The 55677-nt window shown below is 64.4% G+C and carries 55 protein-coding genes, 1 tRNA gene and 2 pseudogenes (1 of these 58 only partly in view); 17 read left to right on the top strand and 41 right to left on the bottom strand.

Annotation, left to right across the window (positions count from 1 at the left end):
• On the top strand, positions 1–212 hold the end of the coding sequence (locus tag FMM79_RS15865; protein WP_148628424.1) for a DUF1097 domain-containing protein. Its footprint begins 295 nt before the window's first position; 212 of the gene's 507 nt are visible here — the last part of the coding sequence; the start codon falls outside the window, past its left edge; it ends in the stop codon at positions 210–212.
• Between the two features lie 100 nt (positions 213–312).
• On the top strand, positions 313–582 hold the full coding sequence (locus FMM79_RS15860) for a hypothetical protein (protein ID WP_148628423.1): 270 nt from the start codon (positions 313–315) through the stop codon (positions 580–582).
• 104 nt (positions 583–686) lie between these two features.
• On the opposite strand, the gene FMM79_RS15855 is transcribed toward FMM79_RS15860, so the two are convergent.
• The 4 genes from FMM79_RS15855 to FMM79_RS15840 all read right to left on the bottom strand — a co-directional run bounded on the left by FMM79_RS15855 (position 687) and on the right by FMM79_RS15840 (position 6542).
• On the bottom strand, positions 687–1610 hold the full coding sequence (locus FMM79_RS15855; RefSeq protein WP_148628422.1) for a DUF2493 domain-containing protein: 924 nt from the start codon (positions 1608–1610) through the stop codon (positions 687–689).
• A gap of 309 nt (positions 1611–1919) precedes the next feature.
• Positions 1920–2972, bottom strand: a complete 1053-nt coding sequence (locus FMM79_RS15850) for a toprim domain-containing protein (RefSeq protein ID WP_148628433.1) — start codon at positions 2970–2972, stop codon at positions 1920–1922.
• A 91-nt stretch (positions 2973–3063) separates the two neighbouring features.
• Positions 3064–5175 carry a ParB/RepB/Spo0J family partition protein gene (locus FMM79_RS15845; protein WP_148628421.1) on the bottom strand — a complete coding sequence of 704 codons (2112 nt, stop codon included), beginning with the start codon at positions 5173–5175 and terminating at the stop codon, positions 3064–3066.
• A gap of 170 nt (positions 5176–5345) precedes the next feature.
• Complete coding sequence (locus tag FMM79_RS15840; RefSeq protein ID WP_148628420.1) at positions 5346–6542, bottom strand: DUF932 domain-containing protein; 1197 nt, start codon at positions 6540–6542, stop codon at positions 5346–5348.
• 284 nt (positions 6543–6826) lie between these two features.
• Between FMM79_RS15840 and FMM79_RS15835 the strand changes: the two genes are divergently transcribed.
• The gene (locus FMM79_RS15835; RefSeq protein WP_148628419.1) at positions 6827–7036 is read left to right on the top strand and encodes a hypothetical protein; all 210 of its coding nucleotides are present in this window, start codon (positions 6827–6829) and stop codon (positions 7034–7036) included.
• Here FMM79_RS15835 and FMM79_RS15830 read toward each other — a convergent pair.
• The 4 genes from FMM79_RS15830 to FMM79_RS15815 all read right to left on the bottom strand — a co-directional run bounded on the left by FMM79_RS15830 (position 7031) and on the right by FMM79_RS15815 (position 9425).
• Positions 7031–7106: transfer RNA gene (locus FMM79_RS15830), tRNA-Lys, on the bottom strand. The two genes, FMM79_RS15835 and FMM79_RS15830, sit on opposite strands and share 6 nt — an antisense overlap.
• A 30-nt stretch (positions 7107–7136) precedes the next feature.
• Complete coding sequence (gene folK, locus FMM79_RS15825) at positions 7137–7670, bottom strand: 2-amino-4-hydroxy-6-hydroxymethyldihydropteridine diphosphokinase (protein WP_148628432.1); 534 nt, start codon at positions 7668–7670, stop codon at positions 7137–7139.
• A gap of 13 nt (positions 7671–7683) precedes the next feature.
• Entirely contained in the window at positions 7684–8559 is an 876-nt protein-coding gene (gene aguB / locus FMM79_RS15820; protein WP_148628418.1) for an N-carbamoylputrescine amidase, read from the bottom strand.
• 14 nt (positions 8560–8573) lie between these two features.
• A complete protein-coding gene (locus FMM79_RS15815) occupies positions 8574–9425 on the bottom strand; it encodes a class I SAM-dependent methyltransferase (RefSeq protein WP_148628417.1) in 852 nt (283 codons plus the stop codon).
• A 160-nt stretch (positions 9426–9585) separates the two neighbouring features.
• Here FMM79_RS15815 and msrA point away from each other — a divergent pair, with 160 nt between their 5' ends.
• Together msrA and FMM79_RS15805 are read left to right on the top strand one after the other, a co-directional pair.
• On the top strand, positions 9586–10122 hold the full coding sequence (gene msrA / locus FMM79_RS15810; RefSeq protein WP_148628416.1) for a peptide-methionine (S)-S-oxide reductase MsrA: 537 nt from the start codon (positions 9586–9588) through the stop codon (positions 10120–10122).
• A gap of 128 nt (positions 10123–10250) precedes the next feature.
• The gene (locus FMM79_RS15805; RefSeq protein WP_148628415.1) at positions 10251–11330 is read left to right on the top strand and encodes a choice-of-anchor A family protein; all 1080 of its coding nucleotides are present in this window, start codon (positions 10251–10253) and stop codon (positions 11328–11330) included.
• 150 nt (positions 11331–11480) lie between these two features.
• Here the strand turns inward: FMM79_RS15805 and FMM79_RS15800 are convergent, their stop codons facing one another.
• Positions 11481–12716, bottom strand: a complete 1236-nt coding sequence (locus FMM79_RS15800; RefSeq protein ID WP_148628414.1) for an RsmB/NOP family class I SAM-dependent RNA methyltransferase — start codon at positions 12714–12716, stop codon at positions 11481–11483.
• A 55-nt stretch (positions 12717–12771) separates the two neighbouring features.
• Here FMM79_RS15800 and FMM79_RS15795 point away from each other — a divergent pair, with 55 nt between their 5' ends.
• Entirely contained in the window at positions 12772–12954 is a 183-nt protein-coding gene (locus FMM79_RS15795; protein ID WP_052322424.1) for a DUF1674 domain-containing protein, read from the top strand.
• A 26-nt stretch (positions 12955–12980) separates the two neighbouring features.
• On the opposite strand, the gene FMM79_RS15790 is transcribed toward FMM79_RS15795, so the two are convergent.
• From FMM79_RS15790 to FMM79_RS15720, 15 genes and pseudogenes are all read right to left on the bottom strand, one after another.
• Positions 12981–14477 carry an efflux transporter outer membrane subunit gene (locus FMM79_RS15790; RefSeq protein WP_148628413.1) on the bottom strand — a complete coding sequence of 499 codons (1497 nt, stop codon included), beginning with the start codon at positions 14475–14477 and terminating at the stop codon, positions 12981–12983.
• Complete coding sequence (locus FMM79_RS15785; RefSeq protein ID WP_148628412.1) at positions 14477–15379, bottom strand: efflux RND transporter periplasmic adaptor subunit; 903 nt, start codon at positions 15377–15379, stop codon at positions 14477–14479. Before FMM79_RS15785 ends, FMM79_RS15790 begins: the two co-directional genes overlap by 1 nt.
• Complete coding sequence (locus FMM79_RS15780; protein ID WP_148628411.1) at positions 15376–15591, bottom strand: DUF1656 domain-containing protein; 216 nt, start codon at positions 15589–15591, stop codon at positions 15376–15378. Before FMM79_RS15780 ends, FMM79_RS15785 begins: the two co-directional genes overlap by 4 nt.
• Positions 15588–17675 carry an FUSC family protein gene (locus FMM79_RS15775; RefSeq protein ID WP_148628410.1) on the bottom strand — a complete coding sequence of 696 codons (2088 nt, stop codon included), beginning with the start codon at positions 17673–17675 and terminating at the stop codon, positions 15588–15590. The genes FMM79_RS15780 and FMM79_RS15775 overlap by 4 nt, the downstream gene beginning before the upstream one ends.
• Positions 17672–18079: a MarR family winged helix-turn-helix transcriptional regulator gene (locus tag FMM79_RS15770; RefSeq protein ID WP_240339244.1), complete on the bottom strand. Its 408-nt coding sequence runs from the start codon at positions 18077–18079 to the stop codon at positions 17672–17674. Before FMM79_RS15770 ends, FMM79_RS15775 begins: the two co-directional genes overlap by 4 nt.
• A gap of 186 nt (positions 18080–18265) precedes the next feature.
• A complete protein-coding gene (locus FMM79_RS15765; RefSeq protein ID WP_148628408.1) occupies positions 18266–18772 on the bottom strand; it encodes a murein L,D-transpeptidase family protein in 507 nt (168 codons plus the stop codon).
• Positions 18773–18840: 68 nt separating this feature from the next.
• Positions 18841–20130 (bottom strand): adenylosuccinate synthase, encoded by a 1290-nt coding sequence (locus tag FMM79_RS15760; protein WP_148628407.1) that lies wholly within the window; start codon positions 20128–20130, stop codon positions 18841–18843.
• A 152-nt stretch (positions 20131–20282) separates the two neighbouring features.
• Positions 20283–21407, bottom strand: a complete 1125-nt coding sequence (locus tag FMM79_RS15755; protein ID WP_148628406.1) for an ATP phosphoribosyltransferase regulatory subunit — start codon at positions 21405–21407, stop codon at positions 20283–20285.
• Positions 21408–21994: 587 nt separating this feature from the next.
• Positions 21995–22363, bottom strand: coding sequence for a hypothetical protein (locus FMM79_RS15750; protein ID WP_162528530.1), 369 nt, complete (start codon positions 22361–22363; stop codon positions 21995–21997).
• A gap of 2 nt (positions 22364–22365) precedes the next feature.
• On the bottom strand, positions 22366–22605 hold the full coding sequence (locus FMM79_RS15745) for a hypothetical protein (protein ID WP_148628404.1): 240 nt from the start codon (positions 22603–22605) through the stop codon (positions 22366–22368).
• A 352-nt stretch (positions 22606–22957) separates the two neighbouring features.
• Complete coding sequence (serA, locus tag FMM79_RS15740) at positions 22958–24544, bottom strand: phosphoglycerate dehydrogenase (RefSeq protein WP_148628403.1); 1587 nt, start codon at positions 24542–24544, stop codon at positions 22958–22960.
• A gap of 126 nt (positions 24545–24670) precedes the next feature.
• Positions 24671–25804, bottom strand: a complete 1134-nt coding sequence (locus FMM79_RS15735) for a phosphoserine transaminase (protein ID WP_148628402.1) — start codon at positions 25802–25804, stop codon at positions 24671–24673.
• Between the two features lie 710 nt (positions 25805–26514).
• Positions 26515–27240: pseudogene (locus FMM79_RS15730) on the bottom strand (NADPH-dependent F420 reductase); the annotation flags it as partial.
• Between the two features lie 57 nt (positions 27241–27297).
• Positions 27298–28623 (bottom strand): NtaA/DmoA family FMN-dependent monooxygenase, encoded by a 1326-nt coding sequence (locus tag FMM79_RS15725; protein WP_148628400.1) that lies wholly within the window; start codon positions 28621–28623, stop codon positions 27298–27300.
• Between the two features lie 81 nt (positions 28624–28704).
• On the bottom strand, positions 28705–29445 hold the full coding sequence (locus FMM79_RS15720) for an NADPH-dependent F420 reductase (RefSeq protein ID WP_148628399.1): 741 nt from the start codon (positions 29443–29445) through the stop codon (positions 28705–28707).
• 102 nt (positions 29446–29547) lie between these two features.
• Here FMM79_RS15720 and FMM79_RS15715 point away from each other — a divergent pair, with 102 nt between their 5' ends.
• Positions 29548–29919 carry a helix-turn-helix domain-containing protein gene (locus FMM79_RS15715; protein ID WP_148628398.1) on the top strand — a complete coding sequence of 124 codons (372 nt, stop codon included), beginning with the start codon at positions 29548–29550 and terminating at the stop codon, positions 29917–29919.
• Positions 29920–30556: 637 nt separating this feature from the next.
• Positions 30557–31231, top strand: coding sequence for an extensin family protein (locus FMM79_RS15710; RefSeq protein ID WP_148628397.1), 675 nt, complete (start codon positions 30557–30559; stop codon positions 31229–31231).
• A gap of 24 nt (positions 31232–31255) precedes the next feature.
• Here the strand turns inward: FMM79_RS15710 and FMM79_RS15705 are convergent, their stop codons facing one another.
• The 7 genes from FMM79_RS15705 to ykgO all read right to left on the bottom strand — a co-directional run bounded on the left by FMM79_RS15705 (position 31256) and on the right by ykgO (position 37017).
• The gene (locus tag FMM79_RS15705; protein WP_162528529.1) at positions 31256–31705 is read right to left on the bottom strand and encodes a hypothetical protein; all 450 of its coding nucleotides are present in this window, start codon (positions 31703–31705) and stop codon (positions 31256–31258) included.
• A gap of 171 nt (positions 31706–31876) precedes the next feature.
• Positions 31877–32641 carry a proteasome-type protease gene (locus tag FMM79_RS15700; RefSeq protein WP_148628395.1) on the bottom strand — a complete coding sequence of 255 codons (765 nt, stop codon included), beginning with the start codon at positions 32639–32641 and terminating at the stop codon, positions 31877–31879.
• Between the two features lie 99 nt (positions 32642–32740).
• Positions 32741–33613 carry a transglutaminase family protein gene (locus tag FMM79_RS15695; protein ID WP_148628394.1) on the bottom strand — a complete coding sequence of 291 codons (873 nt, stop codon included), beginning with the start codon at positions 33611–33613 and terminating at the stop codon, positions 32741–32743.
• Positions 33614–33622: 9 nt separating this feature from the next.
• Positions 33623–34570 carry an alpha-E domain-containing protein gene (locus FMM79_RS15690; RefSeq protein WP_148628393.1) on the bottom strand — a complete coding sequence of 316 codons (948 nt, stop codon included), beginning with the start codon at positions 34568–34570 and terminating at the stop codon, positions 33623–33625.
• Positions 34570–36012: a circularly permuted type 2 ATP-grasp protein gene (locus FMM79_RS15685; protein WP_148628392.1), complete on the bottom strand. Its 1443-nt coding sequence runs from the start codon at positions 36010–36012 to the stop codon at positions 34570–34572. Before FMM79_RS15685 ends, FMM79_RS15690 begins: the two co-directional genes overlap by 1 nt.
• Before the next feature lie 164 nt (positions 36013–36176).
• Complete coding sequence (locus FMM79_RS15680; protein ID WP_148628391.1) at positions 36177–36788, bottom strand: HAD-IA family hydrolase; 612 nt, start codon at positions 36786–36788, stop codon at positions 36177–36179.
• A 103-nt stretch (positions 36789–36891) separates the two neighbouring features.
• The gene (ykgO, locus tag FMM79_RS15675) at positions 36892–37017 is read right to left on the bottom strand and encodes a type B 50S ribosomal protein L36 (protein ID WP_123152541.1); all 126 of its coding nucleotides are present in this window, start codon (positions 37015–37017) and stop codon (positions 36892–36894) included.
• 221 nt (positions 37018–37238) lie between these two features.
• Here ykgO and FMM79_RS15670 point away from each other — a divergent pair, with 221 nt between their 5' ends.
• The 3 genes from FMM79_RS15670 (at position 37239) to FMM79_RS15660 (ending at position 40037) form a co-directional block, all read left to right on the top strand.
• Positions 37239–38138 (top strand): DUF4136 domain-containing protein, encoded by a 900-nt coding sequence (locus tag FMM79_RS15670; RefSeq protein ID WP_205466690.1) that lies wholly within the window; start codon positions 37239–37241, stop codon positions 38136–38138.
• A gap of 118 nt (positions 38139–38256) precedes the next feature.
• Positions 38257–38880, top strand: a complete 624-nt coding sequence (locus FMM79_RS15665; protein ID WP_148628390.1) for a DUF4136 domain-containing protein — start codon at positions 38257–38259, stop codon at positions 38878–38880.
• A gap of 14 nt (positions 38881–38894) precedes the next feature.
• Positions 38895–40037 carry a M14-type cytosolic carboxypeptidase gene (locus FMM79_RS15660; RefSeq protein WP_148628389.1) on the top strand — a complete coding sequence of 381 codons (1143 nt, stop codon included), beginning with the start codon at positions 38895–38897 and terminating at the stop codon, positions 40035–40037.
• Positions 40038–40190: 153 nt separating this feature from the next.
• Here the strand turns inward: FMM79_RS15660 and FMM79_RS15655 are convergent, their stop codons facing one another.
• The 3 genes from FMM79_RS15655 to FMM79_RS15645 form a co-directional block, all read right to left on the bottom strand.
• Positions 40191–40637: a cytidine deaminase gene (locus tag FMM79_RS15655; protein ID WP_148628431.1), complete on the bottom strand. Its 447-nt coding sequence runs from the start codon at positions 40635–40637 to the stop codon at positions 40191–40193.
• A gap of 5 nt (positions 40638–40642) precedes the next feature.
• Positions 40643–41362 (bottom strand): glycoside hydrolase family 25 protein, encoded by a 720-nt coding sequence (locus FMM79_RS15650; protein WP_148628388.1) that lies wholly within the window; start codon positions 41360–41362, stop codon positions 40643–40645.
• Positions 41363–41440: 78 nt separating this feature from the next.
• Complete coding sequence (locus FMM79_RS15645) at positions 41441–41923, bottom strand: UPF0262 family protein (RefSeq protein ID WP_148628387.1); 483 nt, start codon at positions 41921–41923, stop codon at positions 41441–41443.
• A gap of 155 nt (positions 41924–42078) precedes the next feature.
• Here FMM79_RS15645 and FMM79_RS15640 point away from each other — a divergent pair, with 155 nt between their 5' ends.
• Positions 42079–43605, top strand: coding sequence for a replicative DNA helicase (locus FMM79_RS15640; protein WP_148628386.1), 1527 nt, complete (start codon positions 42079–42081; stop codon positions 43603–43605).
• A gap of 132 nt (positions 43606–43737) precedes the next feature.
• On the opposite strand, the gene FMM79_RS15635 is transcribed toward FMM79_RS15640, so the two are convergent.
• The gene (locus FMM79_RS15635; protein WP_148628385.1) at positions 43738–45219 is read right to left on the bottom strand and encodes an NCS1 family nucleobase:cation symporter-1; all 1482 of its coding nucleotides are present in this window, start codon (positions 45217–45219) and stop codon (positions 43738–43740) included.
• Positions 45220–45486: 267 nt separating this feature from the next.
• Between FMM79_RS15635 and ftsH the strand changes: the two genes are divergently transcribed.
• On the top strand, positions 45487–47418 hold the full coding sequence (ftsH, locus tag FMM79_RS15630) for an ATP-dependent zinc metalloprotease FtsH (RefSeq protein ID WP_148628384.1): 1932 nt from the start codon (positions 45487–45489) through the stop codon (positions 47416–47418).
• 111 nt (positions 47419–47529) lie between these two features.
• On the opposite strand, the gene FMM79_RS15625 is transcribed toward ftsH, so the two are convergent.
• The 3 genes from FMM79_RS15625 to rpoZ all read right to left on the bottom strand — a co-directional run bounded on the left by FMM79_RS15625 (position 47530) and on the right by rpoZ (position 49688).
• A complete protein-coding gene (locus tag FMM79_RS15625; protein WP_148628383.1) occupies positions 47530–48366 on the bottom strand; it encodes a DUF3667 domain-containing protein in 837 nt (278 codons plus the stop codon).
• 106 nt (positions 48367–48472) lie between these two features.
• A complete protein-coding gene (locus FMM79_RS15620) occupies positions 48473–49267 on the bottom strand; it encodes a ParA family protein (RefSeq protein ID WP_240339246.1) in 795 nt (264 codons plus the stop codon).
• A 76-nt stretch (positions 49268–49343) separates the two neighbouring features.
• Positions 49344–49688 carry a DNA-directed RNA polymerase subunit omega gene (gene rpoZ, locus FMM79_RS15615; protein ID WP_039392671.1) on the bottom strand — a complete coding sequence of 115 codons (345 nt, stop codon included), beginning with the start codon at positions 49686–49688 and terminating at the stop codon, positions 49344–49346.
• Between the two features lie 362 nt (positions 49689–50050).
• Between rpoZ and FMM79_RS15610 the strand changes: the two genes are divergently transcribed.
• The 4 genes from FMM79_RS15610 (at position 50051) to FMM79_RS15595 (ending at position 54432) form a co-directional block, all read left to right on the top strand.
• Positions 50051–52501, top strand: coding sequence for a PhoX family phosphatase (locus FMM79_RS15610; protein ID WP_148628381.1), 2451 nt, complete (start codon positions 50051–50053; stop codon positions 52499–52501).
• Between the two features lie 152 nt (positions 52502–52653).
• On the top strand, positions 52654–53079 hold the full coding sequence (locus FMM79_RS15605; RefSeq protein WP_148628380.1) for a hypothetical protein: 426 nt from the start codon (positions 52654–52656) through the stop codon (positions 53077–53079).
• A 128-nt stretch (positions 53080–53207) separates the two neighbouring features.
• Positions 53208–53738, top strand: a complete 531-nt coding sequence (locus FMM79_RS15600) for a cytochrome c (RefSeq protein WP_148628379.1) — start codon at positions 53208–53210, stop codon at positions 53736–53738.
• Between the two features lie 4 nt (positions 53739–53742).
• Positions 53743–54432, top strand: a complete 690-nt coding sequence (locus FMM79_RS15595) for a cytochrome b/b6 domain-containing protein (RefSeq protein ID WP_148628430.1) — start codon at positions 53743–53745, stop codon at positions 54430–54432.
• A gap of 19 nt (positions 54433–54451) precedes the next feature.
• Here FMM79_RS15595 and FMM79_RS21265 read toward each other — a convergent pair whose 3' ends face one another.
• The 3 genes and pseudogenes from FMM79_RS21265 to FMM79_RS15585 form a co-directional block, all read right to left on the bottom strand.
• A complete protein-coding gene (locus tag FMM79_RS21265) occupies positions 54452–54616 on the bottom strand; it encodes a hypothetical protein (RefSeq protein ID WP_153269331.1) in 165 nt (54 codons plus the stop codon).
• Positions 54617–54890: 274 nt separating this feature from the next.
• Positions 54891–55183: pseudogene (locus FMM79_RS21945) on the bottom strand (integrase core domain-containing protein); the annotation flags it as partial.
• Between the two features lie 92 nt (positions 55184–55275).
• Positions 55276–55464 carry a hypothetical protein gene (locus FMM79_RS15585; RefSeq protein WP_148628377.1) on the bottom strand — a complete coding sequence of 63 codons (189 nt, stop codon included), beginning with the start codon at positions 55462–55464 and terminating at the stop codon, positions 55276–55278.
• Positions 55465–55677 lie beyond the last annotated feature (213 nt).

Below are 55677 nucleotides of genomic sequence, written 5' to 3'. Positions count from 1 at the left end.
TCGTCCTCGTAGTGGCCACCCTCGTCGTGTCTCTTCGCGCCGTGCCGGGGCTGAGCAACATTCCGGCCTACTTTCTGGGAGTGGTGACGGTCTTTGCCGCTCATGTTCAGCCCACCCTCTACGCGATGGCCGAGTTGGGCCTTGCCGGCGCGATCGGCTCGCTAGCCGCGTGGTTCGCATCACACTGGCAGCAAAGGCTTGCAAGCCAGTGACAGCACTGTGCTGGCAGCGGCAGTACTGAACGGTTGAGCCAAGTCCATTTGTCCGGCGCTGCCGCTTCCACATTTCATCCGACTTGAAGGAGTAGCCGCCATGCACATGCTCTCAGTCATTGTAGGGGGCATCGTCCTGTTGGGCATTTTCCTGCTATTCGGGCACCTGTGGGGCGATGGCCCGGCATCGCTGTCCACAGCGGCAAAGTTGTTCATACCCGTATGGCTGGCTGTCTCGGTGACGAACCTCTGGATCGGCGTCAGCAAGGCCGGGTACACCGTCGCCGAGGAAACCCCCATTCTGCTCGTGGTCTTTGGAGTTCCCGTTGCCCTGGCTGCTCTCGCAGTATGGATCTTCGCTCGCTCCTGAGCCCCCTCAACGTCGGGCATTTGGTTAAACGACAGGTTTCGTGCTGAGCCGTCGTTAAGAAAGGGAAGCGAATGGCGCAATGTGGTCGGTTTCCGACACCAAGTTCACACACCGCTGAACTTCCACACCGGGATTCCAAGCTTCCTCGCTTTGTCGGAGAGGTTGTCCTGGATGCCGGTTCCGGGAAAGGCCATGACGCCGATCGGCAGCACTTCGAGCATCTGATCGTTGCGCTTGAAGGGAGCAGCGCGGCCGTGCTTCGGCCAGTCGGGCGCGAACCCGATTTGCATTACGCCCCGATGATCTGCCCAGCGCGAGGCGATCTTTTCGGCGCCCTTGGGAGATTTTCCGTGCATCAGAACCATATCCGGGTGCTTGGCATGGACCTGGTCGAGCTTCGCCCAGATCAGTAGATGATCATTGAATTCGAGCCCACCGGTGAAGGCAACCTTCGGACCGGGCGGCACGAGCACCTGGTTCTCGGCGCGCTTGCGGGCGGCCAGGAAATCGCGGCTGTCGATCATCGCCGAAGTTAGATTGCGGTGGTTGACCTTCGATCCGTGGTGGGGAAGCCAGGGCTTGCCGGCGTGACGTTCGAAATGCTCGCCAGCCTGGTCGCGCATCAGTTCATAGGCATCCTGCCGTTCCAGAAGAGTCCTGCCTTCCGCGATAAGCCGCTCAAGCTCAACCGACCGGACCTCGCTGCCATCCTGCTCCCGCTGGGAGCGGCGCTGCCCCTGTTCGTTGTCGTCGAGATCGCGCGTGATCCGCTGGGCGGCGCGGTGAAAAACATTGACGGTAGACCAGAGGAGATCGTCGAGGTCGGGCTCAAGCCGGGTGTCGCCCAGGGTGGCAATAAAGGCGTCGAAGATATCGGCAATGGCGCCGGCGAGCATATCGCCTTCGGGAAGCGGGCGCGGATCGGGTTCATCCTCGAAAGCCCGGTAGCCGTAGAGTTGGAGTTCGGTGAGGACGCAGTCGGTCGGGGATGAGGTGTGGCTTGGCTCAAGATCGTATTGCTTGCTCATGAGATGCTCCATCGCTGGGCCGCGACCGCCGCTGCCTTCATGGCGACAATGCCGCTGGGCGGGCTGGACTGGCACCCCGAGCGAGAGCGAGCGGGCCGAAGCGCAGCGCAGGGCCGCAGGGGCCGACTATTTTGCTTCGCGATGGAAAGGCCTGGAGGGCCGCCGGAAAATAGTCGGTCACAAGGTTGCCCGGACGGACCGTTTGACGGCCGCTCGCCCTCTCGAAGGCCGAGGCGCGGTCCTCTCGCGCGGGATAGGCATCCGGGCAACACGGTCGTTCGTAAGCCAACGCCCGCATTTTCGTCCCGGTTACGCCGTCAGGTCCAGGACGTGGTCGAAGTCCTGCGGTGCGAGCTGGACGCGAATGCCCTCCCGCAGCGCGTCAATGCCTAGGAGCCGCAGATCCTCGTTGAAGTCCCCGAGCGCTGGCGACAGCACGATTGCCTCAATCCCTGCCTGCTCGGCGCGGCCGAAGAGTGCCGCCATTGCGCCGTTGCCCGCAGGATCGTTTTCATACGCGATGTAGATGCGGCGCAGTTCGTGCGGAAAGATGATGGCAGCGAGATGCGCGGCGGAGAGCGCGGCGAGCATTGGCATGGTTGGCAGGACGCATCTGAGCGACAGCATGGTTTCGATGCCTTCGCCGGCTGCCATCACCGCGCCGGGCGCCCCGAAGCGCACCGCGTGTCCGAGAAGATCGCCCATTGCCCGCCTCGGCGTTTCGATCGGTGCCTTGCCGAGCGTCGCTTCGCTGAAGCCATGGGGGTCGAGCCACGTGCGATGTGCGCCGGTGATCTTGCCGCTGACATCGGTGACCGCGGCGATCATGGCTGGCCAGGTCTCGGTCGGGGAAGTTTCGTCTGGCCGGTAATAGCAGCGCGGATGGAAGCGTAGCGCCCTGGTTTCGGGCAAGGCCGTGATCCCGCGCCTGTGCAGATATCGTTCCGCAAGCGTGCAGGTGATCGGCTGCGCCATCGCAAACAGCCGGCGAGCCGATTCCCGTGATCCGGCCGGCGCATAGGATTTGCGGGTTCGCCGACTGTCCGGTTCCGGTTCGGCAGGTGGCAAGCTGAGGAACCGGCGCGCTTCTGCGGCGATGGCGCTGAATTGGGAGAGGCCGCAGCCCTCGCGGATCACGTCGAGCAAATCGCCATATTCACCGGTTGCCGCGTCGGTCCATTTGCCCGCGACGCCCTTTGCGGTGTCCTTCAACCGGACGAACATCGAGCGCCCGGCCGCGCCGCGAACGTCGCCGACCTGCCAATAGTTTCCTTGCCTGTGCCCATTGGACAGATAGGTGCGGCACACCTCCTCGGCGCGATTGGCAAGCGCACGCGCCAGATCATGCGGGCTTTGCGCCATCACAGGTTCCTCCATGCAAAATGGCCCGCCGCTGGCATCCCCCGCGAGGGGAACCCCAGTGCCGGCGGGCCAGTGCGCAAGCGTCAAACGGTCATTCGGCGGCGATGGCCTGGAAGGCGTCGTCGGCAGGGTCATTCTCGCCGGTCGACGCGTTTGCGGCCATATCCGTTTCGCCGCCGTCCGCCGCCAATTCTACGACCATTGCAGTGGTGTCGGTGATTTCGCCTTCGCACGCTTCGGGCATTGGACAGTGCGCCGTGCGAAGCGGTTCCGGCAGCCAGCCCGAGCCGGCCAGCAAGGTTTCTGCCTGGGCGGCCATGTCGCCCTTCTTGAGATGGGCGATCCGGTCAGCCGTTTGCGGTCCCTTCGCCTCCGTGACCGCCTGCAGGATGCGCGCCTTGGTCACGCGGCCGAGGAACATATCGACCGTTGGCTTCCAGCCAGCCGCCACCATGTCGAGATCGACTGCTTGTGCCAGCCGGTCGGCATGGGCAAGCGCGCGCGGACGGCGGTTCCAGGCCTCATGCACCGCGTTGACCGACAGGCTGACGACGTGCGCAAAGAGCGCCGAGCGGCGAGCGCCGTCCCATTCGCCCAGAGCATCCCACAGATCAGCGGATTCCTTCGGCACGACCGAAGCCCAGCTCTCGTGCCGCGCCCGGATCGCATCGCCACAGGCGCTGTCATTGAGCCCCGGTGCCTGCACGCCGAAACTGACGCTCTTCAGGTCGAGTTCGAGACAGCTGTCCGAGCCATAGTGATAGAAGACCTTGAGCGTGAGCGCGTGGAGTGCAGCAAGGAACGCCATATCCGGCCGTTCGCCGAGCGCCTGGCGCAGGCCAAGCGTGCGATGGGCCGTCAGTTCGGTCATCAGCCGGTCAGAGATGGGCGCAAGCCCTTCGTCTTCCTCGGGCTCAGGAAGCGATGCGTCCGTCTCGGCAGTGACGGCGCCGTCGCCGGGGTGACTGGCACTTGCCGCAATGGCATGATCAGTCATGCTTTGATCGTCCGCATGTGCGATAGGCTGCTCGTCCTCGGGGCGCACATAGCCGCGCTCGACACGCAAGACGCCGTTCGAGGCAATGCTGACGAAGGCACCGGCGCGGGCGACTTCGCCGGGTTCGTACCTGACCGGCCGCCCCTCGAATCCTTCGAGTGCCGTCTCGATCTCCCCCAGGCGCTCGTCGATTTCGTCGGGGAGTTCGTCGGCGTCGGAATATTCCTCGGTCAGGCGGTCGAGCTGCGCCTGGAAGGCATCGCGGGTCGCTTCCTCCTCCGCCGTGAGCGGCTGTACCTCACCGCGAAGCTGGCGCAGGCCGAATGTGTGACCATACGGAAAATCGGGGGCCACCTCGATCCACTTCCAGCCTTCGGCGGCAATGGTGCCCGCTTCCTCGTTCAGCCGCTCGGCCACGATCATGTCGATCAGCGCCGCATCCTGCAGCCAGCCGCCATCATCGCCCTGGAACAAGTCGCGCATGATGCCGCCGCCGGCCTCGAGATAGGCTTCGAGGCCGATGAACTGCGCACGCTTGTCGGAAGCACGGACGGCGCCTTCGGTCAGCAGGCGGCGGATGGTGTAGGGCTGCTTGTCGTGGGACTGGCTCAGCCGTTCGAAGACCTGCTCCTGCCGCTCATGATCGCCGGAGACCGTGAAGGCCATCAGTTGGTCGAGGCTCAACCCATCCTCGGCATAGACGTCGAGGAGCTTTGGTGCGACCGACGCAAGCTTGAGCCGCTGCTTGACGACGGCGACCGAGACGAAGAAAGCGGCGGCGATTTCCTCCTCGGACTGGCCCATTTCGCGCAGGGCGAGGAAGGCGCGGAACTGGTCGAGCGGATGGAGCGGCGCACGCTGGATGTTCTCGGCAAGTGAATCTTCCTCGGCGATGCCGTCTTCGCGCACGATGCAGGGCACCGGCGCGGTCCTGGCGAGACGCTTGTGCTTCACCAGCAATTCGAGCGCACGGTAACGGCGCCCACCAGCCGGGATCTCGAACATGCCGGTCTCGGCGCCGGCTTCGCCGATGACAGACCGGACGCTGAGGCCCTGGAGCAGGCCTCGCCGAGCAATGTCCTCAGCCAATTCCTCGATCGACACGCCGGCCTTGATACGCCGGACATTCGACTGGCTGAGCCCGAGCTTGTTGAAGGGAATGTCGCGCGAAGGCGACAGGGTGATCTTCGTTGCAGCAGTAGCCATGACATATACTCCGCGACGGCGGGCCGGGAGCCTCTCTCTCGACCTCAAAACCGTCACGAAGCGAAGCGCCGCCCTCTTGCTCTGGAGGACGGCGCAAAGCGCGGGTGATCGCAAATGAGGAACAGACCGGGCCGCAGACGCCGAAGTCCGCGGCTCGAATGGATCGGGGATCAGGCAGTGCGATCGAGAAGTTTCTTCGCCCGCGTTTCCAAGTCGAGCCGCGCGTCCTGGTTGGTCTTGTCGCGTGCGAGTGCCGTAATGCCCTGGACGAAGTCGAACACGCTCGAGGGTGGATGGCCTTCCTCGGCAAGGACCGTCTCCACGATTTTTGCCGTATCCGCCCTCGAGAAGCCGCGCCGGCGCAGGAAGTCTGAACGGTCCTCGTCGTTGCGGGCAACTATCCGCTCGCGCGCGGCCCTGATGCCGTTGACGAATGGCATGGGCGACGAATCGGCAAAACGCGTAAGCGCAGGTGCCGCTTCGTGAGCAAAACGCGATGCGGCATATTTGGAGTGGCGGATCGTGATCTCCTCGAATTGCTCCACGCCCCACAGGTTGCGGTTCTGGCAAACGGCGCGAAGGTAGAAGCTCGCAATGCCCAGCGTCTTGGCGCCGACTTCGGAATTCCAGCAGTAGAAGCCCCGGAAGTAGAGATCGGGCGAGCCGTCGGGCAGTTTGCCGGCCTCGATCGGATTGAGGTCGTCGACCAGGAACAGGAACACGTCGCGGTCGGACGCATAAAGCGTGGTCGTGTCGCGGGTGACATCGACGCGCGGATTGTAGATGCCAGTCGACCAGTCGAGCACGCCGGGCACCTTCCAGCGGGTATCACCGATACCATTTCCGGCGATGCGCTGAACGGCTGAGACCAGTTCGTGATCGTAGATGCGGCCATAATCGGGGCCGGTGACGGCGCGCAGTTCGACCCGACCGTCGTCGGTTTCCAAGGCCTTCACCTGCTCGGCGCGATGCGAGGTCAGTCCATATTGCAGGTTGATGCCGGCAAGTGGCGCGGGAAGCTGGCGCAAATAGGCCGCCGGTGCTCCGACCAGACTGGCGAGCTGCCCGAAGCTCCAATGGGTGGGCGCGGCTGGCGAAGCCGAGCCTGGCAGCATCAGCGCCAGACGTTCAGGATCGTCGCGGCTGGCCTCTACCCGGATCGCCGCACTCTCCACCGTCCGGGTGCGGCTCTGTTCGGCGCGGCCGTGGACCGAGGAGAACAGCTCCGACAGCGAGAGGTAGCGCTCGTCGTCCGGCCGCGAAAACCATTCCGAAGATACGCGGCCGTTCCGCTCGCCGCGGCTCACATCCACCTTGTAGCCGCCAGCGCCTTCGCGCGCGGCATCCAGAATTTGCGCTTGTGTCATGGGACTTTTCCATGACGGGCGCCAGGAGCCTCTCTCCCAGCCCTCAACCCGTCACGGAAAATCCGTCCGCTCTCTCACTCTCGGGAGATTCAATTCCCGATGCCGCACGGGCCAGCATCGGGCCCATGACTCCCCTCAGAACGGCATCGACAGCCGCCCGCACAGAGGGATAACGAATATACGCCAAGGGGCCCTGGAGCACCCGTTCGACATATTACTTCCTTATTACGCCGGCCTCTCCAGAGGCACGCGTAATATGAATTCCCTGCTCTAGGAGGAAATAAGTGATCGATTTTTCTGGAAGAAAATGGAGCGGTGAAGGGATTCGAACCCTGCCCCCAACCTTGGCACGGTTGGATTGCGAGTTTGTCGGCAACTTCAAAATTTTTAGAGAAATTCCAACCGGCCTAAAAACCGGCCTAAAAAGAAATTTAGGCCGGTTTGGCATTCGCGATGGCGATAAACATCAACATTTTCATACCGTTGTATGGTGAGCCCTGCTGGGTTCGAACCAGCGACCTACTGATTAAAAGTCAGTTGCTCTACCGACTGAGCTAAGGGCCCCCGATGCCGCTTTGCGGATCTGGTGGAGGCTCACCTAGGGGCATGTCGGGGCTTGGTCAAGCGGGTGTGTAACTGGTTGATCGACAAACCTGTCAGAGGATCACGCCAAGTGCCCGCTATGGTGCGTGCCGGGGCGAGGACGAAGTCACGTTGACGGAAGGCAGGGTGGGGCAGGACGAGACTGGTTTGCCCATCATCCTGGGCCCAAGGTCCTTGGCTCCACAGCACGATATCAAGGTCAAGAACACGCGATTGCCAGTCCTGGCCGAGGCGCTTACGCCCCAGTCGAGCCTCGATCGCGAGAAGTTCACGCATCACCTCCAGAGGAGCCAGTCCAGTCTCGAGGATGGCGGCCGCATTGAGGTAACGTCGGCGCGAGGGGCCCACCGGCGGTGTCTCGAGGAGGGGCGAGATCGCCGTGACTTGGCCGATCTCCTGTCCGATCATATCCAGAGCGCGCGCGAGCACCCGGCGCGGCGAGCCGATGCTCGGGTGGCGCATGTTCGAACCAAGTGCGATGAGATAGGCGCCCTCTCCATCCCAAGCCACGCCCTGGCCCGCCATACCGGTCACGCTCTCAGACGTCCTGTGCGATGCGGCCGTAAAGCTGGGGGCGGCGATCGCGGAAGAAGCCCATCCCTGCCCGGTGCTTCGCCGCACGTGCAAGATCGATCGTTGCCACCAAGACGCCCGTCTCCTCCTTGCCGAATTCGGTGACGTAATCGCCCCATTCGTCGCAAATGAAGGAGTGACCGTAGAAAGTCTGTTCGGTCCCGCACTCGGTTTCGACGCCAATACGGTTGGCTGCGATCACCGGCATGCAGTTGGATACCGAATGGCCAACCATCGCGCGGCGCCACATGCGGCTGGTGTCGAGCGTGGCGTCGTAGGGCTCGGAACCGATGGCAGTGGGGTAGAGCAGGAGCTCAGCGCCCATCAGCGCCATGACCCGCGCGCATTCGGGATACCACTGGTCCCAGCAGACCCCTACGCCCACGCGCACGACCTCGCCGTTCACCGGAACGTCCCAGACCTTGAACCCGTCGTTACCCGGGCGGAAGTAGTACTTCTCCTCGTAGCCCGGCCCGTCGGGAATATGGCTCTTGCGGTAGGTCCCCATGATCGCGCCGTCCGGCCCGATCATCGCGAGCGTGTTGTAATAGTGGTGCCCGTCCTTCTCGAAGAAGCTGGTCGGAATCGTCACCTCAAGCCTGGCCGCCAGTTCACGCATGGCAATGACCGAGGGATGTATCTCGGTCGGGCGGGCCAGCTCGAAAAGTTCCTCCTCCTCGTTCTTGCAGAAGTAGGGGCCCGCGAACAGTTCAGGCGGCAGGATCAGCTGCGCGCCCTTGCCCGCCGCCTCCTCGACGAGCGCGGAGACGGCGGCAATGTTCTCGGACTCGAGCTGCGAGCCGAGGGGAAGCTGGAGTGCGGCGACGGTGATTGTGCTCATGTACCGGGCCGATATCAGTCCCGCTTGCGGAAAAGAAGCGTCATGCGGTCGCTTTCACCGATGGCCGCGTACTTGGCCTTGTCCTGCTCCTTGAGCGCAAATTGCGGCGGCAGCGTCCACACGCCGCCTTCCCAGTTGGCCGGGTCCTTGGGGTTGGCGTTGATCTCCGAGCTGGCGACAAGCTCGAAGCCATTGAGCTCCATCAGCCGCACGACGTCGGCCTGGCGCAGGTAGCCTTTGCTGCCATTGGTGTAACTGAAGGGCGCATCGGCCTTGGCGCGGTGCTGGACCACGCCCAGCAGGCCATCGTCCTTGAGGAGGGTGCGCATGGCCTTCACCTCGGCATCGGCAATGTTCCAGTTCATCATGTTGTGCAGCATGCGGAACAGGACGATGCGGTCGTACGAGCCCTTCTCGGCGTCAGGAATGTCCTTCAGTGTCATGCCCGAAACCGAATCAGGATCGACGCCGGTCCATTCGACGACCTTGCCCGGAAAGGCCGCCGCCGATTCGGCAAGCTTGCTGCCATCGAAAGGCACCACGTCCGGGTTGAAGTAAAGCCCCGTCAGGTGTCCCTCCTCGGCAAGGTACGGGGCCAGCATGCGCGAATACCAGCCACCGCCCGGCGCGTATTCGCCAACCTTCATGTCGGGCGCAACGCCCATGAACTTTAGGGTTTCCACGGGATGGCGGTAGACGTCGCGCGCGCGGTCGTCCTTGCGCGCCGGAGTGGCGGCGGCAAGTTCGAGCAACGCCTCGCAGCCGTTGCACGAGACGACTTCGGCGCCATCTTCAGGCGCATCGGCGACAACCGGGGCCGCAAGCAGGCCAAGGCAGGTGGAAAGAGCAAGCATGGAACGGCGCATCAGTATCCTCCTAGGCAAGTCGCGGGTTCAATCCGGAAGGGATTGTCCGCGCGCTATTTCCCTGAAGCGCGAACCTAGTGTCCGCCCTGCCAATGACAAGCACGGTTTCGATCCCTATCTGAACAGGTAACACCCCCCGATCACAAGGATAGGACAGATCATGGAAACAGCCATCGTGGCAGGCGGATGCTTCTGGTGCACCGAAGCGGTATTCCGCGACGTCATCGGCGTCACCGAAGTTGAGAGCGGGTATATCGGCGGCACCACCGAGAACCCGACCTACAAAGAGGTGTGCACGGGCGCGACCGGCCATGCCGAAGGCGTGCGCCTGACATACGACCCGGCCGCCATCTCCTATGCCCAGATCCTCGACGTATTCTTGGGCACACACGACCCGACGCAGCTCAACCGCCAGGGCAATGACGTGGGCACGCAGTACCGCTCGGCGATCTTCCCCCTCGACGATGCACAACGCGCCGAAGCGAAGGCCGCTGTCGCGCGTGCGGGCGAGGCCAACACGGCTCCGGTGGTCACCTCCATCGAAGGACCCGCGACCTGGTACCCGGCCGAGGACTACCACCAGGAGTACTGGGAAGGCGAAGGTCAGCGTAATCCCTACTGCATGGCCGTAATCCCACCCAAGCTGATGAAACTGCGCAAGAGTTTCCAGAACGCCGTGAAAAGCGAAAAGGCCTGACGCCTGCCGTGCACGAAGGACTGTCCTTGGACGGGACAGTCCTTCGATTAACCTTTATACAATTGCCAAGTCCTAGTACGTGAGCCGAAAGTCAGGCGCCCGCCGTTAACCCAGGTTCTCCTTATTCCATGACCGATATTCGCAAGATTGCCCTTGGTGCGACCACTCTGGCCGCAGCCCTCGCTCCCTCGGCCATTCTTGCCGACTCGATCCCGATGGTATCGGGCCTCGACATCTTGCGGACCTGGAACCTGGTGGTGCTGGGCGACCTTGATTCGACTTCGGAAGTCGAAGGCAAGACCTGGGTCGGCGGCAATCTCACCGGCTCATCCTCAAACTACCAGATCTCGGGCAGCGTTGACAATTCGAACGGCGTTTCAGGGCTCACCGTCGTTGGCGACGTGACCGGCAACATCAAGAACCTCAACAACGGTTCGGGCGCCATTGTCGGCGGCAACGTGGCGAGCGGCTTCAACCTCAATGGTGGTACGCAAACGGTACTGGTCGGCGGATCGATCAGCAACACCAACGTGAACAGCAACGTGGTGCAGTCGGGCCTTGGCGCCAGCGATCCCGCCTTCGTGCAAAACCTCACCCAGCAAAAGAGCCTGATCTCCACCTCCACCCAGGAACTCTCCTATACGTTGGGTCAGATGGCGGCGACCGAGACCGTTGCGATAAGCGGTAACCGCGCGATTTTCACGGCAGCGCCCGGAGCGGACGGTACGGCGGTATTCAACATCACCGCAGCGCAGCTCGACAGCGTGGGCGAGATTTCCTTCGACACCGGCGGCGCGGACACCGTGATCGTCAATGTTTCGGGCAAGTCGATCACGCTCAACGACAACTTCCTCGGCGATGCGAGCGGCCTTGGCGAAAACGTAATCTGGAACTTTCCCGAGGCCGAGGAACTGAGCCTCTCCACCGCCTGGAAAGGCTCGGTCCTCGCACCGCACGCGAACGCGCGCACGGGCAATTACATCGAGGGTTCAGCCGTGTTCGGCAGTCTCGACCAGGACGGCGAGATGCATGTAGGCACGTTCGCAGGTGGCTGGGATCCCAGCGGCGATCCCCACACCGGATCGACCTCGGGTGGCAGCACCTCAGGTGGAACCGACGTGCCCGAACCGGGCATGCTGCTGCTCTTCGGACTTGGCTTGGGCGGTCTTGCCCTGATGGTGCGCCGCCGGCGCACGCTCGCCGGCTGAAAGCAGACACTTCAAAGGATGATTCCGAGGGCCATTGCCCTCGGGCACCCAAATCTATCCACCTCACCTTTCACGCGCCACCCTGGCGCAGAGAGGTGAGGTCCAATGGTATCCGTCAAGGGGCGATGGACCCTTGATAAATCCTCTCCTCTACGCCTTGCGCCAACGCGCGATGAAGAAGCCGTCGAGACCGCCCTGCCCGACCAACATGCCGGGATCGGTCCGCAGCCAGCCTTCGTCCGTCGGTTTCAAACCTTCGGGAAGTACCGCCTGCGTGATCGGCTCGTGCTGGAGCCCTAGGAGCGCGCGCGCCTGCGCTTCGCCTTCGGCCTCCTCCAGCGAGCAGACGGCATAGACCAGCACACCGCCCGGCGCGAGCCATTCGGCGGCGCGGGCAAGCAACTTTGCTTGGATCTCGGCCATCTCGTCGATCTGGCGCGGGCCGATGCGGTGCAGCACTTCGGGATGGCGGCGGCAGGTGCCGGTCGCAGTGCACGGCGCATCAAGCAGGATCGCGTCGAACCGAGCCTCTGGATCCCACTTCAGCGCGTCGGCCTGGACGACCTCGGCAGCAAGGTTCGTGCGCTCAAGGTTGGCACGCAGGCGTTCAAGCCGGCGCCCGGCGATGTCGAGCGCGGTTACATTCCATCCGGCTGCGGCCAGTTGCATGGTCTTACCGCCCGGCGCCGCGCACAGATCGAGCACGCGACGCCCCTCGCCAGTCCCGAGAATACGCGCAGGCAAGCTGGCGGCGAGATCCTGCACCCACCAGGCGCCTTCCCCAAAACCCGCCAGTTCAGTCACCGGTGTGCCACGTCCCAGCCGCACGTGCCCAGGCATGAGCGAGGTGCCGCCCAGCTTCTCGGCCCAGTTCTGCGTCTGGGACGCATCGCGCAGCGCAATGTCGAGCGGCGGCGGCAGCGCAAGCCCCTTCGCAATGGCCTCGGCACGGCCGCCCCAACGCTCATACGGCGCGTCAGGCAAAGTGGGCACCTCCGGCAGAAAAATACCGCGCCTGGTGAGCGTGGAGAATACCCCGTGAGCGAGGCGCCGGGGGCCTCCGGCCAGCAACGGCAGGCCGGTCGCGATCACGGCGTGGGCGGGCGTCTCGAGACGCAGCACCTGAGCGAGCATGATCTCGAGGACCGCCCGGGCCTTGGCATCGTCGGCGAGCGGTAGCCGTGTGGCGCTGTCGATCAGTTCATCAAGGTCAGCCCGCCAGCGCAGCACTTCGCCCGCAATGGCGCGCGCCAGCGCACGGTCGGGCTCGCCCCGCACGCGCGAAAGCGCCGAACTGGCCGCCTGGTCAAGCGTTTCGCCCCGCCGCAGCACGGCATCGATGAGATTGAGCGCGGCACGGCGCGCGGGAAGACCGGGAATATCCATCGCCGCGCCTTACAGGCGATTGCCTTTTCCCGCCAGTCGTCGCAGTAGGGCAGGCATGATCAAGCGCGCAACAACCCGTCCCGAAGGCTTCGTGAAGCCCGCACACTGGACGAACGAGCCTGCGCCCGAGCCCACGGGCGAGACCAAGACCACAGCACCCGAAGGGGAAGAGCCCGAAGGCGTCTCCCCCACACGCTACGGCGACTGGGTGCTCAAGGGGATCGCGGTCGACTTCTGAGCCAAGTCTGACCGCCCCTCGCGCGGTCAGTTTGCCTCGGAATTTCTAGGAGCCTGGGACACGTCTGCAGCCGCCTTTGCGGCGGCTGCTTCCTTACTCGCTTCCTTCTGCCAGCCACCGCCCAGCGCCAGGAACACGGCGATCTGGTTATCGACCAGAGCAGCCTCGGCCGCCGCGTGGGAGACCTCCGCGCTCGCCAGTTCGCGCTGCGCGGTCAACAGCGAGAGGAAATCCGCGCGGCCAAACCGGAACAGCTTGTTCGCCTGCGCCGCCGAAACCCCGGCGCTGTCCGCCGCCTTGCCCAATGCCGCTGCGCGTTCGCGGCCCCGTGCGTACTCGTCAAGCGAGGTCTCGGCCGAGCGCAGCGCTTCCAGCACTGTCGCATCGAAACGGGCGATATCCCCGCGCACCTGCGCGTTCGCCTGATCGATCCGGGCACGGACCTGGGACTGGTAAGGCCAACTCCAGCTCAGCAGGGGACCGAGACCAAAGCTCAGCGATTCCTGCTTGGGCAGGTTCTTCGCCTGGTTGAACGCCATGATCCCGCCCGCAAGGCTGATCGAGGGATAGAGATCCGCCGTCACCACGCCAATACGCGCGGTATCCGCGGCAATCGTGCGCTCGGCCTCGCGGATGTCGGGCCGGCGGCGGATCAGCGCTGCACCATCACCAATCGGCAGCGGGCGCGAGAGCTGCGGCAGGCTCGCGCAGGTCTCGACATCGCGCGGATAGTCGGCGGGTGCCTTTCCAAGCAGGGTCGCGAGGAGATAGAGCGCGCCCTTGCGACGGGCGTAGAGCTGCGGCAGATTCGCACGGCTGGCATCGATGGCAGTCTGCGCGCGGCTGACATCGAAACTGGTACCGCGCCCGCCCTTCTGGAGGCGTTTCGTGGCATCGAGCGTTTCTTCCTGCAGCTTGACCACCTTCTTCACGGTCGCAATCTGGTAGTTGCTCGCACAGACATTGGCATAGGCCCGCGCGGTTGCCGCCGCGACCGTGGTGCGCACGGTGTCCCGCGCCGCCTCGCGCGCCTGCCGGTCCGCGAGGCTCGCCTCAATGCCGCGCTTGATCTTACCGTGCAGGTCCAAGGGATAGGTTACCGACAGCCCGAAGGTGCCGGTCAATACCCCGGGCAGATTGGTATTGGCCGAGCGCAGCGAATAGTTGCGCTCCTGCTGCACGTTGCCGGAAAGCTCGGTTCCAAAACCGTATTCCCCAGCCTGTTCGCGCACGACGCCATCGGCGCGCAGCACGTTCTCCTCGGCCGCACGCAGGTCTGCATTGGCCTCCAGGGCCTCCTCGATCAGCGCGTCGAGACGCGGGTCCTCGTAGAGCCGCCACCAGTGGTCAGGGAGTTCGGCTTGCGCGAAGGCCGCGCCGTCGCCGGAATCGAAGGCGCCTTGTGCGGCGAGCGTGTTGGCCACGGCTTGTTCGGGCGGGGTATAGTTCGGCCCGGCCGTCGCGCATCCGGCCAGCGCCAGCCCAAGCGCACCAAGGGCGACGTAGGAACGCAGCGTTCGCATCACTGCCCCTCCGCCTTCGGCTCGGCCTTGACCTTTTCACGCTGTTCGACGGTGACCGTCGCCGTGCGCCCCAGCACGAGACGCACATCCTTAGGCACGTCGATCAGCTTCACGCGCACCGGGATGCGCTGGGGCAGACGCACCCAGGCAAATGTCGCCTCGACATCGGGCAGGAGGTTGCTGGCGTTGCCACGCGAGCTGTCCGAGATACCTGCCGCGATGCTTTCGACCCGGCCTTTGAGATCCTTTTCCTCACCCATCAGGTGCACCGTTACTGGCGCGCCGACGCGGATCATGGGGAGCTTGGTTTCCTCGAAGTAGCCCTCGATGCGCAGCGAATTGCGATCGACCAGTGCCATCGCCTGGTTACCTGCGGCCAGATAGTCCCCCGGATGCAGGTCAAGGTTGGTTACCGTGCCATCGACCGAGGCGACAACTTGCGTGCGCTCGAGGTTCAGCAGCGCACCATCAAGCGCGCTCTTCGCCTCGGCAAGTGCGGCCTGTGCCGTCTGAACGCGGGCAAGGTTCTGTTCATGGGTCTCGGTGGCGACGAGGTCGCCCAGCACGCGGTCTCGGTTCGCCTCGCGGCGGGCCTGCGCCAGCGTCGCCTGTGCGCTCGCCACTCCGGCCCGCGCCTGCTCGACAGCCAGCGTGTAGCGCGGCTTGTCGAGCACGAAGAGCAGGTCGCCCGCCTTCACCTTCTGGTTGTCCTTGACCTCGACCGAAGTGACAAGACCGGAGATATCCGGCGTCACACGCACGACTTCGGCCCGCACTCGCCCGTCGCGCGTCCAGGGGCTGCGCTCGTAGTGGTTCCACATCCAGATCGCGATCACAATGGCGATGAGCACGATGACGATGGTGGCCGCGCTGCGGCCGATCATGGCGATTGTATTCTTCATGGGGCGAAACCGAAATAAGGGGCGAGAAAGGCCACGGCACCAAAGACGATGACGTAGAGGGCGAGGTCCACCAGCGCGCGGTATGCGACGAAACGGTAGATCCCGAAGCGGTTGAAAAGCCGCATCAGGAGCAGCGTGCACAGCGACGCGATAATCCCGAAGACCAGCAGGGACGGCACGTAGATGCCGTTAAGCGAGAACTCTCCGTTCATAGCTTTCCTCCGGGAGGGGTGGAGACTCCCGTGAATGGCGGAGCGTCGGCGAAAAGGGTGCGGCGAAGGGTGATGAGGGGCAGTGCGGTGCGGCGGCGCACGGTTTCCTCCGGGTCGGATCGGAAGCGGGCAAGCGCCGCGTCGATCCGGGCAAGCAGGCACGAATCTTCGGGCGGCGGAGCCTCGGGAGTGAGTTTGCGGTAGTAGCCCTGCATGCCGGTCAGCACGTCGGTGAGCGAGCCATGGTGCGCCGCGTCCAGATCTAGGCGCAGGCTGCGCAATTCACCGATGGCAACGCCCGCTCGAAGGTCGCGCAGAATGTCGTAGAGGGGCTCACCCGGCGCCTTGCCCGCGGCCTGCAAGCGCGGTCCCATCAAGGCCTGGCGGTCGAGCATCTTGGAGATCCAGCCTTGCAGGTTGGGCCGTGCCCAGCGGTTGCTACGCTCGGCCAGGTCCTTCCAGCCCGCCGTGAGGTTGCGCTGGATTGCATGATGGACGCCTGCAGTCTGGATGATGCGGATCATGCCAGCGGCAAAGAAGATCGCCGCAAACGTCGCCATTTGCGAATTGAGAAAGGTCGCAAAGTTCGCCGGAACACCGGGACCGAGATCGGCCCCATATTTTTCGGAGATGATGAACGGACTGCCAAGGCCGAGCATGGTCGGCAGGGCAAAGCCCGCCGTCCTGGGGTTCGCCATCAGCGAGCCCAGCACGAGCAGCGCCGGGGCCAGCGAGATCGCCAGTTCCGGAAAGCCGTCAAGCGCCGGCAGAATGGCAAAACCATAGGCCCCCGCAATGATGACCGAAAGGACCGTGCCCTTGAAGAAGCCGATCACCGGCGGAATCGAATTGTCCAAGGCGCCGAACAGCGCCGGAAAGACCGAGGCCAGCATCAGAAAGGTTCCGCCGTCGTGCCAGCCACTGAAGTGCCAGATGAGCGAGCCGACAACGACGGTCAGCATCGCACCGCCCGCCGCACGCGCCGCGCCGGTGTAGTCCCGGTTGAGCGGACGCTCGCCGATATCCGCCAGAAGCGACGGGATTCGTGGCGAAACCGACCGTGCAGTGGGTGCCGCATACTGCACCTTGAGAACCCGGCAGTTGAGGTGCGATGTCACCAGTTCGCCAAGCCGCGCAACAAGGCTCATGTGGAGTAGCTCCAGCCAGTCACTTTGCCCATCGATGGCAGGTTCCAGCTCTGCGCAGCGCGCGATCAGGGCATCGCCGGTCTCCTCGATCACGCCAAGATCATCGCTCAGATGGTCGATCCAGGCGCGAATGTCGGCCATGAGCGCGGCGGTGTTCTCAGGCAACGCCTCGTTCGCGCGCAGGGCCACCACGCGGTCGGCAATGGCCGCGCCCAGCGGCATGAGGTGGGCTAGGTTGTCCTCAAGCGCGCGCACCAGTTTCACACGCGGCGCAGTCTGAGTCGTCTCGAAGGGGAGGTGAACCGACTGCTGGTGCAGCTCAGTGATGTCCTGCGCGAGACGGCGGCGCTCGAGGTCGATTTTGGGATCCGGTTCGAAATCCAATGTGTCGCGGCTCCAGGCTTCTGCATCCTTGAGGACACTGGCCATCTTGCCTGCCAGCGCGCGCGAGACCGACCCCGGCAGGACAACGCCATGGATCAGTGCGGAACAGATGATGCCGATGGCAATCTCCTGCGCGCGCAGGGTCGCTACATCAAAGATGTGCTGGGGAGCATCGACAATCGGCCACACGATAAGGCCGGCCGTGTAACCCGAGAGCACGAACATATACGAAGTCGGCTTACGGTCGAGCAACGAAAGAAAGACGCAGGTCCCCAGCCAGCAGGTCATGGCACTGACCAGCAACACCGGACTGTGCACCAGCGGCGGGACGATGAAGATCGCAAAGCACGCCCCCACGAAGGTCCCGATCAGGCGGAACAGTGCGCGCGAAACGACCGCGCCCGCAAACGGACCCGAGACGATGTACGCCGTAAGAAACGCCCAATAAGGGCGTTCCAGCCCGATCGAAAAGGCGATGAAAGTCGCCAACATGGAAGCGATGTAGCACTTGAGAGAGAACACCGCGGCATTGATGCCCCAGCGGTTGGTCATGTGCGTGCGCGCCGCTCATTGATACGGGCTGCGACGACATCCAGAACCTCGACCGTGGTAGCGAGGTCTTCCTCGCTGATCCCGTAAAGCAATTCGGCGCGCAGCTCGATGAGACGGGCATCGATCTTGCGCGCCAAGCGTACACCTTCGCCCGTCAGGTCGAGGATCTTGGCACGACCGTCCTCGGGATCACCTTCGCGCGAAACAAGGCCCGCCCGTTCAAGATGTTGCAAGGTGCGCACCAGCGAGGCCTCGGTAATACCGATCTCGCGCGCCAGGTCGGACTGGCGCACGCCCCCACCGCGACGCTCGAGGTGGAGCAGCGCGTACCCCGTCGAATTGGATATCTCGAGCGAGGCCAGCACCCGATCGGCCAGCTGCCGCCAGATGCGGGCAAGTGTCATGACATTCGCTGGCAGAGCAGCGGACAGGGAATCGCGGTGAGGCATGGATGCTTAGTTAGGCTCCTAAGCTTTTTCCGCAACAGGGTGTGCTTTGCAATTTACATTGCAGCAATGTCGTTTTTTACAACCCAAAAAGAGAGAGATGACTGCCCTGCATGTGCGTACAGCTACCCCTCAAGCCTTTTATCAGGGACGGATCTCGATGGGCGTGCCGTCAGGCACAACCTCCCACAAGGCCTCGATCTCGGCATTGGAAAGTGCGATACAGCCATCGGTCCAGTCGCCGGGCACCCGGCCCTCCCCCCAGCCGTTGGGCTGGCCATGCAGCATGATCATCCCGCCCGCCGAACGCCCGTGGGCTCTTGCATAAGCGCGGTCGGCCGCGTTGGGATAGGAGATGTGCAGCGAGAGATGGTAGCGCGAATCGGGATTGCCCCAATCGATGACGTAGCGGCCCTCCGGGGTACGCTCATCACCCTCGAAGCGCTTGTGCCCTTGCGGGTTATCTCCGAACTGAAGCCCGTCGATCACGCGGACAAGACGCCCACCCTGCCCCGGCTCGCCCTGCCACAGTTCCAGCGTGCGTGCGGACTTGGTAACGCGCAGGAAGTCGAGCACCTGCAACCGGCCAGGCGCATCCGCCGGAGCAGGAACAAGGGCCCAAAGCAAAAGGATCGGGGCAAGCCAGCGCATGCTCCGATCCTATCAGGCCCTTGCCGGGCCACCAGTCCGCATTTCTGCGGCCAGAGCTGTGTCTGCGCTCAGTCCGCGAAGGGATCGCGCACGAGGATCGTGTCCTCCCGCTCGGGGCTAGTCGACACCAGCGCGACCGGCGTCTCGATCAGTTCCTGCACGCGCTGAATGTACTTGATCGCCTGTGCCGGAAGGTCCGCCCACGAGCGCGCTCCTGCGGTCGTGCCTTGCCAGCCGTCCATTTCCTCGTAGATCGGCTCGACATTGGCCTGGTCCGCAGCGTGGCTCGGGAAATAGTCGAGGACCTTGCCGTTAAGGCGGTAGCCGGTGCAGATCTTGACCTTCTCGAAGCCATCGAGGACGTCGAGCTTGGTCAGCGCAATGCCGGTCACGCCCGAAATGGCGCAGGACTGACGGGTAAGGACCGCGTCGAACCAGCCACAACGGCGCTTGCGGCCGGTGACGGTGCCGAACTCGTGGCCACGTTCGCCCAAGCGCTGGCCGGTCTCATCCTCAAGCTCGGTCGGGAACGGACCCGAGCCCACGCGCGTGGTGTACGCCTTGACGATACCCAGAACGAAGCCGGTGGCCGAAGGGCCAAGGCCCGAACCGCTCGCCGCCGTGCCCGACACCGTGTTCGAGCTGGTAACGAAGGGGTAGGTGCCGTGGTCGACGTCGAGCAGAACACCCTGCGCGCCTTCGAAGAGGACGCGGGCGCCCGCCTTCTTGACCTTGTTGAGACGGCGCCAGGTCGGCCCTGCAAACTGCAACACGAACGGCGCGATCTCGGCCAGTTCCTTGAGCAGCGCTTCGCGGTCGATGGGCGGCTGGCCGAAGCCGGCGCGCAGCGCATCGTGGTGGGCGCACAGGCGATCAAGCTGCGGTTCGAGCGCGTCTAGGTGGGCCAGATCGCACACGCGGATCGCGCGGCGGCCGACCTTGTCCTCGTAGGCCGGACCGATGCCGCGACCGGTGGTGCCGATCTTTCCGGCACCCGCCGCCGCTTCACGCAGACCGTCGAGTTCGCGGTGGACCGGCAGGATCAGCGGGCAGTTGTCCGCGATCGCAAAGTTGTCCGCGTTGATCTCCACGCTTTGGCCACGAAGCTTCTCGACCTCGGACTTGAGGTGCCAGGGATCGAGCACGACGCCGTTGCCGATAATCGACAGCGTGCCGGTCACGATGCCCGAAGGCAGCAGCGACAGCTTGTAGACCTGCTCACCCACGACGAGCGTGTGCCCGGCGTTGTGGCCGCCCTGGAAACGGACAACTGCGTCGGCCCGGCTGGCCAGCCAGTCCACGATCTTGCCCTTGCCCTCATCGCCCCACTGGGCGCCGATCACCGTTACGTTTGCCAACGCTTCACGCTTTCACTGCTAATTGAAGTTCCGAGGCGCGCCCTAGGGGAAGGTGGCGCCAAGGGCAAGGTTTGGACGCTGCCATCTGCAATAGAATTGCCACGAAGGCCGCCTCGCGGGGAATTGCATTACCCGAAAGGCCACCCGCCCCATTACAGCGCGATCGCCTCGCGCCCTTCCAGAACGTGCGAGCAGCCCAGCGCGCGCGGGTCATCGCTGTCCGACAGCGCGGCCAGCGTGATCCAGCCCACGGCGCGCTGCTGCGCGGCCACCTGCACGTCGTAACCCAGCGGCAAGAAAAGCTTTCGCGGCTCGTCCGAGGTGGCAGCAAGCGCCTCGATCAGCGGGTCGGGGTAGAGCGAGAAGCCGGTTGCAGCCTCAGGCTCCTCGCCCGCCTGGCCGAGAATTTGGTACGTACCGCCCCGGCCCAGGCTGCCCGAAATGCCCTCGGCATAAATCGTGAAGCCGAACCAGGACTGGTACTCGAAACCATGGCGCTCGGACGGGTCGAGCGTCAGGCGCGCCTTGCCGCCCACGCGCGCGGCAATGGCACGCAGGCCCTCGATGCGGCTGTCAAGCGCACCGCCAGCCTGGAACGACTCCAACTGTGCGACCGCGCTCTCGAACGGGCCGACCGCGTAGAGCAGCGGGAGATACCCCTCACCGCCCACGTCCACGAGCCCGCCTGCGTCCTTCGCATCCAGCATCTCACGCACCTTCTCGATCTGCGCGGCGTCCAACGGCAGCGGCCCGGCGCTCAGCGTGTCGACAAGATCAGGAAGCGTGAAGTCGACCGAGATCCCGGTCGCCCCGGCGCTTGCCAGGGTCTCAATGGCCAGTTCCACGATTTCGGCCGCGGCTGCGACCGTGTCGATGCCGACCAGCTCGGCGCCCAGCTGCAGACGCTCACGGGCGGGGTCGAGGCCATCGCCCTTGATGGTCGAGACCGGGCCAGAATAGGACAGGCGCAGCGGGCGCGGCGCAGTGGCGAGGCTGGTCGCGGCCATGCGCGCGACCTGCGCGGTGATGTCCGAGCGCAGCGCGAGGAGGCGCAGCGAGGCCGGATCGACGAAACGGAACATGCGGCGCGCCTGGACACCGGCCATGCGGCTTGCCAGCGACTTCTCGAATTCAAGAACCGGCGGCTCGACGCGCGCGTAGCCGTGGCTGGCCAGAACGTCATGCCCCACGCGGCGCACATGCTGTGCGGCACGGGCCTGCGCGGGCAGACGGTCTCCAAGCCCTTCGGGCAACAGGTCGCGGTCGGTATCCTGCATGTGAACGTTTCCAAACTCCAATGGCCGGACCGCAGATCGGGCAATCCGGCGCTTTCGAGCCGCGCGCAGAAGATGCGCGGCCTTGTTCGGGTGCGCCTATAGGGCCAGCACGACGGATTCAGCAAGCCGCGAGCCGCCCCCGCGCACGATCTTGCCTCCTCCGTGCCGATTTCCCGCCCCTATCAGCCCAAAAGTGACACCCAGGTTGACACAGTTGACACAGTCCAGAGGAAGATCGTGTCACCTGTCACCCTGCGCCAAACCGCCCCGCTGTCAGATCCTGGCAGAATTGCAGCGACACGCATCCCTTTCCTTCCTGACAGCCACCAACGCGACAGGTCGAACGACGAGAATACCGCAGCCCCTCGGGTGTAGGAAAATCCAATCTCACCGCGCGCAAGGCCAAGCCCCTGCTGGCGTCGTCTCCTGTACCATGTCCAAGAATGCGGCTGAAAAAGGGCAAAGAAATTGATTTCCGAGGGCTATCGCCCTCGGGCTGCCCAAACAGCCTATGTCAGCGTCGCGCGTTGCCCGTGAATCTTCTTTGCAGATCGTGATGTGAAGACCTGTCATGTCTTGCGATGCACTCAATTTTCCGCATCGGGTGCTTGAGTGCTGAAGCGGATCAGCAACTCCTGAACATAGGAGATCCGGGCAGAGTCTTCATCGTAGAATTTGGTGAACGCCTGCCCACGCACTTGCTGGCAGGCCACATCGGCATAGGCACTGTTCTGCGTCGAGGCCCCTTGGCAATCCGCGACCTGCCCATCGCCGTCAACGTACACCGAAACCGGCACATCCAGTTGATTTTCATTCTCGCCGGGCAGGCTTGCGACGAATAGTTCCATATCGGGCTTGGCTTCCAACCCAAGGTCAATTCGTCTCGTCCCTGCTTCGAATATATAGCGCAGTCTGCCGTACGTGCGGCCTCCATCGGCCTCGGCAGATTTGAACATTTTCATCGCATAAAAGTGGGGAAAATGACTTCTGCCATTTTCGAATTGCCCTTGCTCCGCAGTATTTTGCAGCGCAACGGTGTGCCATCGAGCGACAGTATCAGGTCAAATTCTGCCGCGACATTGTCATCTAATCGCAGTTGCGCCAGGCCCGAACCAATTTCCATAATCTTGTCGCGACTTAAAGTAGGCGCCGTCAAATTTGACGCCAGTCCAAGCAAAATCAAGGAAAGCAGGACCACACCTCCGCCCCGAGAACCTTCAACAACAAGAATGTCTCTTTCTGAAGATCATGACACTAAAGGGTTCTTGAGAAGACACAATCGCTCTATTCCTCACAACGCCATCAATGCGACCTTCGGTCAGACGGCACCGGACCGGCGGTGGCGAGAACAGCGACAGCAGGAGGGAGCGGCCTCTCCAATAGGCCACAGCTCCCCGAATCCGGGAGCGCGAGGGCGAAGGCCCTCGCATTTGTCTTGCTTCCCCCTTCTTCGGAGTTCCCCATCCCTTCGATACGACAAGGGGGCGGTGCCCGAAGGCCCGCCCCCACTATCGTTCGTATCTGCGACGGCCCGAGGGCTGCGGCGTGGATCAAGCGAACTTGAGCGCCTTGACCAGCTTCACGCCCGGAAGAGCCTCGGCCTGCTTGAGCACGTCCTCGGGGACCGCGCTGTCAACCGAGAGCATCAGCACAGCCTCGCCGCCGGTCTCGCGGCGGCCCAGGTTGAAGGTGCCGATGTTGATGCCGTTTTCGCCCAGCAGCGTGCCGATGCGGCCGATGAAGCCCGGCGCGTCCTCGTTGACGATGTACATCATGTCGCCCGACAGGTCGGATTCGACGCTGATGCCGAACAGTTCGATCAGGCGCGGGTCCTGGTTGTTGAACAGCGTGCCCGCCACCGAGCGCTCACCGGATTCGGTCTTCACCGAGACGCGGATCAGCGTGTGGTAGTTGCCTTCGCGCTCGGTCTTCACTTCGCGCACTTCCAGACCGCGCTCCTTGGCGAGGTACGGGGCGTTGACCATGTTGACCGAGTCCGACTGGACGCGCAGGAACCCGGCGAGGACCGCCGCGACCATCGGGCGCATGTTGAGTTCCGCGGCCGCACCTTCGGTGTGGATCGAGATGCGCGGAACCGAATCGCGGGTCAGCTGGCCGACGAGGCTGCCGAGCTGTTCGGCAAGCTTCATGTAGGGCTTGAGCTTGGGCGCTTCCTCAGCCGAGAGCGAGGGCATGTTGAGCGCGTTCGTGACACCGCCGTTGACGAGGTAGTCGGCAAGCTGCTCGGCCACCTGCAGCGCGACGTTGACCTGCGCTTCGGTGGTCGAGGCGCCCAGGTGCGGGGTGCAGATGAAGTTCGCGCACTCGAACAGCGGCGAGTCCTTGGCCGGCTCGGTCTGGAACACGTCGAGCGCGGCGCCCGCAACGTGGCCGGAGTCGAGCATCTTCTTGAGCGCGTTCTCGTCGATCAGACCGCCACGCGCGCAGTTGACGATGCGCACGCCCTTCTTGGTCTTCGCAAGGTTGTCCTCCGAGAGAATGTTGCGGGTCTGCTCGGTCAGCGGGGTGTGCAGCGTGATGAAGTCGGCCTTGCCCAGAACGGTGTCGAGATCGGCCTTCTCCACACCCATTTCCACGGCGCGCTCTGGTGTCAGGAACGGATCGTAGGCCACGACCTTCATCTTGAGGCCGAGCGCACGGCTGGCAACGATCGAGCCGATGTTGCCCGCGCCAATGAGGCCAAGCGTCTTGCCGGTGACTTCCACGCCCATGAAGGCGTTCTTGGGCCACTTGCCTTCCTTGGTCTGCGCGTTGGCTTCCGGGATCTGGCGGGCAAGCGCGAACATCATCGCAATGGCATGCTCGGCAGTGGTAATCGAGTTGCCGAACGGGGTATTCATGACGACGACGCCCTTGCCCGAGGCATAGGGGATGTCGACGTTGTCAACGCCGATGCCAGCGCGGCCGATGACCTTGAGGTTGGTCGCGGCGTCGAGGATTTCCTTGGTGACCTTGGTCGAGGAGCGGATGGCGAGGCCATCGTATTCGCCGATGCGGGCGATCAGCTGCTCGGGCGTTTCACCAGTGATGACGTCCACATCGCAGCCACGCTCTTCGAAGATGCGCGCAGCGTTCGGGTCCATCTTGTCCGAAATGAGAACCTTGGGCTTGGTCATTTTACAAATTCCTTGTCGTCGTCCCGCGCGTCCACACACGGACAGCTGGCGGGGAACACAGGCGGCACCTTGCCAGACCTGCGAGAAAACCGGCCCCGGCGCGATGGCCGGGACACAGCGACAAAATCAGGCAGCGGCCTTGACGGTGGCGTAGGCCCAGTCAAGCCAGGGACCGAGATCCTCGATGTCCTGGGTGTTGACCGTGGCGCCGCACCAGATACGAAGGCCAGCGGGCGCATCGCGGTAGCCAGCGAGATCGAAGGCTGCGCCTTCCTTCTCGAGAGCGGAGGCGAACTTCTTGATGAAGTCGGTGTCCGCGCCCTCGACGGTCAGGCAGACCGAGGTCTTCGAACGGGTCGCCGGATCGGCGGCCAGGTGGCCAAGCCAGTCGCGGTCGGCAACGATCTTGTCGAGGGCTGCCGCATTGGCATCCGAACGGGCCTTGAGGCCTTCAAGGCCGCCCAGATCCTTGGCCCACTCAAGCGCGAAAATCGCGTCTTCGACGGCCAGCATCGAGGGGGTGTTGATCGTCTCGCCCTTGAAGATGCCCTCGATCAGCTTGCCGCCCTTGGTCAGGCGGAAGATCTTGGGAAGCGGGCGATCGGGGGTGTAGGTTTCCAGACGCTCGACCGCACGGGGGCCGAGGATCAGTACGCCATGGCCGCCCTCGCCGCCCAGAACCTTCTGCCAGGAGAAAGTGGCCACGTCGATCTTGGACCAGTCGATGTCGTAGGCGAATACGCCCGAGGTGGCATCGGCGAAGGCCAGGCCTTCACGGTCGGCGGGAATGAAGTCCGCGTTGGGAACGCGCACGCCCGAGGTGGTGCCGTTCCAGGTGAAGAGCACGTCGTTGCTCCAATCCACCTGGGTCAGGTCGGGGATCTGGCCGTAGTCGGCGCGGATCACGGTGGGGTCGAGCTTGAGCTGCTTGACAGCGTCCGTCACCCAGCCTTCGCCAAAGCTCTCCCAGGCGAGCGTGGTGACCGGCTTGGCGCCGAGCATGGTCCACATGGCCATCTCGAAGGCGCCGGTGTCGGAACCGGGGACAATACCGATGCGGTGGGTGTCGGGCAGTTGCAGCACTTCGCGCATCAGGTCGATGCAGTACTGAAGGCGCGACTTGCCGATCTTCGCGCGGTGCGAACGCCCCAGCGATTCGGTGGCCAGCTTTTCGGGAGCAAAGGTGGGTGCCTTGGCGCAGGGACCCGACGAGAAATGCGGACGCGCAGGCTTGCGCGCCGGTACCGTGATATCAGTCATTTAAGACTCTCCTTACAGAGAGCTCGCGCGGCGTTGGGACCGCGTGGCCCGAAGCCGCATCTAAAGCGTTGCCGGGGCATGTCAAACGATTCCCGCTGCCAATCGGGGCAATTGCACGATGGTCGGATATTTGTCGGGCAGGAAGGGCACTTTTCCGTTGTGGGAGCTGGTGAGGGAAAGTCCGCCGAGCGCAAGGACGAAGGTTTTTTTTCAACGGGCCATCGGCCCTTGACCCCGGAATCGACCACCTCACCCGTCTCGGCCAAGGCAGCGCGGCAATGGTGAGCTCGACAGTTTGGGGAACCCTAGGCCGCGTGGACAAGTTCGATTGCCCGGTTTCGGCCCATAGCAGCCATTCGAATCCATCGCAGCGAACGTCTGCTGTATGCCCAAACTGACCAGAGCGTGCCGGGCCGATTTTGCACGCTCAGCGACGCGCTCAGCTTATCGGCCGGCCCACAACCGCCATTCGTCGGTCAGGCTATTGCCGCAATCCGGCTTCACCAGACCTGCCGTTCAGAAATCGGGCAGCATCCTCGAAGAGCGAACGGAAAGCGTACGTTGCCAAACCGGTTATCCAAAGCAGCGCCTCCCACTGCTATTCTGTCAAAAGGGAGCCTTGCCTAAGACTTTTGAGATGACACTGGCACCGGACAGACCGAGGGCATCCGGTCTGTCCGGGCGCGTTTTAGGGTGGTTTTGCAACCGCTTCACATATTGATGGCGCGGGCGATCTTCAGGTTCCAGTCCGCGTCGGGCGGCACGCCTTCGCCAAGACGCTCCATCGCGATTTCGAAGCTCAGATCGCGACGCTTGGGCAGGCGGTGACGCTCGGCGGCGGCCAGAGCCGGGCCCATCTCGTCGTATGTAAGATCGGTGGTGTAGGCTGGGGCGGCGGGCTGCTGCCGCCAGGATTCGGCGATGACGCCCGCATCGAAGGCGTCAAAGCCGGTGTCGTTGACGAGACCCATCGCCACCGCGCGATGATCCACCTGATCGCCCGCGACCGGGATCGCGATCCGGCCCTCGGCTCCCTTGGGCTTGCCGTTGATGGCGAAGCTGTGCGACCCGATCGCGTTCCACGCCTTGACGACCGGATGCCCCAGCTGTTCGGCGGCCCACTCGCTCTCGATCTGGCCATCGCGGCCGGGATAGTAGTTTCCCGTGTCGATCAGCACCACGTCCTCGGGCAGACCCTTGACCCACGGCGCGACCTTGGGCAGCGCGTTGAACGGGATCGACAGGATCGCGACGTCAACATCGCTCAGGGCCTCTTCGGCCGTCGCCGCTTGCGCGCCGTTCTCCAGCACGTCCGCCTCGATGGTGTCAGGGCCACGGGAGTTGGCGACCTTCACGTCATGACCGGCGGCGGCAAGTTTGCGCGCCAGCGTCCTGCCGATGTGGCCGGTGCCCAGAAGTCCGATTTTCATGGGGTTTCTCCTTTTGGTGTCATGGGGCGCCGCGCACCACGTGCAGCGGCAGGATGAGGCCGCTCAGGCCAAGATCCGCTGATCGACGCCGTATTGATCCGGCGCGCCGAGATGCGCACGCAGCGTGGGGCCGGCATACTCGGTGTGAAACAGACCCCGCTCCTGCAGGATCGGGACGACCTGATCGACGAAGTCCTCGCCCCCCTCGATCTCAAGCGAGGGGGCGATCCAGAACCCGTCGGCGGCCTCGGCCTCGAACCAGCTCTGCATGTGATCGGCCACCTCCGTGGCCGTTCCGGCGACGACCGGCTGTGGTTCGATCACGCCGTGGGCGAGGATGTCGCGCGGGCTCCAGCCCTCCTGCGCGAGGCGCAGCGCCTTCTCTGCGCGCGGGTCCTGCGAGGCGCGGGCGCGGGCCAGCGTCTGGCGGTTCAGTGGATTGTCCAACCGGTCCAGATCGAACCGCACCCCCAGCATCTGCTGAAGATAGGGCGCGCGCTGTTCGAAACTGTTGCCGGCAATGGCAATGCGCCGGTCCAGCCCCGTGCGCGTGTCGGGGCCGATCGCGGTGATCAGGCCGGGGATGTACTTGATCTCGTCGGGATCGCGCCCGAAGCTTGCGGCAGCGCCCCGGAAGGCCTGGCGCTGCATCTGTGCATGCTCGATCGAGAAGGCGGCACCGATCACCGCGCTGGCAAAGCGCCCGGCAAGGTTCAGCGCGTTCGGGCTTGCCCCACCGGCGTGGAAGATCACCGGCTGACCCTGCTCGGAGGGCGGAATGTAGAGCGGCCCGCGCGAGGCGATATATTCGCCCTGAAGGTTCACTGGCGTGATCTCCTCGGACCGGGCAAAGCGGCCCGACTGCTGGTCATGCAGCCAGGCGTCCTTGCCCCAGCTGCCCCAGAGGGCCTGCACGATCTGGACCATCTCGTGCGCGCGCCCGTAGCGGTCGGCGCTGGCCGGTATCCGCTGGCCGTAATTCGCCGCGACGTCCTCTCCGGCGGAGGTGACGGCGTTCCAGCCCATGCGCCCGTGGCTCATGATGTCCAGCGCCTTGAACTGGCGCGCAAGGTTGAAGGGCTCGTTGAAGGTGGTCGACCCAGTGGCGACCATTCCGATGCGCGTCGTGGCGCGCGCGACCGCCGCCGCCGTCATCATCACATCCAGGTTGAAGCCGGGCGCTTCGTGGTCGAGGTCGACACCAAGAGTTCCGGGCCCGTCCGGGAAGAACAGGAAATGCAGCTTGCCGCGCTCGGCGGTTTGCGCGTGGCGCACCTTGGCATCGTAGCTGGTGAAGTTCATCGGATCGACGCCCGGCATCCGCCAGGCGGCCGGCGATGCGCCATAGCCGTTGCCCAGATGCATGCCGATGATCAGCTTACGGGTCATGTCGTGATCGGCCCTTTTTCCGTACAGTCGCTGGCCGGTGGCGTGATCCCCCGACCAGTCATTTGCTGCCTCTGCGACGGACTACATGTAGATGGTGCGGTTGATGCGCACCAATTGGTCGCCGTCCGGGTAGACCGAGCCAAAGCGTTCCGCGATGATCTGCCCGACGATGTCGCGCCGCTTCGGCAGGCGCTCCTTCTCGGCAGCGGCAATGGCGGGCAGGATCTCGTCACGCTGAAGGTCAGTGCAATAAACCGGGCTGCCGGGCTGCTGGCGCCAGGACTCGGCCAGGCTGCCCGCATCGACCGCGTCGAAGCCGGTGTCATCCACCAGCGTCATGGTCACGCGGCGGTCCTCATCGCGATCCGCGGCGATGGGGATGGCGATGCGGTCCGGATCGCTGGCAGGCTTGTCCTTGTCCGCGAAGGAGGGCGAGCTGATCGCGTTCCAGGCCTTGGCGATGCGCCGACCGAGCTGTTCGGCCACCCACAGGCTCTCGACCTGGCCCTCGTCGATGGCGGCGATGTGGTCGTCGCGCGAGGGATAGTAGTTGGAGGTGTCGATCACAACGGTTTCCTCGGGCAGCGCCGAGATCAGCGGCGCCACGTCGGGAATGCGGATCAGCGGGATCGACAGGATGACGACATCGACGCCTGAGGCGGCGTCCTCGGCCGTGACCGGACGTGCGCCGTTCACCAGGATGTCCGTGTTGATCGTTTCGGGGCCGCGCGAGTTCGCGACCTTCACCTCGTGGCCCGCCGCGGAAAGCCGGGGAACCAGAACCTCGCCGATGTGGCCGGTGCCAAGAATGCCGATTTTCATGAGGAGCCTCGTTTTCGCTGTTGAAGTCGGGCAGAACATACTCGTAGAGCTGATAGCGACAAGAACGCACAATAAAGTCTGGTACAAACCAAAAGGTAAGTCATGGCAGAGAACCGCCCCTGCAGGGACCCGAAGGAACAGCACGCTTGGGCGACGACGGCCTCAGAGGCCCTCCGCGTCCTGGAGGGCAAGTGGAAGATCGTCATCATCGTCCAGCTTTTCGCAGCCGAGGGGCCGATGCGGTTTTCCGAGCTGGAGCGCCGCATCGAGGGCGTGACGCAGAAAATGCTGATCCAGCAGCTGCGGGCACTGGAAGAGGACGGCATCGTGATCCGCACCCTTTATCCGCAGGTACCGCCAAAGGTGGAGTACGAGCTCAGCGAGCTTGGCAAAGCGCTCGGACCGGCGATGGATGCACTCGTCAAATGGACCAAGCTGCGCGGCGAAATTTCGGCGGTGCGGACAGACGCGTAGCAGAACAACCGCACTATTTCCCCAACGGTTTCCGGGAGACGGCAGCTACGGGCTATCGCTGTGTGACCGGCCCCCGCCGGAACGGTGCGAAGGACGAATCTCCTGAACTGCTGCTGCGGCTGTCGTTGCGCCGAGCATCATTGTTTGAAACCTCAGTTGCGGCGTCGTGTAATTTTTCGGGGCATCATGGCAGGCCTGCCGCTGCGTGCGCGTGCAGCGAGAAATTGACGCTTCCGCAAAGGGCTCCGGGCTGCCTCGCGGCACCGCAGACATATCCGCGGTTCTGCGTGGTTTCGAATGTCGGCTTCCAGCTTCGCGGATTGTCGAGTTCGCTGACGCAGAGAATGTCCGGATTCCGCCCTTCCTCCCTCGTGACTTTGCGCGCGCAGCGTAAATCGAGCACATGCGGCGAACGGCTAAAAGGGTCTGCATAGCTGCCAGATATTCGCTATCATACGAATGACCGGTTTCCCATTTCGGTCATTCCGGTCGACACGGAATTTGTCCACGCGGCCTAGGGCGATGGCCCGCGGAAATGCTGGCCGGCGCCGAGCACCAACGCGTTGGAACTCCGGCGAGCTCCACCGGTTGAGTGCGCAACCTCACGTTAACCACGCAGATGTGATAACCTCGTCCCATGCGCAGAAACCTGCTGATCCTGCCCCTCGTGGGCCTGCTCGGCGCCTGCATCGGCAGCCAGCCGCCGCCTGCCCCGCAGCGCGAGAGCGCACGGCCGTCCCAATCCTCGCGCGCCTACAGCCGCCCCAGCCCCGCCTTCGGCCAGTGCCTGAGCGAGTTGAGCGCCCAGCACGCCGCGTTCCAGCCGCTTGACGACAAGTATTTCGCCAAAGGCTGTTCGACCGTGAACACGGTGCGCCTTTCCAGCCTTGCCAGCGATACCGCCTCGCTTGGCCTCACCAACCTGGGGCCCGTCACCTGCACGGTGGCGACCGGTTTCGCCGGGTGGGCGCGCTTTGGCGTCGACCGCGCGGCCGAGCAGATCCTGGGCAGCGGCATCGCGCGGATCGAGACGTTCGGCAGCTACAACTGCCGTAACGTGGCCGGGACCGCAAAGCGTTCAGGCCATGCGACCGCCAACGCCATCGACGTCTCGGCCTTCGTCCTTGCCGATGGACGCCGGGTATCCGTGCTGAACGACTGGGACGCAGGCTCGCGCGCGGAAAAGCGCTTCCTGCGCGTGGTGCACGAGAGCGCCTGCAAGCGTTTCGGCATGGTGCTGGGGCCCGATTACAACGCGGCTCATGCCAACCACTTCCACCTCGAGGCAACGGGCGGAAGCTATTGCCGCTAGGCCGCGGCGACGCAGCCCAGCCCCTCAGCTTCCGAAGGCGCGAATTTCGAAGGGGCGGGCGATGTCGAGCATGACTTGCGCGCAGGGGCGCCGCCGGGGGCCCTTGCCTAGCTTGATGAGAACGCGCGCCTTACACAGGATCAGAGTGTGGGTCAGGTGCCAATCCTCGGCCCATTCGGCGTAGATCGAGGAGAGGCTGGGTGGCAGGTAGCCGATCCCTTCCCCGGCGATGTGGACGGCGATGCGGTTGCAGGCAAAGCCATTGGGCGCGGTCTCGACCAGCCGGGCAAGGAAATCGCGCCCCAGCATGTTCGCGGGGCTGGTCCCGTGCGTGACCAGCCCCGCCACCGCCGTGGGTGCCTCTGCCCCCCAGGCCAGCGCCGAATGATCACGCGCCAGCCGCACGACCTCGTGCGTGTACTGCCCCTTGCTGGCAAGGAAGTACCCCTTCCCTTCCGTGCGCACATCGCGCATGCGCGCCGCCGGGCTGCTTTGCGCAGGCCCGCGGCCACCTTTCCTGAACAATCCAAGGCCCATGATCCACTCCAATTTTGTGAGGGAGTCGAAGCCTTGGGGTACCATGCAGCAAAGCGCGTTAGCAGCGCCAACTAACTCGGGAATGGAGGTGTTTTGCGACCCTGTAGATCAGGCCGACAGGCCGCCCTCATCTCCGTCCATGCGGTAATCGGGCAGCGCTTCCAGTGCCTGGCGCAGCGCCTCGCCCCAACCGTCCGAGACCGATTGCAGGTAGGGATCGCCCGCCTCGATGCGCCGCGCGTGGAGCGGGGTGAAGCGATCGCGCTCGATCACCAGCAAGTCGAGCGGGAGGCCCACCGAAAGATTGGCCTTGAGGGTCGAATCAAAGGAAACGGTCAGCAGCTTCACCGCCGCCTCGAAGCTCATGTCAGGCTCGTAGCCGCGCAGGAGGATGGGCCGGCCGTACTTGGTCTCACCGATCTGGAAGAAAGGGGTGTCGAAACTCGCCTCGATGAAGTTGCCTTCCGGGTAGATCATGAACAGGCGCGGTTCCATGCCCGCGATCTGGCCCGCTACGATGATCGTCGCGCTGAAGGTGCCTGCCGCCGCACGCTGCCCAGTGTCCTCGACCCGGCTGGCGATCGTCTCGTGTAGCAGATTGCCCACGATCGTTGCGACCTGGAACATCGTCTCAGCTTCGAGCAGCGAGTTGTGGCGGTCGGAGGGCGCCTTGTTGCGCTCTTCCAACTGGCTGATCACGGCCTGCGTGGTGGCCAGGTTTCCCGCCGTCATGACCGTGATGATTCGCTCACCGGGCACTTCCCAGCGGTTCATCTTGCGGAAGGTCGAGATGTTATCGACCCCCGAATTGGTCCGCGTGTCGCTCATGCACACGAGGCCACGCTCCAGCATCATGCCAACGCAGTACGTCATGGAAGCTCTTGTTCCTGCAATCTTTTCTAAAGAACGCCGGAGCATCGCCCCGAACGTCTTACGTCCCGTGTCTGAAACAGCGGGAACGCACCGGCCGTATCAGGCCGAACCGCTGCCCGTCTGCTGTTGCTGCGCCCCGTCGCCGGATTGCTGCTGCTGCCCTCCTAGCAGCTTCTCGGCCACCGACAAATGGACATCAAGGCTCGTCGCGCCGCCGCCATGGGAAATACCTGTAACCGGCGCGGCCTCGCCATAGTCGCAACCCGTGGCTACGCGTATGTACCGTTCATCCGGGCAGACCTTGTTCGAGATGTCGAAACCGACCCAGCCCAGCCCCTGTACGTAGGCTTCGGCCCAGCCGTGTCCGGCCTCCTGCTCCTCGCGGTCATCCATCTTGAGATAGCCGCCCACGTAGCGCGTCGGGATGTCAAGCAGGCGCGCGGCGCTGATGAAGACGTGGGCATGGTCCTGGCACACGCCCTGGCCCGCGGTCAGCACCTGCTCGGCCGTCGTCGCGGTGTCGGTTACACCCGGCAAGTACTCGACCGCCTCGCCCACCGCGTAGGAGAGCGCGTGGAGGAACCCGAGCGTATCCTCGCGGTCCGCCTCGACCGAGGCGACAAGCTCGCGCACCTTGTTGCCCGAACGGGTCAACCCGGTCGGGCGCAGGAAGCACCACAGCGGCATGTGCCCCGAATGCATGCCCATCACCCCGTCGCTGATCGAGGTCTGCACCGAGCCCTTGCAGGTCACGATTACTTCCTGCACGCCCGCCTCCAGCGAGACGAGCGCGGTGTGGTTATTGTGCTGATCGTCGTACTCGGCCTCGACCTTCGCACCGGTCAGCTCCATCGTCCAATCGAGCACTTCCTGCCCGTGAGTAGACTTGGGTTTCAGGCGCAGGCGCTGCAATCCATGCGAAACGGGGTCATCGAAGACGTAACGGGTCGTATGGGAAACGGTCAGCAGCACGAAGGCCCCTTACTCTGTAAAGCGGTAGTCGGCCGCGATCACGGCGCCGACCTCGTTGGTACGGGTGATGAAGTCCTGCAGGAACTCGTGCAGGCCCTGGTCGAAGATCTCCTCGACCTCGATCTGATGCAGGCGCGAGAGCTTGTCGCGCAGGAGTGCGTGCGCCGAGGTCTCTCCGCCGTACTCCTTGGCGAGCCCCGCCAGGTTGCTGCGGATATTCTCGGCGCAGAACACCAGGCTGCGCGGGAACTGGCCATCCAGGATCAGGAAGCGGGCAATCTCGCGCGGGTCCATCGAACCCGCGTTGAGCCAGGAGAATGCCCGGTTGCCCGCGACCGAGCGCAGCAGCGTGTCCCACTGCTGGTTGTCCAGGTTCGAACCGACCCAGGCGTTGGAGGGCAGCAGCACGTAGTACTTCACATCGAGAATGCGCGCGGTGTTGTCCGCCCGCTCGATGAAGGTGCCGATGCGCGCAAAGTTGTAGACCTCGTTGCGCAGCATGGTGCCTTCAAGGGCGCCGCGCACGAGCGTGCCCGTGCGCCGGATCGCCGTGAGCACCTCGCCAAGGTTCGTCTCGCGCACGGGGCGCGCGAGCATGTCCTTGAGCGTCATCCAGCCCTCGTTCGTCGCCTCCCACACCGAGTTGGTGATGCTGGTGCGCACGACCCGCGCGTTGGTCCGCGCGTATTCAAGCATCTTGAGAACCGAGCCCGGATTTTCGGGATCGCGCAGGATGTAGTTGAACACCTGCGGGCCCGAGAAATCGGAGTAGAGCGCCTCGTAATCCTCGATCAGACCGGCCGTCGTCAGCACTGAGCGCCACTCGTCATGCTGCGAATCCTTGCTCGATCCGGTAAGCGCGAGGTGGAAGCCCACGTCGATCAGGCGCGCGGTGTTCTCCGCCCGCTCCAGATAGCGGGCCATCCAGTAAACGCCATTGGCAGCACGTCCGAGCATCAGTCCTCCAGCACCCAGCTGTCCTTGGTGCCACCGCCCTGCGAGGAATTGACCACCAGCGATCCTTTCTTGAGCGCGACGCGCGTGAGGCCGCCGGGGGTGATGTCGATCCCGTCGGGCGAGACCAGCACGAAGGGTCTCAGGTCCACGTGCCGCGGCGCCAGCCCCTCGCGCGTGAAGATCGGCACCGTCGAGAGTGAGAGCGTGGGCTGGGCTATGTAATTTTCGGGGCGCGCGCGCAGCTTCTGCTCGAAGGCAGCCAGCTCCTTCTTGGAGGAGGTGGGCCCGATCAGCATGCCGTAGCCCCCCGAACCGTGAACTTCCTTGACCACCAGATCCTTCAGGTTGTCGAGCACGTAAGCCAGCGAATCCTCTTCCGAACAGCGCCAGGTCGGCACGTTGTTGAGGATCGGCTTCTCGCCGGTATAGAATTCCACGATCTCGGGCATGTAGCTGTAGATCGCCTTGTCATCGGCGATGCCCGTACCCGGCGCGTTGGCGATGGTAACCCCCCCCGAACGGTAGACGTCCATGATACCCGCTACGCCCAGCACCGAATCCGCGTTGAAGGTGAGCGGATCGAGATAATCATCGTCGACACGCCGGTAGATCACGTCGATTGCCTTGTAGCCGGTCGTCGTACGCATCACGACGCGCCCGTCCATGACGCGAAGATCGCTGCCCTCGACCAGTTCCGCGCCCATCTGGTCGGCGAGGAAGGCGTGTTCGAAATAGGCCGAGTTGTAGATGCCTGGCGTCAGCACCGCGACGACCGGGCGCTTGCCCCCGGCCGCGTTGTAGGCCGCCGGCGCACAGGCACGCAGCGAACGCGCAAGACGGCGCGGGTAGTCCGAGACGGGGCGCACCGGGATCTGCGTGAACAGGTCCGGGAACATCGCCATCATCGTCTCGCGGTTCTCCAGCATGTAGGAGACACCCGACGGCGTGCGCGCGTTGTCTTCCAGCACCATGAATTCATCGGGCCCCGTGCGGACGAGGTCGATGCCCACAATGTGGGTGTAGACGCCCCCCGGCGGGGTGAAGCCGATCATCTGCGAGAGGAACGCCTCGTTGTTGCGCAAGGCGTTGATCGGTAGGCGCCCGGAGCGAATGATTTCCTGGCGGTGGTAGAGGTCCTGGAGGAAGGCGTTGATCGCGCGCACGCGCTGCTCGATCCCCTTGGTGAGCTTACGCCATTCCTTCGCGGTGATGATCCGGGGGATCATGTCGAAGGGGATGAGACGCTCTTCGGCGTCTGATTCCCCATAGACATTGAAAGTAATTCCGATGCGGCGGAAGAAACGTTCGGCTTCCCCGTCCTGTCGTTTCAGCCAGGACTTGTCCTGCGCGTCGTACCAATTACGAAAATCGGCATAGGCGGAACGAACAGTTCCGTCCTCGTTGAGCATTTCGTCAAACTTCGGTGCGTTCGTCGTCGACATCGTGACTCCCGTTTGTCCACGTGATGCAACATAGAACGGGACTTGCCAAGGACCCCCCGCTGCAAGTGCGAAATAAAAGTTTCACACCGTGCAGAAGGGTTAAGGCAGACAGGAGGAATGTGTTCCAGCCCGAAGCAAAGGCTTTTGCGGGCCGGGCCGTGCGCTCAGGCGAGCAGCCCGCGGGACGTCAGGTCGGCGCGCAGTGTGGGCGCGTCCTGAAAGTGATGAACATTCCAGCCGAGCGCCGCCGCAGCTTCGATATTGGCCGCGTTGTCGTCGATGAAGAGCATCGCCGAAGGTGGGTGGCCAAAGCGCCGCGCAGCGAGATCGAAGATGCGCCGATCGGGCTTGGCGATCTTTTCATCGCCCGAGACAACGATCTCCCCGAACAGGTCGAAGAGCGGCTCCTGCGCGCGGTATTCGCGCCAGAAGGGCGAGGCGAAGTTGGTGATCGCAAACAGCTGTATGCCCGAGGCCGCCAGCTCGCGCACAATCTCGTGCGAGCCCGGGACGTTGCCGGGGATCGTCTCGAGGAAGCGGGTGGCATAGGCATCGATCAGATGATCGTGGCCGGGAAACGCGGCCTTGCGCTCGGCCACGAGCTCGGCAAGCTCGCGGCCCTCGTCGTGCTGATGGTGCCATTTCTCGGTGACGACCCTCGTGCAGAACCATTCCAGCTCCTGCGGGTCGTCGATGAGCTGGCCGAACAGTCGGCGCATGTCCCATTGGACAAGCACGCGGCCCACATCGAAAACAACGGCATCTATTCCGGACACGGAAAAACCCCCGCATATGGCGGGGGTCTCATGTCATCATTGCACAGACCGACCGCCGTAAGTTTCCCCGCCGCCGAAAGGCCGCGGGGACAGGCGAATCAGATCAGCCCTGGCGCGCCTTGAACCTGGGCTGCGTCTTGTTGATGACGTAAGTGCGGCCACGGCGACGGATCACGCGGTTATCGCGGTGACGGCCCTTGAGCGACTTGAGGCTGTTGCGAATCTTCATGTCTTGTCTCGTCCAGGTTGGTCAGGCGGTTACCGACCGCCGGAAATTTGAAGTCGGCCCGTTACTGGTTGGCGCGCGCTGAGTCAAGCATCTCGCCGCGCCAGCAACGGCAAAACGGGGCCATTCATCTGCCAGCAACGCACGCAGATGCTATGGCCTTCGCGGGCCCGCTCCCCTACCCAGATCGCGCCCGAAACGCCAGCCCCAAGGAAGAGATGCACGTGGCCTATCGAGATTTTTCAGCGAATCGCCTGTCCATCGCCCGGCCCCTGCGCCGCGCCGCCGGGCGGGTGCTGACGGTTTCGCTGGCCAGCGCCCTCATGATCTCCCCGGCACTCGCCCAGCCGGGCTGGGGTTCGCGCTACGGCGGATGGGGCGGATACGGGGGCTATGGTGGCTGGCGCGGGCCGGGCTGGAGCGGCCCGATTGCTCCGATGGCCTCGCGTTCCAGTCGCCGCGAGAAGGACCCCCGCAATGGCCGCGTCCAGGTCAGCCGATTCGTGCGCGCCGACACGCTGGCCGATGCGCTGGGCCATGGCCCGATCAAGGTCGTCACCACCGCGCAGGAAAACACGCACGACGACGGCCCCGAAACCGTGCCGGGTGCGCACTGGGTCAATCCCGCCCAGCGCGCCCGCTTCGAGGCCGCCGTGGTCAACTCGCTGGTCAGCGCCGGCTACGACACGCTCAACACCACCGGCCCCGACACGCAGGTCGCCGCGCTCACGATTCGCCAGCGCGTGCTCGTACCCGCCGAGATGGACCACAAGCCCGTCAGCGGGGCTGCGGCCGTCTCGGTCGGCACACTGGGCACCGCCTACGGCCTCTCGGTCAATGTCGACATGTCCAAGCCGCGCACCGCGCTCGTCTCGACCCGCCTCGAGCTTACTATCCGAGACCGGGCCGAGGGCCGCGTACTGTGGGAAGGCAACGCCGAAATGGCCACCTACGAAGGCGACGAGGACTGGACCGAGGCCGCCATCGCGACGCGGCTTGCCGACGCTCTGCTCGACCGCTTCCCCGATGGCGAGCCGGTGAGCGTGCCCGTCACCGAGATTGGCATTCCCAAGGCGCCCGAAGTCCTGCCCGATCCCCAAAACGGCGACCTTCCCGCCAATTAGCGCGCTTGCATCCCGGCGCCCGGACGCCCACATCAAGGGCATTGACGCACCGCATGGTGCCCGAACGATCCACGCGGATCTCATCGATGGGAGTTCCGCGTTAGCCGGGAGATCCGCAATGCCAAGGCTGCCCTTTCCCCTGCTTGCGCTCTTCACTGGGGGCGCGCTGGCAAGCCTGGCCGCCTGCACGGCAACCCCGGTGGCGGGGCCTGTCGAAGTCACCCGCTTCCACCGCCTGCCCGCACCGCCCGATACCCCGCGCGGGGCCTTGCGCCTTGAGCTTGCAACCAACGATGCCAGCAGCCTGGAACTGGCGCCCTACCGCGCGGCTATTGCCGCCGAGCTGACCCGCGCGGGCTACCGCGTCCTTCCCGCCTCCGCGGACGGGGGCACCGCGCAGAGCGTTGCGCGCCTGCGCCTCGAGCAGGAGCGCTTCCGTCCCTCCTCGGGCCGCTCGCCGGTTTCGGTGGGCGGCAGCGCGGGGACCGGCGGTTACGGGTCGGGGGTGGGCCTTGGCATCGGCCTTGACCTCACGCCTCGCCCCGGCGAGCAGATCGAGACCCGGCTCTTCCTCACCATCGATGACGCCGCCACGGGCGAGCGCCAATGGGAGGGCCGTGCTCACCGGATCGTTTCGAGCAAATCCGACCTTGCCGCGCCCGACGCGAGCGCCCAGGCGCTCGCCCGCGCCCTACTTGAAGGTTTCCCCGGCGAATCGGGCGAAACCATCCTCGTGAAATGACAGAAAAGACCAGAATGACCGACATCCAGATCCACGCCGACTTCGACGCGGGCAACATCGAGGTGCTCTCGATCGAGGGCGCCAGCGCACGCCTCGCCATCACGCGCGACCACATGAGCGAGTTCGCCCAGTGGTTCCACTTTCGCGTGTCGGGCGCGGCGGGCCGCGAACTGACGCTCAAGATCACCGGCCTCAATGGCTCGGCCTACCCGATGGGCTGGCCCGGCTACAACGCCTGCGTGTCCGAGGACCGCGCGCTGTGGACGCGCACGCCCAGCGCCTTTGTCGAGGGAGATGAGGGCGGCAGCCTGACGATCCGCTACACGCCGAGCTCGGACCTCGCCTGGTTCGCCTACTTCGCGCCCTACTCGATGGAGCGCCATTACGATCTCATCGCAGACGCCGCGCAGTGCGAGGGCCTCACCCTGCGCACGCTGGGCTCCACGCTCGACGGCCAGCCTCTCGATTGCCTCGAAATGGGCACCGGTCCTGTCAGCGTGTGGCTCTACGCCCGCCAGCATCCGGGCGAATCGATGGCGGAATGGTGGATGGAAGGCGCGCTTGACCTCTTGACCGACCCCGCCAACTCGGTCGGCCGGGAGCTGCGTCGCCGCGCCAGCTTCCACATCGTCCCCAACTGCAACCCGGACGGCTCGCGCCGCGGGCACCTGCGCACCAACGCGGTGGGCACCAACCTCAACCGCGAATGGGCCGAGCCCACGCCCGAGAAGTCGCCCGAGGTCCTCGCCATCCGCAACGCGATGGACGCAACCGGGGTCGATTTCGCGATGGATGTGCACGGCGACGAGGCGATCCCCGCGGTGTTCCTGGCCGGGTTCGAGGGCATCCCCTCGCTCAAGGACACGCAGAAGGCCGGGTATGATCGCTACGGCGAGCTGCTCGACCGCCGCACGCCCGACTTCCAGCGCAAGCTCGGCTACCCGACCGCCCCTGCCGGCAAAGGCAACCTTGCGATGTCGACCAACCAGGTCGCCGAACGCTTCGGCGCCGTCTCGATGACGCTGGAAATGCCCTTCAAGGACCATGACCCCGCCGCCGATCCGCGCCAGGCCTGGAGCCCCGAACGCTCGATGCAGCTGGGCCGCGATTGCCTGGGCGCGCTGCTCGAATGGCTCGAAGAGCGCGACGCGGGCTGACGATAGGCCACAAGAAAGAGTTCCGAGGGCCATGGCCCTCGGGCTCACCTAACCTTCCGCGCGCCTCGGTGGCCGAGAATGGTGAGCTCGCCCGTTTTGGGCTCAGGGGGCGATGGCCCCTTGAAAATATCTACCTCTTGTCACCCCGTTCGTTTACGCGAGGTTGGCCGGACCAAACGCGTGCGGGATCAGCACCGAGAGCGGCTCTTCCAGCACGCCGTCCGCGCCATCGCTCCACACCACCGGATCAGTGCCGCCCAGCTGGGCAACTTCGTTCAGCATCTGGCGGCAGCGGCCGCACGGCGTCACCACCATGCCCTCGCCGGGATGGCCCGGCGCTCCGCCGGTCACCGCGACCGCGACCAGCCGCCCGGCCTCGCCAGGCTGGGACAGGATCTTGGCGACCGCCACCGTCTCGGCGCATAGCGAAAGGCCATAGCTTGCGTTCTCGACATTGGCGCCGGTCACCACCGCGCCATCGCCCATCAGGAGCGCGGCCCCCACATGGAACTTCGAATAGGGCGCGTAGGCGCTGTGCGCGGCCTTGCGGGCCTCGGCCATCAGCGCGTCGCGCTGAGCTTCGATAAGGGAATCGGGCATCGTCGTCATGAGGCTGGCCTTATCACGAGCCAACGCAGATCGCCCGGGGCAATCTCGGTGGAAAGCGCGCTGTTGGCAGTCCACAGCATCCAGTCGCGCCCTGCGTAGGACGGGGCAAAGCGGTCACGCACCAGCCACAGGTTGCGGTCGAGCTTGCGAGCGATGGCATAGCGCGCCTGGAAGGCTTGCGTGACCTTGAGGATCGTGGGCTTGCCAGTGTGCGTCTCGACCTGATTGAGGAAGGTCATCAGCTCGCTCTCGACCCGCGCGTCGGAGACCTTGCCCGCGCAGCCATCGGCCAGCGTGTCCAGCTCGACCGCAGGGGGCAGCAGGTCTCCCTCGCGCGGGACCGTGGTGACGAAGTTGGCCGCCTGCTTTTCGGCCGGTTGGCACGGGTCGTAGCGGTGGACCGCCCCCACCTGCATCCCGGCGCCGCGCGCAGCTTCGAAATTGGCAACGAAACGCGGATCGCGCTCGTCCACGCCCGCGCTGGCATCGATATAGGCAAAGTCCGCGCCAATGGCCTTCAGCGACTTCCAGCTGACCACGCCGTCGCGCGCGCCGATTTCGACCCCTTGCGTGGGGTAGAGCGCACGGTCGGGCAACCAGCTATGCGCCCGGTACCAGGCCCAGCCTGCTCCGCCCAGGCCCAGCACCGCCAGCACCACGACGAAGCGCATCAGCCAGCGCAGCCGTGCGGCCGCCTTCTTCCTTCGCGATGTCATGCCTTGATTGCGTCCCGGGCCCTGTCGTCAGCGCGTGCAGTGTAAGTGTGAAGTATGGTGTGCGATCGTTAACAATCGTCAACCACGGATATGGAGCACGCAGATCAGCGTGAACAGACGCCGCGCGGTGGGATGGTCGGTCTCGACCTTGCCGTCGAGGCGCTCGATCAGGAGTTCGGCGGCGTCGTTGTGGATGCCCCGCCGGGCCATGTCGATGGTCTCGATCTCCTGCGCGGTCGCCTTGCGAATCGCCTGGTAGTAGCTCTCGCAGATCGCGAAGTACTCGCGGATGGGGCGGCGAAAGCGCGCCAGTCCCAGCACCAGCGTTTCCAGTTCGGCGCCCTTCTCGTCCGAGACCTGCATCGAGAGCCGTCCGTCGCGCACCGAAAGGTGCAGGTGATAGGGGCCCTCGTACCCGCCTTCATAGGCGCGCAGGGGTTTGAACAGGTTGTCCTCGATCAGGTCGAAGATCGCGATCCGGCGCTCCTGCTCGATATCGGCATTGCGCCACAGGATCGTGGTATCGTCGAGTTCGATATGAGAGATGCGCGGGTCCGCCATGATTCCTCTGGCCTTACGCGCTTGCGGCAGGGCCGGGCAACCCTGACCTTTGGTGCCCTTGCCACGCCCCATCCACAAGCTGGGGAAAAAATTCGCCGCCGCCTGCGCGTCGCCCCCTTGCCCGCTGGCGCCCGCGGGCGCATTGGGGAAGGCTTATGGCACAGCAGGACGTTCTCAAACTCGCCGAAGTCTCGAGCGACGACACGCAGGGCGCGCGCGCCCTTCCCTCGAACGTGGAAGCCGAAGCCGCGTTCCTGGGGGCGCTGCTGATCGACAACCGCGTACTGGAGGAATTGCAGACCCAGCTCGGGCCCCAGCACTTCTTCGAGCCTGTCCACGCCCGCATCTTCGAACGCATCGTCACCCTGCTCGATCGCAAGGCGGTGGTCACGCCGGTCACGCTGCGCCCCTATTTCGAGGCCGATGAGCAGCTGAAGGCGCTGGGCGGCGTCTCCTACCTTGCCCGCCTCACGGCCGACGGACAGGGCCTCCTGGCCCCGCGCGAACTGGCTGACCAGATCTACGACCTGGCGCTCCTGCGCGAACTGATCACAGTGGGCCGCACCCTTGTCGAAGGGGCGATGGACACCTCCGAGGCGGTCGAGCCGCAGCAGCAGATCGAACAGGCCGAAGCCGCGCTCTATAAGGTGGCCGAAGGCGCCGCCTCCGCGAACGAGGCCAAGAGCTTCGCGCAGGCCACCCACACCGCTATCTTCAACATCGAGAAGGCGTTCAATTCGGGCGGCAACATCTCGGGCAAGACGACGGGCCTGGAATCGGTCAACTCCAAGATCGGTGGCCTTCACGATTCCGACCTTATCATCCTTGCCGGCCGTCCGGGCATGGGCAAGACCTCGCTTGTCACCAACATCGCCTTCAACACCTCGCAGCGCTACGTCGACGACATGGCCTTGGGGATCGAGCACAAGCGCTCGGTCGGCGCGCCGACGGCCTTCTTCAGCCTCGAAATGAGCGCCGACCAGCTGGCCACGCGTATTCTGGCCGAACAGTCGGGCATCAGTTCCGAAGCGCTGCGCATGGGTAAGATCAGCCGCGAAGATTTCCAGCAACTCTCCTTTGCCAGCCAGCGCCTTGCCGAACTGCCGCTCTACATCGATGACACGCCGGGCCTCTCGATCGCCGCGCTGCGCACCCGCGCGCGCCGCTTGAAGCGCCGCTACAACATCGGCCTCATCATCATCGACTACCTGCAGCTGCTCTCTGGCTCGGGCCGCGCCAACGACAACCGCGTGAACGAAATTTCCGAAATTTCACGTGGTTTGAAGACGCTGGCTAAGGAACTGGAAGTGCCGGTGATCGCGCTCTCCCAGCTCAGCCGCGCGGTGGAAAGCCGCGAGGACAAGAAGCCGATGCTCTCCGACCTTCGCGAATCCGGCTCGATCGAGCAGGACGCGGACATGGTCTGGTTCGTCTTCCGCGAAGACTACTACGTCAACGCGACCGAACCCAAGTTTCCCGCCGAGGGCGATCCGCCCGGCGTGGTCGACAAGTGGGAAGCCTGGCGCCAGCGCATGGAGCAAGTCACTGGCCTTGCAGAACTGATCGTCGCCAAACAGCGTCACGGCTCCACGGGCCGCGTCCGCCTGAAGTTCGAGGCGCGCATCACCAAGTTCTCGGATCTGGATGCCGACGATCCGCGCGGCGGTTTCGTTTCCGACTAAGATTTTACAAGGGGCCATCGTCCCTTGCCCCCAAACGGGCGTCCTCAGCGTTCTCGCGCCACGGTGGCTGCGAAAGGTGATGTCGACAGTTCGGGGAGCCCGAGAGCAATCGCCCTCGGAACCACCTATTCGTCACTCCGCCGCCTGGACTTCGCCCGCAGGTACGTGCTCGGCGCCGAGCCGCATGAGCCCGGCATAGACGCCCAGCGCCACCAGCACGCCCACGAACCAGGCGTAGGTATAGACCTGCCCCCAGAACCAGCCCATGGAGCCGAAGTTCGCCGGGAACGAGACGGCGAGAAAGCCCGGCACGTTGGGCGCGATGCCCGCGGCCAGCGCAATCAGAGCCTTGGGGTTCCAGCCATTGCCATAGCGGTAGGGTCCGTGCTCCTGGTAGAGCCCCTCGACGTCGAGCCGCGTTCCCCGCACCAGCCAGTAATCCGCGATGAGGATGCCCGCGATGGGCCCGAGCAGCGCGCCGTAGCCCGTGAGCCAAGTGTAGATGTAGCCGTTGGTGCTCTCCAGAAGCTTCCAGGGCATCATGAACAGGCCGATGAATGCGGTGAACAGTGCCCCGGTGCGATAGGAGATGCGCGAAGGGTAGAGCGCGGCGAAGTCATAGGCCGAGCACACCAGGTTCGCCGCGATGTTGCACGAGACCGTATCGACCGCGATAACGATGAGGCCGAGCAACACGAAGGGACCGGACAGCGTGCCCGCCAGCTGCACAGGGTCCCAGATCGCCTCGCCATAGATCACCACGGTCGCCGAGGTCGTCATCACGCTGATCAGCGCTACCAGACCCATCGTCGGGGGCAGGCCCAGCGTCTGGCCGATCATCTGGTCCTTCTGACTTTTGGCAAAGCGCGTGAAGTCGGGAATGTTGAGCGCCAGCGTGCCCCAGAAGCCGACCATGGCGGTGAGCGAAGGCAGAAAGACAAGCCAAAATTCCCCCTCGCGCGCGCCGCCCGGAACGAAGGCCGAGGGGCTGGAAAAGATCGGCCCGACACCCCCCGCAGCATCAAGCGCCCACCACAGAAGGCCAAAGCAGGCCACCATTTTCAAGGGCGCCGTCCAGGTTTCGAGGCGCCGAATCGTAAGGATGCCCTTGCGCACGAAGGCCAGCTGAATCGTCCAGAAAGCGAGGAACGAGAGCAGCTCGCCAAGGCCGATGCCGAAAAAAGGCAGCGGGTTGCCGCGCATGTCGGCGCTCAGGAAGATGCCAAGCAGCGTCAGCAGCGCCTCGCCCCCGATCCAGGTCTGGATGCCGTACCACCCGCAGGCGACGAGCGCGCGGGCCGCGGCCGGGAGGCGTCCTCCCACCGTCCCGAACGAGGAACGCACAAGCACCGCAAACGGCACGCCGTAACGCGCGCCGGGGTGTCCGATCAGCAGCATGGGAAGGAGAATGATGACATTGCCCAGCACCACCGCGCTGGTTGCCTGGAGGGCGGACATGCCCTGCTCGATAAGCCCGGCCGCCAGCATCCAGGTCGGCACGGCGACGATCATGCCCACCCAGAGCGCGGCGAAATGGTACCAGCGCCAGGTGCGCTGGTCCGGCCCGCTGGGCGCCAGATCCTCGTTCCACAGCGAATCGCGTCCCTTGCTCACGTCATCCCCCTGCTCTTGCCCCACCCGGAAATTTCCCAAGTCTGCGAAGATGCTGCATCGCGAAAAATTGGCAAGCCAAACCGCGAATCGCTGTTCATCTGACGGATAAGGCCCGGCATTTGCACGGCGCGTGCGACCTGCGCCTATGGACACATAACTTCACACCCGCAGGTGGCAGGCGAAAGCTTGGTTTACTATACGCAGGCTAACTTGCGATTCAGCCCCGCTCACCTACATTAGGGGAGCGAAAGGACAGGTACTGAACTGATGAACGACGACCAGCCCAACGGCAATCCATGGGTCAAGAGCCTCCTCGTCTGGGGTGGCATCTTTCTGGCCCTGCTCATGGTGGTATCCATGTTCAGCGCCCGGGAGACGACCGGGACGACGATTCCCTACTCCGACTTCCGCGACAAGGTGGCCCAGGGCAACATTTCGCAGGTCGAGATCGGGCAGGACCGGATCGACGGCAAGATGCGCAATGGCGACAGCTTCTCGACCGTTCCCGTCGGCACCGACACCACGCTTCTCCCGCTGCTGGAGGAACAGGGCGTGCAGGTTTCCGGCAAGGCGCCCGAACAGGGCAGTATGCTTGTCTACATCCTTGCCAACACCCTGCCCTTTCTGCTGCTGATCGGCATCGCCTTCTTCGCGCTGCGCCAGGTCCAGAAGGGCGGCGGCTCGGGCGCGATGGGCTTTGGCAAGTCCAAAGCAAAGATGCTGACCGAACGCTCGGGCCGCGTGACCTTCGACAACGTCGCTGGCATCGACGAAGCGCGCGAGGAACTGGAGGAAATCGTCGAGTTCCTCAAGGACCCGACCCGCTTCTCCAAGCTCGGCGGCCAGATCCCCAAGGGCGCCCTTCTCGTCGGCTCGCCCGGCACCGGCAAGACCCTGCTCGCCCGCGCCATCGCGGGTGAGGCGGGCGTGCCCTTCTTCACCATCTCGGGATCGGACTTCGTCGAAATGTTCGTGGGTGTGGGCGCAAGCCGCGTGCGCGACATGTTCGAGCAGGCCAAGAAGAATGCGCCGTGCATCGTTTTCATCGACGAAATCGACGCGGTCGGCCGTCACCGTGGTCATGGCCTGGGCAATTCGAACGACGAACGCGAGCAGACCCTCAACCAGCTGCTGGTCGAGATGGACGGCTTCGAGGCCAACGAGGGCATCATCATCATCGCGGCGACCAACCGTCCCGACGTTCTCGACCCCGCGCTGCTGCGTCCGGGCCGCTTCGACCGCCAGGTCGTGGTGCCCGTGCCCGACATCGAGGGCCGTGAGCAGATTCTCGCCGTCCACATGAAAAAGGTGCCCCTGGCGCCCGACGTCAACGCGCGCGTCATTGCCCGCGGTACGCCCGGCTTCTCGGGCGCGGACCTCGCCAACCTCGTCAATGAGGCGGCTCTCCTCGCCGCGCGCCGCAACAAGCGCCTGGTGGCCATGCAGGAATTCGAGGACGCCAAGGACAAGGTCATGATGGGCGCGGAACGACGCTCGATGGTCATGACCGAGGACGAGAAGAAGATGACCGCCTACCACGAGGCCGGGCATGCCATAGTCTCGCTGAACGAACCGGCCTCGGACCCGATCCACAAGGCCACGATCATCCCACGCGGCCGCGCCCTGGGCATGGTCATGCGCCTGCCCGAGCGCGACAGCTATTCCTACCACCGCGACAAGATGCTCGCGAACCTCTCGGTCGCCATGGGCGGCCGCGTGGCGGAAGAGCTGATCTTCGGCCACGACAAGGTCTCCTCGGGCGCCTCGGGCGATATCCAGTACGCGACCAGCCTCGCACGCTCGATGGTGACCAAGTGGGGCATGTCGGACAAGCTGGGCCCGCTCCAGTACGAGGAAAGCCAGGAAGGCTATCTCGGTATGGGCGGCTCGAACCGCACGATGGCCTCGGACGAGACCAACAAGCTCATCGACAGCGAGATCCGCACGCTGATCGACAACGCGCACGCCCGCGCCAACCAGATCCTCACCGAGAAGGGTGACCAGCTCGAAGCGCTGGCGCAGGCCATGCTCGAATACGAGACGCTGTCGGGCGACGAGATCAAGGAACTGATGGACAAGGGCTCCATCGATCGTCCGAGCGACCCGCGCGGTCCCTCCTCGGTCCGCCCGGTCACCGGTTCCTCGATCCCCAAGTCGGGCAAGCGCTTTTCCGGCGGTACACAGCCGCAAGGGGCATGACAGCCGGGAAGGCTCTCTGATCCCGCTAACGGTTCCCGAGAGGGGAATGCAGGAGGGGCGCCGGGTTTATCCTGACGCCCCTTTTTGCTGCCTGCTGCATGTGCGCCGCCCTCAGCCGACCAGGCCCAGAAAAAGCAGGATCGTCGTGAACAAAAGGGCGATCACGCCGATGAAGACGAGGAGCACCAGCCATCGCCACACGGTGGAGCGGTGCGAGAGCTCGTACGCGCCCTTCAGATGCCGGTATATGTGGATCACCGCGACGATGGCAAAGGTGTTCACCAGCCAGGTGGAGGGCACGCCCAGCCCGCTTGCGATGGTCAGCACGATCCCCATGAACGACATGAAGGCAAGCGAATAGGTCACGAAGACCGCGTGGTCGTACAGGCCGAAACGCCGCCGCCACACGAACAGCAGGGCTACGAAGGGCACCGACAGCGGGATCAGCAGCCAGGAGAACTTATAGGCGCTAGTCTGGAGCTTGTAGAGCATGAGCCCTGAGTTCTTGCGCCACTTTCCGATGCCCTTGTCGAGCCGCTTCCAGCCCGAATGGAGCGAGTTGAAGCGCTCCTCGTCCTCTTCCTCGCGGCGGTAGCTCGGGAATGTGCGCAGCTTTTCAAGCTCGGAGGCATTGGCCGCCAGTTCCTTGTCGATCATCGCCCGCTCGTGGGTGTCTGGCTGGGTAAAGGCGCGCGCCTTCTCGAGGTTCGCGCGCTGGTCCTGCAACCTGTCTTCCAGCCTGTGGACGTGCGCCTCCATGGCCCCGCCGCTATCCACCGGAGGTGCGATCCCCATGATCTGGAGCACCGCGAACATCACGAAGACCGAGAACAGGAACATCGCCATGGGCGATACAAAACGCACCCGCGCGCCTTCGATATAGGCGCGGGTCAGCTCGCCCGGCTTCCAGGCGAGCCCGGGCAGCGTCGCCCAGGTAGCCTTCGACATTCGTGCTCATTTCATGCCCCTTGCTGTGCCGCCGGGACGCTAGCGCAGCTGTGCAGCTGCGAAAAGACGGCGAAAGCCCCTCTCGCCATTCGTATCTACGATCGGGTCAGCCGCGCCGTTCGGCAAGCTTGCGCTCAATTGCGCCCCAAAGGTTTGCAAAGGCGCGCGCGGCCGGACTGCCCGGCGCGATCTCGCCCACCGGGCGTTGCTGCACCGCACATTGCTCAAGCGCGCTGGCATAAGGCACCGCTGGCCAGCCTGGATGCTGGTCACGCACCTCGCGGTGCAGCGTGCGGCGCATGTCGAGCATCGAGAGCACTGGCAGGATCGGGGGATGGCGACGGGTATTTCCGGCGATCTCGCGCACGACAAGATCGAAGGCGCGCGTGGAGAGCGGCGATGGCGGCAGCGGCACGATGACAAGATCGGCCGCGCGCACGATCTGGGCGGAGAGCTCGTTGATGACCGGCGGGCAGTCCAGAAGGATGCGCGCATAGTCCGCGCCCAGCGCCCGAGTCAGCTTTGCCAGACGCCGCCGCTTGCCTATCTCGGTCAGGCGTGCGTCGATTGCACGGATGGATTCGTCGGCGGGCAGCAAGTGAATGCGGGAATAGCCGGTCTTCTGGATCAGCTTCTCGGGCGCGCGCTCTTTGGCAAAGACATCGTGCGCGGGCTTCGCCCCCTTGGGCTCCAGCCCATAGAGAAACCCCGAACCGCCTGCGGCATCGAGATCCCACAACAGTGTTCTGTGCCCGGAGATCTGCGCCGAGCACCAGGCCAGATTGCTGGCGAAGGTGGTTTTGCCCACGCCGCCCTTGACGCTGTAGATCGCGATGGTGGCGCCCAATGCGCCAGAGGGATCGCCCGCTATGTCAGGCGATCCCCCGGTCAAACCCGCAATGCGGGGCAAAGCTCTTTTCTTCCCGGCCACATCGCAATGTCTTGCGCGTCAGGCCGGGGAGGTCAAGCGGCGCGGATCAACCGTCGTAATCGCCACCGATCGAGGTGTTGCGCGTGGGCGCAGAGGCCGTGATGCGCAGGGCCTCGGCCGACTGGCTGAGCGAGCCGATCTCGTCCATCTCGTCGTCGTCATCGGGCAGCACGCGCTGCATCGAGGTGACGAGCGATTCCTTGAGGTTGGTGGGGACCACGGTCTGCTCGGCGATCTCGCGCAGGGCAACGACGGGGTTCTTGTCACGGTCGCGGTCGACGGTGAGCTCGGCGCCACCCGAGATCTCGCGCGCACGCTGTGCGGCAAGCAGAACGAGATCGAAACGGTTGGGGATCTTGTCGACGCAATCTTCGACGGTAACGCGCGCCATGGGCACTCCGTAAGAAACTGGTTTTCCTGAAAGGACGCTGTCTAGTGAAGGCAGCCAAAGAAGTCAAGAAAATCCCGAAAAACGCCGCTTTTCCGGACCATTCATAGCCTTCTCGCATAGGCAGCAAAGGTGACTCCCGGCCCCTCGCGCGACATCGATGCCCACTTGGCGCCGGTTAGTTGGCGATCCGATCGCCAAACATCCCGCCCGCCTGCTCCCGAAGCTTTCAGGTACCTCCCTGTCACAGAAAAAGGGAAGCGCAGCAAAAGTACAGTCATGTATTCGCCATCAAACTTGCGTTCGACTGACACAATCCCCGCTTAACTGGTGCGCCATCTTCAAACGGATGGGGCTCTTCCAGCATGACACCTCTCGATCCTGCCTACGGTTACAGCGACGGCGACGTCGACACCAACGATACCACCACCCCTTCGCTCGAAACGCTCGCGGACAACCGCTTTTCGCGCCGCCAGACGCTCATGGGCGGCGCCAAGGCCACCGGCATGGCGCTGATGGGCACCGCGATGCTGGCCGCCTGTGACGATGACAACACAGGCTCGGATGCGGGCATCATCGTGAACGCGGGCAGCAACGCAGTCACCAGCGCGGGCCGCGTCGTCACGCTGACGGGTACCGTGGTCGCCGGATCGGCGAGCACCACCACCTGGATCCAGACCGATGGCCCGGATGTCGAGCTGACGCTGGACGGCACCACCGCGACCTTCCTCGCACCCGCCGTGGAAGATGCCATCGACCTCGCCTTCACTTTCATCGCGACCACCAGCGAGGGCATCGAGCGCAAGGCCGTGACTTACGTGCGCGTCTCGCCCGCGGTCCTGGGCTTCACTGCGGTTGAGCACAGCCTTGCCGACACGGTCCTCGTCCCCACCGGCTACTCGGTCACCGTCATGACGCGCCTGGGCGACCCGCTCACCGCCGCGACCCCGCCCTATGCCAATGACGGCTCCGACACCGACTTTGCCAACCGCATCGGCGACCACGCCGACGCCCTGCACTACTTCGGCCTCTCCGCCGCAGGCGCGCCCGACGATATGGCCAACACCCGTGGGCTCATGGTCCAGAACCACGAGAACATCACAGAGGACTACCTCCACCCCGCAGGCCCCACGACCATCGGTGGCGCCCGTCCGCTGGAGGAAGTGCGCAAGGAAATCGAGTGCCACGGCGTCTCGGTCGCCGAATATGTCGACAGCGGCAACCGCACCTGGTCCTACGTCCAGGACAGCAGCTTCAACCGCCGCATCACCCCCAACACGCCGATGACGCTGTCGGGCCCGGCGGCAGGCTCGGCCTGGATGACCACCGCCTACTCGGCCGATGGCACAAGCGGGCGCGGCACCATCAACAACTGCGCCAACGGTATCTCGGCCTGGCACACCAACCTCACTTGCGAGGAAAACTGGGCCGGCTACTTCCGCCGCGACAGCGGCGATGATGCCAACCGCACCCCGGCGCAGCTGACCTCGCTTCAGCGCTACGGCGTGCGCAGCACGAGCGGCAACTACGGCTGGTCGAGCGCGTCCACCACCGACACCACGATCACCCGCTGGAACGCGACGATCATGGGCGCGGATGCGACCGAGGATTTCCGCAACGAGCCCTTCCAGTTCGGTTGGGTCGTCGAGATTGATCCTTACGATCCCACTTCGACGCCACGCAAGCGCACCGCGCTCGGCCGCTTCGGCCATGAAGGCGCCTTCGTGCGCGCCGTCGTCGGGCAGCCGGTCGCGGCTTACATGGGCGACGATTCGCGCGGCGAGTACCTCTACAAGTACGTTTCGGACGCGAACTGGAACGCAGGCGATGCCAGCAACGCCGACCGCCTCGCCGTCGGCGACAAGTACCTCGACCACGGTACGCTCTACGTTGCGCGCTTCAACGCGGATGGGACCGGCGAATGGCTTCCCCTGGTCCATGGCCAGGTCCCGCCGCGCCCGGCTTCGGGCAGCTATCCCGAGTACACCTTCGCCGACCAGGCCGACATCCTGATCAACCCGCGTCTCGCCGCAGACGCGCTGGGCGCCACCCCGATGGACCGCCCCGAGTGGACCGCAGGCAACCCTGTCACGGGTGAGATCTACCTGACCCTCACCAATTCGAACAACTCCAACCGCCCGGTCGACGGCACCAATGCGCCAAACCCGCGCTCGTACTGGAATTCGGGCAACCCCAACGGCCACATCGTGCGCCTGCGCGAGGACGGCGACACCACGGCGGCGCACACCTTCGCCTGGGATATCTACATGTTCGGTGCGGACACGCTCGACTGCGACACCGCCTTCGAGCAGACCAACATCAATATCTCGGACCTCGACACCAGCAACGACTTCTCGAGCCCGGACGGCGCCTATTTCTCGCGCGAGAGCGCGGTCTCGGGCCAGTTCAACCCGGTGTTCTGGATCCAGACCGACGATGGCGCGATGACCGACATCACCAACTGCATGATGCTGGCCGCGATGCCCGGCAGCGTAGGCGATGGCAACGCCTTCACCGTCACCAACACCGACGGCACGCAGACAACCACGCAAGGTACGCACGTTGGCGCCCTTGCCACCCCGGCCACGCTGCGCCGCTTCCTCGTCGGCCCGGTCGAGTGCGAGATCACCGGCATCGACATGACGCCCGATGGCCGCACGCTCTTCGTGGGCATCCAGCACCCGGGCGAACGCGGCGATGCCAGTAACGTGACCAGCCACTGGCCCGAAAGCCAGACCAATGCCGCGGCCTCCTCGCGGCCCCGCTCGGCCGTGGTCGCGATCACCAAGGACGATGGCGGGGTGATCGCACTCTAAGGCGCCACACCGGCAAAAGCCGTGCAGGAGGGAGGGCGCGCAGATGGCCCCCTCCCTCTTCGCATATCCATTCACTGAACAGGGGCGCAATCGGCACTCGTGCCGCGCCCGTACATCACCTAGCCTCGCCTTCACGGCAGGAGGGAGCAGGGATGGCGGTTCATGTGGTCTACGCCCGGGCGGATGGGCACTCCTGTCTGGCGCCCGTCACGGTACGTTCAGCCCCTGAGTATGGCGATCCCCCGCTCTCCACCCCCGGCTGGCGCACGCTGGTCTGGGACATCGGCCCGCTCGTCGATCCCTTCCACACATCCAAAGGCTGCGGCAGCTTCCAACTCGTCCTCGAAGGCGCCCTGCGCATCCGTGTGACCGGCGGGTCCTTGCGCGAGGCGATCGCCCGGCCCGGCGATGCCTTCGTCTTCGTCGACACACAGGGACAGGGCCACGAGGCGTCCCGGCTCGAAGGCACGCCCCTCACCGCGCTCAACTTGCGCTTCCCCCCCGATTGGGACGCGGTGCGCCAGCCCTTTGCGGATTGGCCGGAGGAGGCTGTGCCGTTCCCGGCACCTAACCGCTGACCGGCTGTCATCCCCTTGGAAGAGACGAAAGCCGAAGCCTCTTGCTTCGCAGATGCAACATTCTGTCACTTCATTCGTTCGTGGCATTCGGTATAACGCTGCCAGAATATGCAACAGGAGAACCGCACATGGCCTTGAAGTCTGTCACCGGGCTTGCCGCCCCCGCCCTTGCTATCGTCCTTTCGCTCTCGGCCTGCAGCGGCTCGGAGCCCGACGGCGATCCGACCGAAGCGGCCAGCGTCGATCCCTCGATCGGTGCCGTTGACGCCGAAGCCACCATCGAGGCGCGCGAAGACAACTTCAAGGCGCTCGCCAAGGCGATGAAGGCCAACAAGGCCGAACTCGACGAGAGCGATCCGGACTTCGAGGACATTGGCGAGAACGCCACTGAAATGGTCACCGCGGCGCAGAAGATCCCCGCCCTCTTCCCCGCCGGCACCGGCCCGGATTCGGGTGAAGAAACCGACGCGCTTGCTACCGTCTGGGAACGCCCCGAAGACTTCGAGGCGGCCGCCACCAAGCTGATCGACGCCACCATGGCGCTGCGCACCGCTGCGCAGAGCGAAGACGCGGCCGCGACCAAGGAAGCCTTCGGTAACGTCGGCATGGCCTGCAAGGGCTGCCACGACGACTTCCGCAAGGAAAAGAAGGAAGGCTGACGTGATGACGGAAGGTCCCGGACAGACCCGTATCCGGCTCTGGGACCTTCCGGTCCGCGTGTGCCACTGGTGCTTCGTGGGACTGATCCCGGCGCTCTGGTGGACAGCGGAGAACGACGAGATGACCTGGCACATGCGCCTGGGTCTTGCGCTCACCGCTCTGCTCACGTTCCGCGTGCTGTGGGGTTTCGTGGGCAGTTCGACGGCGCGTTTTACGAATTTCGTGCGCGGCCCCCTGGCGGTGGGGCGCTACCTCGGCTCGCTCGGCAAGCCGGGCCATGATATCACCGTCGGCCACAACGCGGCCGGTGGGTGGAGCGTTCTGGCTCTTCTGGCTGCCATGGCGCTGCAGGTGGCGCCAGGCCTCATCAGCGGCGACCCCGATTATGGAGCGGCAGGCCCCCTGTACGACCTGGCCGGTTTCGAGCTCGCCTACGAGGCGACCGAGTGGCACACCGAAGTCGGCTTCAATCTCATTCTCGCGGTGATCGGCCTGCACCTGGCCGCGATCCTCTTCTACCGCACCATCAAGCGCGACAACCTTGTCGCCCCGATGGTCACCGGCCACCGCCCTGCCCCCGCAGGCACGAAAGGCATGGCCCCGGTTCCCGCGTGGCGTGCGCTGATCTGCGCCGGGATCGCGATCGGCTTTGCGATCTGGTTGTGGCTGGGGGCTCCCCCGCTCACGTCCTGACAGAACGGAGGGCGAGCCTTTAGAAGATGAGCTCGAAGATCCCCGCCCACAGCACCAGCGAAATCGGCACGGCGACGAGAAGCCCCGGAAAGATGCCCCGCATGCGCGGACGTGCGTCAGGCGTAGTGGCCTGCACGGCCATAGTCGGTGCAGAGGTCTCGATATCGGAAAACGCGGTCGCCACTGTGCTTAACTCCCAGGAGATGACAGTCTCCCTCTAGCGCGCGAGGAGCTACCGGATTGCATCCGTCTAGAGTTAACGCAGAACGCGCCGTTCTTAAGATTTGAAGCATCTCTCACGTCCCCTCGCAGGCAGAGGTAGCTTGGTTTATCTGAACAGGCTTTGACGTTTGATACGTGGATCATCTGCGGTCTGGTGGCTCAAGCTGCCACTTGCGGGGCGTCACTCCGGCCGGGCTACGCCCGACCTCCATGACGCCCCGCAAGTGGCGGCCAATTCACGCTGCCATGGCCTGCGGCAGATTATCAAAGTAGGTTCGATCAGGCGTACGCCCACCGAGGCTCGAGTGAGGTCTCCGGGCGTTGTAGAAGCCCAGGTATCGGCCGATCAAACTGCGTGCTTCGCTGACCTAAGCGTCGGCGTGCAGGTAGACTTCCGCGTACTTCATCAAGCGTTACAGCCGCTCGACCACGACATTGTCGCGCCAGGCGACGCCCCGTCCATGCTGATGGCAATCCCCTTGCGCCGCAGCACGCCGGTGAAAGCCTGGCTGGCGAATTGGCGGCCCTTGACGCCCTTCTAAGAGTCAAGCTGCAATTTGGCTTTGGCTGATCTCCCGCTGCCGATGATGTGGATCGCGCTTTAATACCAACCTGCATTGATCAGAACCTACGGGCCCATTTGCGGCGTCCGATGGTCATGATACGCCTAGGCTGATCAACGAGCTTGTTCCAGGCCTGGCAGCAATAGTCGTGCGCCAGCTGGGCCAACGTCTTCTCGCCCTTGATCGCGGCAAGCGCCACCTTCGCCTTGAATGCCGGGCTGTGGTTGCGCCGGGGTCGTCTGCTCATTTTCTGCTCCTGTCTCGCAGCCTTTCTGGCTGCCTTCAGGCAGAAAATCCAATTATCTCAGTGTGCAGATTCTCCAGGCCACCTCTGAGTGGCTTAACGCCTTGTTCGAAAAACCGGCACCACCTCAATCCTCCCTTCCAACCGCAGCTTCGCAGAGAGGGGGGAGATCTTCGGCGACGCGGTCGTTGCAGCGGCTCTCTTCGACCGCCCGTT

Origin of the sequence: Novosphingobium sp. BW1, from assembly GCF_008107685.1 — a bacterium.
GTDB lineage: Bacteria > Pseudomonadota > Alphaproteobacteria > Sphingomonadales > Sphingomonadaceae > Novosphingobium.
The sequence above is the reverse complement of the archived record's forward strand: the minus strand, read 5'-3'. Positions and strand labels throughout refer to the sequence as shown.

Bases quoted from the DNA above. Each gene is read 5' to 3' on its own strand.
- FMM79_RS15860 (WP_148628423.1), top strand. From the start codon at position 313: ATGCACATGCTCTCAGTCATTGTAGGGGGCATCGTCCTGTTGGGCATT.
- FMM79_RS15855 (WP_148628422.1), bottom strand. From the start codon at position 1,610: ATGAGCAAGCAATACGATCTTGAGCCAAGCCACACCTCATCCCCGACC.
- FMM79_RS15850 (WP_148628433.1), bottom strand. From the start codon at position 2,972: ATGGCGCAAAGCCCGCATGATCTGGCGCGTGCGCTTGCCAATCGCGCC.
- FMM79_RS15845 (WP_148628421.1), bottom strand. From the start codon at position 5,175: ATGGCTACTGCTGCAACGAAGATCACCCTGTCGCCTTCGCGCGACATT.
- FMM79_RS15840 (WP_148628420.1), bottom strand. From the start codon at position 6,542: ATGACACAAGCGCAAATTCTGGATGCCGCGCGCGAAGGCGCTGGCGGC.
- folK (WP_148628432.1), bottom strand. From the start codon at position 7,670: ATGGCGGGCCAGGGCGTGGCTTGGGATGGAGAGGGCGCCTATCTCATC.
- aguB (WP_148628418.1), bottom strand. From the start codon at position 8,559: ATGAGCACAATCACCGTCGCCGCACTCCAGCTTCCCCTCGGCTCGCAG.
- FMM79_RS15815 (WP_148628417.1), bottom strand. From the start codon at position 9,425: ATGCGCCGTTCCATGCTTGCTCTTTCCACCTGCCTTGGCCTGCTTGCG.
- msrA (WP_148628416.1), top strand. From the start codon at position 9,586: ATGGAAACAGCCATCGTGGCAGGCGGATGCTTCTGGTGCACCGAAGCG.
- FMM79_RS15805 (WP_148628415.1), top strand. From the start codon at position 10,251: ATGACCGATATTCGCAAGATTGCCCTTGGTGCGACCACTCTGGCCGCA.
- FMM79_RS15800 (WP_148628414.1), bottom strand. From the start codon at position 12,716: ATGGATATTCCCGGTCTTCCCGCGCGCCGTGCCGCGCTCAATCTCATC.
- FMM79_RS15795 (WP_052322424.1), top strand. From the start codon at position 12,772: ATGATCAAGCGCGCAACAACCCGTCCCGAAGGCTTCGTGAAGCCCGCA.
- FMM79_RS15790 (WP_148628413.1), bottom strand. From the start codon at position 14,477: ATGCGAACGCTGCGTTCCTACGTCGCCCTTGGTGCGCTTGGGCTGGCG.
- FMM79_RS15785 (WP_148628412.1), bottom strand. From the start codon at position 15,379: ATGAAGAATACAATCGCCATGATCGGCCGCAGCGCGGCCACCATCGTC.
- FMM79_RS15780 (WP_148628411.1), bottom strand. From the start codon at position 15,591: ATGAACGGAGAGTTCTCGCTTAACGGCATCTACGTGCCGTCCCTGCTG.
- FMM79_RS15775 (WP_148628410.1), bottom strand. From the start codon at position 17,675: ATGACCAACCGCTGGGGCATCAATGCCGCGGTGTTCTCTCTCAAGTGC.
- FMM79_RS15770 (WP_240339244.1), bottom strand. From the start codon at position 18,079: ATGACACTTGCCCGCATCTGGCGGCAGCTGGCCGATCGGGTGCTGGCC.
- FMM79_RS15765 (WP_148628408.1), bottom strand. From the start codon at position 18,772: ATGCGCTGGCTTGCCCCGATCCTTTTGCTTTGGGCCCTTGTTCCTGCT.
- FMM79_RS15755 (WP_148628406.1), bottom strand. From the start codon at position 21,407: ATGCAGGATACCGACCGCGACCTGTTGCCCGAAGGGCTTGGAGACCGT.
- FMM79_RS15750 (WP_162528530.1), bottom strand. From the start codon at position 22,363: ATGTTCAAATCTGCCGAGGCCGATGGAGGCCGCACGTACGGCAGACTG.
- serA (WP_148628403.1), bottom strand. From the start codon at position 24,544: ATGACCAAGCCCAAGGTTCTCATTTCGGACAAGATGGACCCGAACGCT.
- FMM79_RS15735 (WP_148628402.1), bottom strand. From the start codon at position 25,804: ATGACTGATATCACGGTACCGGCGCGCAAGCCTGCGCGTCCGCATTTC.
- FMM79_RS15725 (WP_148628400.1), bottom strand. From the start codon at position 28,623: ATGACCCGTAAGCTGATCATCGGCATGCATCTGGGCAACGGCTATGGC.
- FMM79_RS15720 (WP_148628399.1), bottom strand. From the start codon at position 29,445: ATGAAAATCGGCATTCTTGGCACCGGCCACATCGGCGAGGTTCTGGTT.
- FMM79_RS15715 (WP_148628398.1), top strand. From the start codon at position 29,548: ATGGCAGAGAACCGCCCCTGCAGGGACCCGAAGGAACAGCACGCTTGG.
- FMM79_RS15710 (WP_148628397.1), top strand. From the start codon at position 30,557: ATGCGCAGAAACCTGCTGATCCTGCCCCTCGTGGGCCTGCTCGGCGCC.
- FMM79_RS15705 (WP_162528529.1), bottom strand. From the start codon at position 31,705: ATGCGCGATGTGCGCACGGAAGGGAAGGGGTACTTCCTTGCCAGCAAG.
- FMM79_RS15700 (WP_148628395.1), bottom strand. From the start codon at position 32,641: ATGACGTACTGCGTTGGCATGATGCTGGAGCGTGGCCTCGTGTGCATG.
- FMM79_RS15690 (WP_148628393.1), bottom strand. From the start codon at position 34,570: ATGCTCGGACGTGCTGCCAATGGCGTTTACTGGATGGCCCGCTATCTG.
- FMM79_RS15685 (WP_148628392.1), bottom strand. From the start codon at position 36,012: ATGTCGACGACGAACGCACCGAAGTTTGACGAAATGCTCAACGAGGAC.
- ykgO (WP_123152541.1), bottom strand. From the start codon at position 37,017: ATGAAGATTCGCAACAGCCTCAAGTCGCTCAAGGGCCGTCACCGCGAT.
- FMM79_RS15665 (WP_148628390.1), top strand. From the start codon at position 38,257: ATGCCAAGGCTGCCCTTTCCCCTGCTTGCGCTCTTCACTGGGGGCGCG.
- FMM79_RS15660 (WP_148628389.1), top strand. From the start codon at position 38,895: ATGACCGACATCCAGATCCACGCCGACTTCGACGCGGGCAACATCGAG.
- FMM79_RS15655 (WP_148628431.1), bottom strand. From the start codon at position 40,637: ATGCCCGATTCCCTTATCGAAGCTCAGCGCGACGCGCTGATGGCCGAG.
- FMM79_RS15650 (WP_148628388.1), bottom strand. From the start codon at position 41,362: ATGACATCGCGAAGGAAGAAGGCGGCCGCACGGCTGCGCTGGCTGATG.
- FMM79_RS15645 (WP_148628387.1), bottom strand. From the start codon at position 41,923: ATGGCGGACCCGCGCATCTCTCATATCGAACTCGACGATACCACGATC.
- FMM79_RS15640 (WP_148628386.1), top strand. From the start codon at position 42,079: ATGGCACAGCAGGACGTTCTCAAACTCGCCGAAGTCTCGAGCGACGAC.
- ftsH (WP_148628384.1), top strand. From the start codon at position 45,487: ATGAACGACGACCAGCCCAACGGCAATCCATGGGTCAAGAGCCTCCTC.
- FMM79_RS15625 (WP_148628383.1), bottom strand. From the start codon at position 48,366: ATGTCGAAGGCTACCTGGGCGACGCTGCCCGGGCTCGCCTGGAAGCCG.
- rpoZ (WP_039392671.1), bottom strand. From the start codon at position 49,688: ATGGCGCGCGTTACCGTCGAAGATTGCGTCGACAAGATCCCCAACCGT.
- FMM79_RS15610 (WP_148628381.1), top strand. From the start codon at position 50,051: ATGACACCTCTCGATCCTGCCTACGGTTACAGCGACGGCGACGTCGAC.
- FMM79_RS15605 (WP_148628380.1), top strand. From the start codon at position 52,654: ATGGCGGTTCATGTGGTCTACGCCCGGGCGGATGGGCACTCCTGTCTG.
- FMM79_RS15600 (WP_148628379.1), top strand. From the start codon at position 53,208: ATGGCCTTGAAGTCTGTCACCGGGCTTGCCGCCCCCGCCCTTGCTATC.
- FMM79_RS15595 (WP_148628430.1), top strand. From the start codon at position 53,743: ATGACGGAAGGTCCCGGACAGACCCGTATCCGGCTCTGGGACCTTCCG.
- FMM79_RS15585 (WP_148628377.1), bottom strand. From the start codon at position 55,464: ATGAGCAGACGACCCCGGCGCAACCACAGCCCGGCATTCAAGGCGAAG.